Source organism: Actinomadura sp. NAK00032 (genome assembly GCF_013364275.1).
Classification (GTDB): Bacteria; Actinomycetota; Actinomycetes; order Streptosporangiales; family Streptosporangiaceae; genus Spirillospora.
The window spans coordinates 8,887,815-8,943,276 of record NZ_CP054932.1 but is presented as its reverse complement, the minus strand read 5'-3'; the positions used below and the strand labels follow the sequence as shown (position 1 = coordinate 8,943,276).

General features: G+C 70.4%; 57 protein-coding genes and 1 riboswitch (2 of these 58 only partly in view). Of the genes, 34 read left to right on the top strand and 23 right to left on the bottom strand.

Features of this window, described 5'->3' with window-relative positions; translation table 11 throughout:
• On the bottom strand, positions 1-7 hold the 5' end (the start) of the coding sequence (locus HUT06_RS41205; RefSeq protein WP_176200647.1) for a multidrug efflux SMR transporter. 314 nt of this gene lie to the left of the window's left edge; the window shows 7 of its 321 coding nt (coding positions 1-7); its start codon is at positions 5-7; its stop codon lies off the left edge, out of view.
• Between the two features lie 31 nt (positions 8-38).
• A riboswitch (guanidine-III (ykkC-III) riboswitch) is annotated at positions 39-105 on the bottom strand.
• 14 nt (positions 106-119) lie between these two features.
• Positions 120-1,487, bottom strand: a complete 1,368-nt coding sequence (locus tag HUT06_RS41200) for a UDP-glucose/GDP-mannose dehydrogenase family protein (RefSeq protein ID WP_176200646.1) — start codon at positions 1,485-1,487, stop codon at positions 120-122.
• A 351-nt stretch (positions 1,488-1,838) separates the two neighbouring features.
• On the opposite strand from HUT06_RS41200, the gene HUT06_RS41195 reads away from it, so the two are divergent.
• The 4 genes from HUT06_RS41195 (at position 1,839) to HUT06_RS41180 (ending at position 5,234) form a co-directional block, all read left to right on the top strand.
• A complete protein-coding gene (locus tag HUT06_RS41195; protein WP_176200645.1) occupies positions 1,839-3,674 on the top strand; it encodes an acyl-CoA dehydrogenase in 1,836 nt (611 codons plus the stop codon).
• Positions 3,675-3,762: 88 nt separating this feature from the next.
• Complete coding sequence (locus HUT06_RS41190) at positions 3,763-4,002, top strand: hypothetical protein (RefSeq protein ID WP_084262874.1); 240 nt, start codon at positions 3,763-3,765, stop codon at positions 4,000-4,002.
• Positions 3,999-4,595, top strand: coding sequence for a DUF6879 family protein (locus HUT06_RS41185; RefSeq protein ID WP_254715659.1), 597 nt, complete (start codon positions 3,999-4,001; stop codon positions 4,593-4,595). The genes HUT06_RS41190 and HUT06_RS41185 overlap by 4 nt, the downstream gene beginning before the upstream one ends.
• A gap of 24 nt (positions 4,596-4,619) precedes the next feature.
• Positions 4,620-5,234, top strand: coding sequence for a DUF6082 family protein (locus HUT06_RS41180; protein ID WP_217711645.1), 615 nt, complete (start codon positions 4,620-4,622; stop codon positions 5,232-5,234).
• Here the strand turns inward: HUT06_RS41180 and HUT06_RS41175 are convergent.
• Genes HUT06_RS41175 through HUT06_RS41155 form a run of 5 tightly spaced genes read right to left on the bottom strand, consistent with a single transcriptional unit; the run spans position 5,188 to position 7,215 of the window.
• On the bottom strand, positions 5,188-5,646 hold the full coding sequence (locus HUT06_RS41175; RefSeq protein WP_176200643.1) for a nucleotidyl transferase AbiEii/AbiGii toxin family protein: 459 nt from the start codon (positions 5,644-5,646) through the stop codon (positions 5,188-5,190). The genes HUT06_RS41180 and HUT06_RS41175 overlap by 47 nt on opposite strands.
• On the bottom strand, positions 5,646-5,975 hold the full coding sequence (locus tag HUT06_RS41170; protein WP_176200642.1) for a hypothetical protein: 330 nt from the start codon (positions 5,973-5,975) through the stop codon (positions 5,646-5,648). The genes HUT06_RS41175 and HUT06_RS41170 overlap by 1 nt, the downstream gene beginning before the upstream one ends.
• 16 nt (positions 5,976-5,991) lie before the next feature.
• On the bottom strand, positions 5,992-6,438 hold the full coding sequence (locus HUT06_RS41165) for a hypothetical protein (protein ID WP_176200641.1): 447 nt from the start codon (positions 6,436-6,438) through the stop codon (positions 5,992-5,994).
• Between the two features lie 19 nt (positions 6,439-6,457).
• Entirely contained in the window at positions 6,458-6,835 is a 378-nt protein-coding gene (locus HUT06_RS41160) for a hypothetical protein (RefSeq protein WP_176200640.1), read from the bottom strand.
• The gene (locus HUT06_RS41155; RefSeq protein WP_176200639.1) at positions 6,814-7,215 is read right to left on the bottom strand and encodes an ATP-binding protein; all 402 of its coding nucleotides are present in this window, start codon (positions 7,213-7,215) and stop codon (positions 6,814-6,816) included. The genes HUT06_RS41160 and HUT06_RS41155 overlap by 22 nt, the downstream gene beginning before the upstream one ends.
• 200 nt (positions 7,216-7,415) lie before the next feature.
• On the opposite strand from HUT06_RS41155, the gene HUT06_RS41150 reads away from it, so the two are divergent.
• The 3 genes from HUT06_RS41150 to HUT06_RS41140 all read left to right on the top strand — a co-directional run bounded on the left by HUT06_RS41150 (position 7,416) and on the right by HUT06_RS41140 (position 8,741).
• Positions 7,416-8,168: a helix-turn-helix transcriptional regulator gene (locus HUT06_RS41150; protein ID WP_176200638.1), complete on the top strand. Its 753-nt coding sequence runs from the start codon at positions 7,416-7,418 to the stop codon at positions 8,166-8,168.
• A gap of 40 nt (positions 8,169-8,208) precedes the next feature.
• The gene (locus tag HUT06_RS41145; protein ID WP_176200637.1) at positions 8,209-8,394 is read left to right on the top strand and encodes a DUF397 domain-containing protein; all 186 of its coding nucleotides are present in this window, start codon (positions 8,209-8,211) and stop codon (positions 8,392-8,394) included.
• 161 nt (positions 8,395-8,555) lie between these two features.
• Complete coding sequence (locus HUT06_RS41140) at positions 8,556-8,741, top strand: DUF397 domain-containing protein (protein ID WP_176200636.1); 186 nt, start codon at positions 8,556-8,558, stop codon at positions 8,739-8,741.
• Positions 8,742-8,811: 70 nt separating this feature from the next.
• Here HUT06_RS41140 and HUT06_RS41135 read toward each other — a convergent pair whose 3' ends face one another.
• Positions 8,812-9,732, bottom strand: coding sequence for a hypothetical protein (locus HUT06_RS41135; RefSeq protein WP_176200635.1), 921 nt, complete (start codon positions 9,730-9,732; stop codon positions 8,812-8,814).
• Positions 9,733-9,935: 203 nt separating this feature from the next.
• On the opposite strand from HUT06_RS41135, the gene HUT06_RS41130 reads away from it, so the two are divergent.
• The 6 genes from HUT06_RS41130 to HUT06_RS41105 all read left to right on the top strand — a co-directional run bounded on the left by HUT06_RS41130 (position 9,936) and on the right by HUT06_RS41105 (position 14,708).
• Positions 9,936-10,265 (top strand): PadR family transcriptional regulator, encoded by a 330-nt coding sequence (locus tag HUT06_RS41130; RefSeq protein WP_176200634.1) that lies wholly within the window; start codon positions 9,936-9,938, stop codon positions 10,263-10,265.
• Positions 10,262-10,618, top strand: a complete 357-nt coding sequence (locus HUT06_RS41125) for a DUF1048 domain-containing protein (protein ID WP_176200633.1) — start codon at positions 10,262-10,264, stop codon at positions 10,616-10,618. Before HUT06_RS41130 ends, HUT06_RS41125 begins: the two co-directional genes overlap by 4 nt.
• A gap of 1 nt (position 10,619) precedes the next feature.
• Positions 10,620-10,946 (top strand): DUF1048 domain-containing protein, encoded by a 327-nt coding sequence (locus HUT06_RS41120; RefSeq protein ID WP_176200632.1) that lies wholly within the window; start codon positions 10,620-10,622, stop codon positions 10,944-10,946.
• Positions 10,947-11,146: 200 nt separating this feature from the next.
• Positions 11,147-12,109, top strand: a complete 963-nt coding sequence (locus HUT06_RS41115) for an ATP-binding cassette domain-containing protein (RefSeq protein ID WP_176200631.1) — start codon at positions 11,147-11,149, stop codon at positions 12,107-12,109.
• Positions 12,106-12,906 carry an ABC transporter permease gene (locus HUT06_RS41110; protein WP_176200630.1) on the top strand — a complete coding sequence of 267 codons (801 nt, stop codon included), beginning with the start codon at positions 12,106-12,108 and terminating at the stop codon, positions 12,904-12,906. Before HUT06_RS41115 ends, HUT06_RS41110 begins: the two co-directional genes overlap by 4 nt.
• Positions 12,907-13,028: 122 nt before the next feature.
• Entirely contained in the window at positions 13,029-14,708 is a 1,680-nt protein-coding gene (locus HUT06_RS41105) for an OmpA family protein (protein WP_176200629.1), read from the top strand.
• 64 nt (positions 14,709-14,772) lie between these two features.
• Here the strand turns inward: HUT06_RS41105 and HUT06_RS41100 are convergent, their stop codons facing one another.
• Genes HUT06_RS41100 through pdhA form a run of 3 tightly spaced genes read right to left on the bottom strand, consistent with a single transcriptional unit; the run spans position 14,773 to position 18,247 of the window.
• Positions 14,773-16,134: a dihydrolipoamide acetyltransferase family protein gene (locus HUT06_RS41100; RefSeq protein WP_217711644.1), complete on the bottom strand. Its 1,362-nt coding sequence runs from the start codon at positions 16,132-16,134 to the stop codon at positions 14,773-14,775.
• A gap of 5 nt (positions 16,135-16,139) precedes the next feature.
• Complete coding sequence (locus HUT06_RS41095; RefSeq protein ID WP_217711643.1) at positions 16,140-17,120, bottom strand: alpha-ketoacid dehydrogenase subunit beta; 981 nt, start codon at positions 17,118-17,120, stop codon at positions 16,140-16,142.
• Positions 17,117-18,247, bottom strand: coding sequence for a pyruvate dehydrogenase (acetyl-transferring) E1 component subunit alpha (gene pdhA, locus HUT06_RS41090; RefSeq protein WP_176200627.1), 1,131 nt, complete (start codon positions 18,245-18,247; stop codon positions 17,117-17,119). The genes HUT06_RS41095 and pdhA overlap by 4 nt, the downstream gene beginning before the upstream one ends.
• Positions 18,248-18,889: 642 nt before the next feature.
• Here pdhA and HUT06_RS41085 point away from each other — a divergent pair.
• Both HUT06_RS41085 and HUT06_RS41080 read left to right on the top strand, forming a co-directional pair.
• Positions 18,890-19,612: a hypothetical protein gene (locus HUT06_RS41085; RefSeq protein WP_176200626.1), complete on the top strand. Its 723-nt coding sequence runs from the start codon at positions 18,890-18,892 to the stop codon at positions 19,610-19,612.
• A 227-nt stretch (positions 19,613-19,839) separates the two neighbouring features.
• Positions 19,840-20,949 (top strand): hypothetical protein, encoded by a 1,110-nt coding sequence (locus tag HUT06_RS41080; RefSeq protein WP_176200625.1) that lies wholly within the window; start codon positions 19,840-19,842, stop codon positions 20,947-20,949.
• Here HUT06_RS41080 and HUT06_RS41075 read toward each other — a convergent pair.
• Positions 20,946-21,257: a hypothetical protein gene (locus HUT06_RS41075; RefSeq protein ID WP_176200624.1), complete on the bottom strand. Its 312-nt coding sequence runs from the start codon at positions 21,255-21,257 to the stop codon at positions 20,946-20,948. The two genes, HUT06_RS41080 and HUT06_RS41075, sit on opposite strands and share 4 nt — an antisense overlap.
• Before the next feature lie 226 nt (positions 21,258-21,483).
• On the opposite strand from HUT06_RS41075, the gene HUT06_RS41070 reads away from it, so the two are divergent.
• Positions 21,484-22,470 carry a hypothetical protein gene (locus HUT06_RS41070; protein WP_176200623.1) on the top strand — a complete coding sequence of 329 codons (987 nt, stop codon included), beginning with the start codon at positions 21,484-21,486 and terminating at the stop codon, positions 22,468-22,470.
• Positions 22,471-22,777: 307 nt separating this feature from the next.
• Complete coding sequence (locus tag HUT06_RS41065; RefSeq protein ID WP_176200622.1) at positions 22,778-23,887, top strand: hypothetical protein; 1,110 nt, start codon at positions 22,778-22,780, stop codon at positions 23,885-23,887.
• A gap of 30 nt (positions 23,888-23,917) precedes the next feature.
• Here the strand turns inward: HUT06_RS41065 and HUT06_RS41060 are convergent, their stop codons facing one another.
• On the bottom strand, positions 23,918-26,293 hold the full coding sequence (locus HUT06_RS41060) for a hypothetical protein (RefSeq protein ID WP_176200621.1): 2,376 nt from the start codon (positions 26,291-26,293) through the stop codon (positions 23,918-23,920).
• Between the two features lie 167 nt (positions 26,294-26,460).
• Here HUT06_RS41060 and HUT06_RS41055 point away from each other — a divergent pair, with 167 nt between their 5' ends.
• Positions 26,461-26,868: a YciI family protein gene (locus tag HUT06_RS41055; RefSeq protein WP_176201943.1), complete on the top strand. Its 408-nt coding sequence runs from the start codon at positions 26,461-26,463 to the stop codon at positions 26,866-26,868.
• A gap of 5 nt (positions 26,869-26,873) precedes the next feature.
• Entirely contained in the window at positions 26,874-28,010 is a 1,137-nt protein-coding gene (locus HUT06_RS41050) for an RNA polymerase sigma factor (RefSeq protein WP_176200620.1), read from the top strand.
• Positions 28,011-28,013: 3 nt separating this feature from the next.
• On the opposite strand, the gene HUT06_RS41045 is transcribed toward HUT06_RS41050, so the two are convergent.
• Positions 28,014-29,633: a hypothetical protein gene (locus tag HUT06_RS41045; protein WP_176200619.1), complete on the bottom strand. Its 1,620-nt coding sequence runs from the start codon at positions 29,631-29,633 to the stop codon at positions 28,014-28,016.
• A 94-nt stretch (positions 29,634-29,727) separates the two neighbouring features.
• On the opposite strand from HUT06_RS41045, the gene purS reads away from it, so the two are divergent.
• The 5 genes from purS to HUT06_RS41020 all read left to right on the top strand — a co-directional run bounded on the left by purS (position 29,728) and on the right by HUT06_RS41020 (position 35,118).
• Positions 29,728-29,970: a phosphoribosylformylglycinamidine synthase subunit PurS gene (purS, locus tag HUT06_RS41040; protein ID WP_176200618.1), complete on the top strand. Its 243-nt coding sequence runs from the start codon at positions 29,728-29,730 to the stop codon at positions 29,968-29,970.
• A gap of 171 nt (positions 29,971-30,141) precedes the next feature.
• Positions 30,142-30,582, top strand: coding sequence for an ATP-binding protein (locus tag HUT06_RS41035; protein WP_176201942.1), 441 nt, complete (start codon positions 30,142-30,144; stop codon positions 30,580-30,582).
• A gap of 100 nt (positions 30,583-30,682) precedes the next feature.
• A complete protein-coding gene (purQ, locus tag HUT06_RS41030; RefSeq protein WP_138639017.1) occupies positions 30,683-31,363 on the top strand; it encodes a phosphoribosylformylglycinamidine synthase subunit PurQ in 681 nt (226 codons plus the stop codon).
• Complete coding sequence (gene purL, locus HUT06_RS45755; protein WP_368407011.1) at positions 31,360-34,782, top strand: phosphoribosylformylglycinamidine synthase subunit PurL; 3,423 nt, start codon at positions 31,360-31,362, stop codon at positions 34,780-34,782. The genes purQ and purL overlap by 4 nt, the downstream gene beginning before the upstream one ends.
• Before the next feature lie 120 nt (positions 34,783-34,902).
• Positions 34,903-35,118 carry a hypothetical protein gene (locus tag HUT06_RS41020; RefSeq protein WP_176200617.1) on the top strand — a complete coding sequence of 72 codons (216 nt, stop codon included), beginning with the start codon at positions 34,903-34,905 and terminating at the stop codon, positions 35,116-35,118.
• Between the two features lie 282 nt (positions 35,119-35,400).
• On the opposite strand, the gene HUT06_RS41015 is transcribed toward HUT06_RS41020, so the two are convergent.
• The 3 genes from HUT06_RS41015 to HUT06_RS41005 all read right to left on the bottom strand — a co-directional run bounded on the left by HUT06_RS41015 (position 35,401) and on the right by HUT06_RS41005 (position 39,848).
• Positions 35,401-36,303: a hypothetical protein gene (locus HUT06_RS41015; RefSeq protein WP_254715658.1), complete on the bottom strand. Its 903-nt coding sequence runs from the start codon at positions 36,301-36,303 to the stop codon at positions 35,401-35,403.
• 245 nt (positions 36,304-36,548) lie between these two features.
• Entirely contained in the window at positions 36,549-37,712 is a 1,164-nt protein-coding gene (locus HUT06_RS41010; RefSeq protein ID WP_176200615.1) for a S8 family peptidase, read from the bottom strand.
• A 147-nt stretch (positions 37,713-37,859) separates the two neighbouring features.
• A complete protein-coding gene (locus HUT06_RS41005) occupies positions 37,860-39,848 on the bottom strand; it encodes a serine/threonine-protein kinase (RefSeq protein ID WP_176200614.1) in 1,989 nt (662 codons plus the stop codon).
• A gap of 184 nt (positions 39,849-40,032) precedes the next feature.
• Between HUT06_RS41005 and HUT06_RS41000 the strand changes: the two genes are divergently transcribed.
• The 4 genes from HUT06_RS41000 (at position 40,033) to purM (ending at position 44,146) form a co-directional block, all read left to right on the top strand.
• Positions 40,033-40,473, top strand: a complete 441-nt coding sequence (locus HUT06_RS41000; RefSeq protein WP_176200613.1) for a sterol carrier family protein — start codon at positions 40,033-40,035, stop codon at positions 40,471-40,473.
• 44 nt (positions 40,474-40,517) lie between these two features.
• Positions 40,518-41,144 carry a LamG domain-containing protein gene (locus HUT06_RS40995; RefSeq protein WP_176200612.1) on the top strand — a complete coding sequence of 209 codons (627 nt, stop codon included), beginning with the start codon at positions 40,518-40,520 and terminating at the stop codon, positions 41,142-41,144.
• A 525-nt stretch (positions 41,145-41,669) separates the two neighbouring features.
• On the top strand, positions 41,670-43,124 hold the full coding sequence (purF, locus tag HUT06_RS40990) for an amidophosphoribosyltransferase (protein WP_176200611.1): 1,455 nt from the start codon (positions 41,670-41,672) through the stop codon (positions 43,122-43,124).
• Positions 43,121-44,146, top strand: a complete 1,026-nt coding sequence (gene purM / locus HUT06_RS40985; RefSeq protein WP_176200610.1) for a phosphoribosylformylglycinamidine cyclo-ligase — start codon at positions 43,121-43,123, stop codon at positions 44,144-44,146. The genes purF and purM overlap by 4 nt, the downstream gene beginning before the upstream one ends.
• Positions 44,147-44,426: 280 nt before the next feature.
• Here the strand turns inward: purM and HUT06_RS40980 are convergent, their stop codons facing one another.
• Complete coding sequence (locus tag HUT06_RS40980) at positions 44,427-44,633, bottom strand: DUF3073 domain-containing protein (protein ID WP_089328938.1); 207 nt, start codon at positions 44,631-44,633, stop codon at positions 44,427-44,429.
• 328 nt (positions 44,634-44,961) lie between these two features.
• Entirely contained in the window at positions 44,962-46,044 is a 1,083-nt protein-coding gene (locus HUT06_RS40975; protein WP_176200609.1) for a Glu/Leu/Phe/Val dehydrogenase, read from the bottom strand.
• Between the two features lie 85 nt (positions 46,045-46,129).
• Here HUT06_RS40975 and HUT06_RS40970 point away from each other — a divergent pair, with 85 nt between their 5' ends.
• Both HUT06_RS40970 and bldC read left to right on the top strand, forming a co-directional pair.
• Complete coding sequence (locus tag HUT06_RS40970; RefSeq protein ID WP_176200608.1) at positions 46,130-47,047, top strand: hypothetical protein; 918 nt, start codon at positions 46,130-46,132, stop codon at positions 47,045-47,047.
• Positions 47,048-47,320: 273 nt separating this feature from the next.
• A complete protein-coding gene (bldC, locus tag HUT06_RS40965) occupies positions 47,321-47,524 on the top strand; it encodes a developmental transcriptional regulator BldC (protein ID WP_012850682.1) in 204 nt (67 codons plus the stop codon).
• Positions 47,525-47,825: 301 nt separating this feature from the next.
• Here the strand turns inward: bldC and HUT06_RS40960 are convergent, their stop codons facing one another.
• The gene (locus HUT06_RS40960; protein ID WP_254715657.1) at positions 47,826-48,518 is read right to left on the bottom strand and encodes a TetR/AcrR family transcriptional regulator; all 693 of its coding nucleotides are present in this window, start codon (positions 48,516-48,518) and stop codon (positions 47,826-47,828) included.
• A gap of 381 nt (positions 48,519-48,899) precedes the next feature.
• Between HUT06_RS40960 and HUT06_RS40955 the strand changes: the two genes are divergently transcribed.
• The 4 genes from HUT06_RS40955 to HUT06_RS40940 all read left to right on the top strand — a co-directional run bounded on the left by HUT06_RS40955 (position 48,900) and on the right by HUT06_RS40940 (position 52,991).
• On the top strand, positions 48,900-49,901 hold the full coding sequence (locus HUT06_RS40955; protein WP_138639917.1) for a LacI family DNA-binding transcriptional regulator: 1,002 nt from the start codon (positions 48,900-48,902) through the stop codon (positions 49,899-49,901).
• Positions 49,902-50,208: 307 nt separating this feature from the next.
• Complete coding sequence (locus HUT06_RS40950; RefSeq protein ID WP_176200607.1) at positions 50,209-50,445, top strand: hypothetical protein; 237 nt, start codon at positions 50,209-50,211, stop codon at positions 50,443-50,445.
• Positions 50,446-50,531: 86 nt separating this feature from the next.
• On the top strand, positions 50,532-51,356 hold the full coding sequence (locus HUT06_RS40945; protein WP_254715656.1) for an N-acetylmuramoyl-L-alanine amidase: 825 nt from the start codon (positions 50,532-50,534) through the stop codon (positions 51,354-51,356).
• A 195-nt stretch (positions 51,357-51,551) separates the two neighbouring features.
• On the top strand, positions 51,552-52,991 hold the full coding sequence (locus tag HUT06_RS40940; RefSeq protein WP_176200606.1) for a class I SAM-dependent methyltransferase: 1,440 nt from the start codon (positions 51,552-51,554) through the stop codon (positions 52,989-52,991).
• On the opposite strand, the gene HUT06_RS40935 is transcribed toward HUT06_RS40940, so the two are convergent.
• The 3 genes from HUT06_RS40935 to HUT06_RS40925 form a co-directional block, all read right to left on the bottom strand.
• Positions 52,984-54,219 carry a sodium:proton exchanger gene (locus HUT06_RS40935; protein ID WP_176200605.1) on the bottom strand — a complete coding sequence of 412 codons (1,236 nt, stop codon included), beginning with the start codon at positions 54,217-54,219 and terminating at the stop codon, positions 52,984-52,986. The two genes, HUT06_RS40940 and HUT06_RS40935, sit on opposite strands and share 8 nt — an antisense overlap.
• A 67-nt stretch (positions 54,220-54,286) precedes the next feature.
• Positions 54,287-55,357: a quinone-dependent dihydroorotate dehydrogenase gene (locus HUT06_RS40930; protein ID WP_176200604.1), complete on the bottom strand. Its 1,071-nt coding sequence runs from the start codon at positions 55,355-55,357 to the stop codon at positions 54,287-54,289.
• Between the two features lie 39 nt (positions 55,358-55,396).
• Positions 55,397-55,462, bottom strand: the end of a protein-coding gene (locus HUT06_RS40925) for a hypothetical protein (RefSeq protein WP_176200603.1). The gene runs 966 nt beyond the window's last position; 66 of the gene's 1,032 nt are visible here — the last part of the coding sequence; its start codon lies off the right edge, out of view; the stop codon is at positions 55,397-55,399.

Here is a 55,462-nt window from a genome sequence, read left to right as displayed (position 1 = left end):
AGGCCATGGTTGCGCTCCCGGTGCGAGACGACGGTGGTCGCGCGTCGTCTTCGCTTTCCGGGTACGGCGCACCTCGTCCGGGAGGGCCGGTGCTCGCGGCTCCGGCGTCCTCGCTTCCGTCAACGGCCCGTTATGGCGGGTTGTTCCCGGTAGGAGCGGCCCAGCGCCCGGTACTCCCAGCCCGCCGCGCGCCATTGCGCGGCGTCGAGGGCGTGCCGTCCGTCCACGATCCGCCGGTGTCGGACGACCGTGGCCAGCGCCGCCGGGTCGACCTCCCGGAAGTCCGACCACTCGGTCAGCAGGACGACGACGTCGGCGTCCCGCGCGACGTCGAGCGCGCTCTCGCCGTAGCGCAGCTCGGGGAACGCGGCGCGCGCGTTGCCGAGCGCGGCCGGGTCGTAGACGCGGACGTCGCCGCCGAGGCCGTGCATGGTGCGTGCCACGTCCAGCGCGGGCGCGTCCCGGATGTCGTCGGAGTTCGGCTTGAACGCCGCGCCCCACGCGGCGATCCGCCTGCCGGTGAAGTCGCCGCCGAGCAGCTCCCGGACGAGGTCGACGGTGCGGGCGCGGCGGCGCCGGTTGATGTCGTCCACCTGGCGGAGGAACGACACGGCCTGCCCGACGCCGATCTCCTCGGCGCGGTGCGCGAACGCGCGGATGTCCTTCGGCAGGCAGCCGCCGCCGAAGCCGAGCCCGGGGCGCAGGAACTTGCCGCCGATGCGGTCGTCCAGCGCGAGCGAGTCGGCGAGGTCCTTGACGTCCGCGCCGACCGCCTCGCAGACCTCCGCCATCGCGTTGATGTAGGAGATCTTGGTGGCGAGGAAGGAGTTGGCGGCGACCTTGACCAGCTCGGCGGTGGCGAGGTCGGTGCGCACGACCGGGGTCCCGAGGTCGAGGACGGGCTTGAACGCGGCGCGCAGCCGCTCGTCCGCCCAGTCGGACGCGACACCGAACACCATCCGGTCGGGCCGCAGGGTGTCGTCGACGGCGAAGCCCTCGCGCAGGAACTCGGGGTTCCAGGCCAGCTCGACGTCTTTTCCGGCGGGCGCCAGCTCCTGGACGAGGCCGGTGAGCCCCGCGGCCGTCCCGACCGGCACCGTGGACTTGCCGACGACGAGGGCGCGGCGGCGCAGGTGCGGGGCGAGGGCGCGGACGGCGGCGTCGAGGTAGCTGAGGTCGGCGGCGTCCGAGCCGGCCTGCTGCGGGGTCCCCACGCACAGGAAGTGGACGTCGCCGAACGCGCCCGCCTCCTCGAACGAGGTGGTGAACCGGAGCCGGCCGGAGTCGAGCGCCTTGGTGAGCAGCTCCGGCAGCCCGGGCTCGAAGATGGGGACCTCGCCGGACGCGAGCCGGTCGATCTTGTCCTGGTCGACGTCCACGCCGAGGACCTCGTAGCCGAGCACGGCCATGCAGATGGCGTGCGTGGCGCCGAGGTAGCCGGTTCCGATGACGGTCAGCCTCGGGGTCCCGGGCTCCTCCTCTTTCATTGCACCTCCTCGTGCCTCACGATGTTCAAGCCCCCGCCCGATCTTCCCACCACGGCCGGGCGGCGCGGCGGAGGGTCCGGCGCGGGTCGCGCGGGCTGGGTCCGGCGCAGGTCGGAGGCGGGCGCGGGACGGCGGGCACGGGCGGGGCCGGTACCGGACGCGCAGGACGGCCGCGAGCTTGTGAGTTGCGTCACATGGTCGGAGCCGAGCGTGGTTCGATGTGGCCTGCGTCCACCGGATCGCCCTGATTCACGTGGTTGCCAACTGGTTACCAGCGGGTAGCATGATGTTGAGTTACCAACCAGTACGCAGCGGGGCCCCCGGCCGCCGCCGGATCAGACGGAGTCTCGAATGGGGCACTACAAGAGCAACCTCCGGGACCTGGAGTTCAACCTCTTCGAGGTGTTCAGGCGCCAGGACCTCCTCGGCAGCGGCCCGTACGCGGAACTGGACGAGGACACCGCGCGCAGCGTCCTCGACGAGGTGAACCGGCTCGCCGAGGGCCCGATCGCGGACTCCTTCGAGGACGCCGACCGCCACCCGCCGGTGTTCGACCCGGCCGCCGGCACCGTCGAGATGCCGGAGAGCTTCAAGAAGTCGTTCCAGGCGTGGATGGACGCCGAGTGGTACCGCCTCGACCTCGCCCCCGAGTTCGGCGGCAGCGGCGCCCCGCGCTCGCTCACCTGGGCCGTCGCCGAGCAGGTGCTGGGCGCCAACCCGGCCGTCTACATGTTCGCCTCCGGCCCCGGCTTCGCGCAGATCCTCTGGCACATCGGCACGCCCGAGCAGAAGAAGTTCGCCGAGCTGGCCCTGGAGCGGCAGTGGGGCGCCACGATGGTGCTGACCGAGCCGGACGCGGGCTCCGACGTCGGCGCCGGGCGCGCCAAGGCCGTCGAGCAGCCGGACGGCACCTGGCACATCGAGGGCGTCAAGCGCTTCATCACCTCGGCCGAGCACGACATGTCCGAGAACATCTTCCACCTGGTGCTGGCCCGCCCCGAGGGCGCCGGCCCCGGCACCAAGGGCCTGTCGATGTTCCTCGTCCCCAAGTACCTGGTGGACGTCGAGACCGGTGAGCTGGGCGAGCGCAACGGCGCCTACGTCACCAACGTCGAGAAGAAGATGGGCCTCAAGGTCTCCACGACCTGCGAGCTGACCTTCGGCGAGAAGCACCCCGCGATCGGCTACCTCGTCGGCGACGTGCACCAGGGCATCAAGCAGATGTTCCTCGTCATCGAGTACGCCCGGATGATGGTCGGCACCAAGGCCATCGCGACCCTGTCGACCGGCTACCTGAACGCGCTGGAGTACGCCAAGGAGCGCGTCCAGGGTGCCGACATGACGCAGATGACGGACAAGACCGCCCCGCGCGTCACGATCACCCACCACCCGGACGTCCGGCGCAGCCTGCTGACCCAGAAGGCCTACGCCGAGGGCATGCGCGCGCTCGTCCTGCTCACCGCGTCCTACCAGGACGCCGTGCAGGTCGCCGAGCACGAGGGCCGCAAGGACGAGCAGGCCGAGAAGATCAACGACCTGCTGCTGCCGATCGTGAAGGGCTTCGGCTCCGAGCGCGCCTACGCGCTGCTCGGCGCGGAGTCGCTGCAGACCCTCGGCGGGTCCGGCTTCCTGCAGGACTACCCGATCGAGCAGTACATCCGCGACTCCAAGATCGACACGCTGTACGAGGGCACCACCGCGATCCAGGGCCAGGACCTGTTCTTCCGCAAGATCCTGCGGGACAACGGCGAGGCGCTGAAGGTGCTCGCGGGCGAGATCCAGGCGTTCGCCGAGTCCGAGGCCGGCAACGGCCGGCTGAAGAACGAGCGGGCGCTGCTCGGCCGCGCGCTGGAGGACGTGCAGGGCATCCTCAACCCGATGATCGGGTGGGCGCTCGGCTCGATGGAGGACCCGAAGCAGCTCTACAAGATCGGGCTCAACTCGTCCCGGCTGCTGCTCGGCCTCGGCGACCTCATCGTCGGCTGGCTGCTGCTCCGCCAGGCCGAGGTCGCGCTGACCGCCCTCGGCGGCGGCGACGTGTCCGACTCCGACAAGGCGTTCTACAGCGGCAAGGTCGCGGCGGCGCAGTTCTTCTGCCAGACCGTCCTGCCGCGCCTGGCCTCCGACCGGGCCGTCACCGAGTCCACCACCCTCGACGTGATGGAACTCCCCGAAGACGCATTCTGAGTTCGACTGCGACAGGCCCCCGCCCGATTTCGGCGGGGGCCTTTCCCGTACCAATGTGTCGGCGAGCCCACCCTTCGGACGGGTCCCCATGAAGGTGATCGGTCGCCTCGGCAAAGCACCCGCCGAGCGCGGTGATACGACCTCGACGACCGGTTCTCCTGATATTCTCACCCTCAGTGATGGTGCATTCGCGGTCATTGGCGTCGACATCACCGACGAGCTCGGGCCGAATCCGATGAAAGACGCCCGATGTGCCCCAGATGAACGGATCGTTCGCATCACGCGCGCCACTCTCATCGCCGCGAAGAAAGACATCCCGGACGAATGATGCACCAACCGCCTGAGTGGGTACTGGACGGCAGCGAGCGGCTCACCCTGGACGGCTTCCTGGAGGCGTTCGGCCGAGCCTGGGCACGTACCGAACGGCGCTTCCTCAAGCTGGAGTGCTGGCAGTCCTACCGCGAGGCCGACGGCGTCCGATCGCAGGAGGCGTTCCAGGCGGGCGACGCCGTGCTGGCCCGCCGCCTCCTGCGCGAAGAGGCGATGGGCGACCAGCCCCTTCGCGATGAGGTCAGGTCGCGGAACCTGGAGTTCACTCGGGTGCGGCTGCTGTCCTACCCGCTCACCGACTACCTGCGCTACGAGATGATCAACTATGAGGTGCGGGACGGGCTGGGCGAGAACATCGAGTTCTTCGCCCCACCGGCCCCGGTGGAGAGCTACTTCGATTTCCTGCTGTTCGACTCGCACAGCGCCCTCGTCCACGACTACGGTCCCGGCCCCATCGGCTACCAGGCCGGCGGCTGGCTCGTCCGACGTCCAAAGACGCTGGACGCTCTTGCGGACATCGCCGGCGATGTGCGCACCCGCGGTGAAAGGCTGCGACCGCTGCAAGGCGTCCCGGACACCCACCGCGCCTGACTCGGCGATGTCATGAAAGGCAGAATGCGGCGCGCCCTCCCCATGGGTCTCGCGATCACCGCGGGACTTCTCGCCGTGGTCTTCTGCGTCCTCGTCCCGGTTCTTCTCCTACTCCGCCTGGACGACGACGAGCTGGCGCGCTGGTCGGACATCGGTCAGGCGGTCAGCCCGGTCGCGGTCTTCTTCTCCGGCGCCGCTTTCCTGGGCATCACCGCCGCGCTCCTGATGCAGGGCCGCGAGCTGCGCAACCAGCGTGAAGAGCTGGGAATTGCTCAGGAGGAGCAGGCGCGAAGCAGTGAACTCGCGATGCGCGAGCTGCACACCGACCTGATCAAAATGGCCATCGAGGACAGCGAACTCCGCTCGGTCTGGCCGGCCCCCGCACCCGGCGAGCAGACGACCCGCAAGGATCACTACTGCAATCTGATCCTGAACCTCCAGAAGGTCGCCTATGAGACCCGCACCATCGAGCTTCCAGAACTCCGCAATGCCCTGCGATTCCTGATGACCAGCCCGGACATGCGGGCCTTCTGGGCCCGCAGCCGCCCGTCTCGTGTCTCCATCACCGACGGTGACGGCGCCGAGGACACCTTCACGGCCGAAGTGGACGCGGCGTACACCGACACCATCGCGCCATAGACGACGCGACAGGCCCCCACGAGGGTTCTGGCAAGGCGTCCATCTTGCCGGCTACGGCATCGTCGGGGTGCAGCACCGGACCGATCTCCAGCATCACGGGAGCGTGTGCCCGCCAGAACACCCCAAGATCCACTTTGCGGGCACGGCCGTTGGAATCGGCAACCGTCATCTGGACGAGGTCTGGGGTGCGCCGGGCCACCTCGACGCACAAACCTTCGCGCACATATCCGGCGATGATCTCGTCGGCCACCTGTTCCGGGCTTCCCCGCTGCGGGGAGAAGAGATCGATGTCCTCCGAGGGACGTGCAGCCATACCGTGCATCTGAACGGCATGGCCACCGCCCAACACGAAACCCCGGTCACCGACAACCGCCAATGCGATGTGGGCCAGCCAGTGTTGGAACCGATCCATCACGCGGCATGCCGCAACTGGGCGAAGCGCCGCTCCCACAGGGCCCGGACGGGGCGAGCTGGAAGGATCTCATCCCAATGCCGCACCAGCAGCCGACCGCTGATCAGCCGCCGCTGGTGCTCCGCCCCGCCCTCTTCCAGCACAATCTTGTAGAGCGCCGCCCGGTCGTAGTCGTCGTCGAGGTCGAACTCCGTCCGCCCGCCCCAGGCGAGTTCTAGGGGGAGCGCCACCACACCATGCTCGGGCCCCCGCAGCTCACCCAGCGAGTCGGCCACTTCGTACGGCCTGGTCTCGGCGTAGCTGAGCGGCTCTCCGCTGTGCCCCTTCATACGACCAGTGTGGCTGTCACGGGAATGGCGCCGCGGGCGTCAGGTGGAGGCAGGTGGTCAGGAGCCAGCGGACGACACGACGACCATGCCTGCCGCGTCGCGCCGGTCGCCGGGTGGCGGACTTCGCGGACGTCCAGGTGCCGTCTGCGCGGCGGGTGGACGTCCGAGAACGGCACGCATGCGGCTTGGGCCCGGGACGGGGCAGAGCGGCGCGGAGTTGCCGGGCCAGATCGGCGGCCGTCCTGGCTTCGACCAGCCGGTCCGTGAGGAGCGCCCAGAACGAACCGCTGAACTCGCCGTGCCAGATGCAGATGCCCGGAAAGGCGCGGTGCAGGTCATCGAGGGCTCGGTCGATGTCGAGATCCAGTTCCAGACGTCCGACCGGACGCGCGGACAGCGGTGGCGCGGGCGCCGATCCGGCCTGCCTCGGCCGGGCGTACCACGCCTCGGAGATGTGGGTCATCGGGATGCCTCCGGCCGTGCTACCAGGTGGACGGGAACATGCGGTGCTTGAGGACGGCGTCCACCCGGTCGGCGGCGTCCTTGCTGTCGCCGCAGGGGCAGAGGTAGCCGTGCCGTCCGCGCCCGGCCTCGTAGTAGGCCCAGTCCCGGCCGGGCATGGCGTGGACGGTTACGGCAAGGCGGACGTGGTCGTCCAGGCCGAACGCGAAGACCCACAGCACCGGAGGGCGGCCGGGGAATTCGTCGGCCTGGTAGAGCTTGACGAAGCGGTAGCTCCTGGCCTGGAGGGCGACGGCGAGCAGGTCGAGGTTGCGGATGGCGGTGGAGCGTCCCAGACGGGTCCGCCACCGCAGCAGGTGGCGGCCCGCCGGGGTGTTCAGCGGGCGCAGCGGGCCCATACGACCTTGCCTTCCTCGTTGAGCGGCCGGACGCCCCAGTCGTGGACGAGTTCGGCCATCAGCTGCAGACCGCGCCCGCACTCGGCGTAGTGGTCCTCGCTCTGGAGGATTGGAAGGGAGCTGCTCTCGTCCCAGACTTCGATGACGGTGAGCGGCTCGCGCACGTCCGCGAAGACCCGCACGACGATGTGCCCGGTCCCGACGTGCCGGTAGCTGTTGGTAACCAGCTCGGTAAACACGAGCCGCCCGACGAAGTCGTCGGCGTGGCCCAACTCGTGGAACCGGTCGGTCAGGTATCGCCGCGCTTTCGCGGGCGCCTCGTCGGACGGATCGAGGACGAGCGGCGCCGGCTCCTCGGGCGCGAGCAGTACTGCTGGCATCGGTGAACCCCCAGCCTGAACGGAGGCTGATCTCGAACGGGGCCAAACCGCCGAATCGGAATAACCCGCCGCTATCACCCTGTGTTATCGAACGAACACCATGAAGCCACAGGGGGGCGTACGTTAATTGTTGAGTCAGGAAGCACCCACAATTTGGTTGCCATCGTTGGCGCTGCGGTTACCCCCGAGGAGAGAGCAAAATGACCGACTCGCGTAACAAGGGCAAGGACAGCCCTGAGCTCCGAACCTTTGGTGCTGAGGTGAGGCGCCTGCGCGAGGCCGCAGAACTCAACCAGACAGAGCTGGCGACGCTGGTGCACGTCACGCGCGCCTACATCAGCCACGTTGAACGCGGGACTACGCGGTGCCGCTTGGACTTCGCAACCCGGCTGGACGGTGCGCTGCGCGCGAACGGTGAGGTGGTCCAGGCGTGGAACGTGCTGGTAGAGGCGATCAAGTCGATCAAGTACGCCAACTACTTCGTTGACTTCCCGAAGGCGGAGCTGACCGCGAATCTAATCCGCGTCTACGAGACCCACATCGTGAACGGGCTGTTCCAGACCGAAGCCTACGCGGGCGCGATCTTGAAGAGTCCCGATGACGTCGTCACCCGGATGAACAGGCAGCAGCGGGTCATGGACGACCCGGCGCCAAAGATCTTCGTAGTGCTGGAGGAGAGCGTCCTGTCCAGGCAAGTCGGCACAGTGGCCGTCATGCGGGAGCAACTCGAGTACCTGATCGAGCTGTCCTGGAGGGACGGCATCCGGCTCCAGATCCTCCCGACTGTCTACGTAGAGGAGGCGCGAGCCGCCCTCGCCATCGCCACCCAGGCCGATCGCAGCGAAGCCGCATACATCGTGAACGCGACGCAAGGTGTGACCAGCGCAGATCCGAAAGACTTGGCCATGTTGAACGAAACGTTCGCTATCTGCAAGCAGAGGCGCTCAACGTGAGGGACAGCCGAGCGCTGATTAGAAGGGTGATTGAGGAAAGATGGACCTGAGCAGGGCAGTGTGGCGCAAGGCCTCGCGCAGCACGGTTCAGAATGACAACTGCGTCGAGGTCGCTGGCGTGACGAACATCGTCGCACTCCGTGACAGCAAGGACCCCGATGGCCCCAAGCTCGTCATCAGCCAACATGACTTCCAGAGCCTCGCAAGAACAATCAAGAATCTCTAGTCCGCTAGCGATGAGGTTGAATAGTCGGTCGAGCTGAACGCAATGAGGCAGTGTGGAGTAAGTCGTCTCGTAGTAGCGAACAAGGCGATGGCAACACTGCAAGCCGAGGCGCTGAATGTGAGGGATACGCGGGAATTCATACGAAAGGTAATAAAGGAAAGATGGACTTGAGCAAGGCGAAGTGGCGCAGTTCGTCCCGCAGTAATGAGTCGGGAGACAATTGCGTTGAAATTGCCGAAGGCGTTTCCATTGTCGCGCTTCGCGACAGCAAGGACCCCGATGGGTCCAAGATTCTCATTAGTCGTGATGATTTTCGAGAGTTCGCCTATATGGTTAAGGGCCTCTAGGTCGCTTCGCTCGCCGTAGAGCGATGCGAAAGAATGTGAATATGTGGATGAGTCCGGGGGGCCTGTTCCTTCAGGCAGGGTTTTCCGGGGAGCCGGGCCGGACCGCCCGCCCCTCCAGCGTCAACGCCGTGCGGATCATCGCGGCGCGGTGGCCGGGGCAGTGCCATAGCGCTTCGTCCACCGGCTCGTCATTGTCGAAGCGCATCGGCTTGTACAGGTACTTGACGCCCGCGAGCCAGACATCCGGGTCGGTGTCGTGGCGCTCGCCGTGCGCGCATTCCGAGTCCGCCGCGACCCGGTGGAGAACCTCCCGCAGGTAGGTCGGGACGGTCGGCGGTGCGGTCGCGTTCTGGCTGACCAGAGAAGAACAGACCGCCGCGGTCAATGGCAGCAGTTCCCTCTGAGGGACGTCACCGAGCAGCCTCTGGGCCGCCCAGAGGCTCGCGACCTGCGACGGCGGTTCGTCAGGGAAAGAGCCGACGTTGACCGTGAGCGCGATGACGTCCAAGGCGCCATCGACCACGTACGCGGGTTCCAGCAAGCTGAAATCCGGCATCCCGAACTCGGCCGGGCGTCGTTGCAGCAGCGCCGTCATGGCCTTCCCGGCCATCAGCCGGAGCCAGGCAGGGCAGGAGAACAGCGCGATCTCGTCGCGGTCCGCGAGTCCCGCGGCGGTGGCCACCTCGGGGTCCTCGATCGCCGGGATCCACCGCGCGATGCGCTCGAGGTCGCCGAGACCGGCGCTGCCCGGATGGTCTTCCTCGCAGGTGTCCAGCGTCTCGTCGGCCAGCGCCGCCGCGGCGATCAACGAGTCGTAGACCGGCTGGTCGCGGAGCCGGTGGACGGCCCAGAAGCAGGTCGAGTAGAGCGCGAGGAGCTGCCCCGCCCGCACGCGGGGATCGGGATCCTCCGCGAGGGCCTCGGCGACCGACCCCAGCAGGCCCACCGGATCGCCGGTCGGATGGTCGTTGATGATCTCGAGCAGGCTCACGACGAACCCGTCGGTGGGAGGAAACCGGTTCATCGACATCGGATGCCGGCCGCGGCGCCGAGGTTCCCCGGGGTGGCGCGGGTCACCCGGGGCGCCCCGGCCGCGTAGGAGCCCTCCTAGGTAGTCGGTGTTGCTAGGTACCGGTAGTCGGTGTTACTTTGTAGCGGTAGTCAGCGCTACTGAGTAGCTGAGAGGGGGTGGTCATGGACAAGCAGATGACGGAAATGCTCAAGGGCACGCTCGAAGGCTGCGTGCTCGAAATCATCGGCGGCGAGGAGACCTACGGGTACGCCATCACGCGCCGGCTGAACGAACTCGGCTTCGCCGATGTCGTCGAGGGGACGGTTTACACCATCCTTCAGCGGCTGGAGAAGAACGGACTCGTCCAGGTGACGAAACGGCCGTCCGAAGTGGGCCCGCCGCGCAAGTTCTACGTGCTCAACGACGCGGGACGCGAAGAGCTCGCGACGTTCTGGGCGAAATGGGAGTTCATCACCACGCGGATCGACAAGCTCAAGGAGGGCGGCACATGAAGTTCTGGGAGACCGTGACAGGCAGCGATCTCACCAAGGAATGGAAGGCCTTCGAAGCCCGGGCCGCGGGGCTGCCGGCCGACTACCGGGCGGCGTGGGAGGAGATCAAGGGCCATCTCTACACCTACTCGGACTTCACCGGCCGGAACCTGATGCCGATCTTCGACTCGGCTCTGGTGCTGCTCGAAGAGGCGGCGGCCGACGGGCAGGACGTGCGGGAGGTGCTCGGCGACGACATCGCGGGGTTCAGCGCGGCGCTCGCCGGCGGAGAAGGCGCCCGGACCTACCGCGACCGGTGGCGCGAGCAGTTGAACAGGAACGTCGCAAGGAAACTCGGCCGGCTGGGAGGCTGACATGAGCATCCGGGACATCATCGAGGGCAAGAGGCAGTGGCGGGCGCACATGGCGCGGGTCGACGCGCTCCCGCCGGACTACAAGATCGTCTACAAGGAGATCCAGCGGTACTTCTTCAAGGTCGGCCCGGTCGATCTGGCCGACGGGAAACTGCTCGGGGAAATCGTCGACTTCTTCGAGGAGGGCGCGGCATCCGGAAGGGGAGTCCTGGAACTCATCGGTGAGGACGTCGCCGCCTTCTGCGACGAACTGATCAAGGACACCCCGACCTACGCGGACGCCTATCAGGAAGCCGCCAAAAAGAAAGAGCGCACGACCGAGAAGTAGCGGCACCCACCCCTCCACCGGCGCCCGCCCAGTTCTTCGGCGGCTGAGCCGAAGCCGAACACCGGGCCCCCGGCTCTCACCGGCCCGGACCCCACCGGACACCATCACCGCCCACGGGTGGATCACGCATGCCCTCGAACGGGCGGCATCGGCGGTCCCGTCGTCCGCGCGTCCCCCTCCCATTGCCAAGGAGCACCTTCATGACCAGCGCGAATCCACCGGCGATCGCCGTCACCGGGCTGCGCAAGTCCTACGGCGACAAGGTCGTCCTCGACGGCATCGACCTGACCGTCCCCGAGGGGACGATCTTCTCCCTGCTCGGCCCGAACGGCGCTGGCAAGACCACCGCCGTCCAGATCCTGTCCACGCTGATCGGCGCCGACGGCGGCGACATCCGCGTGGCGGGACACGACCTGGCCGCCGACCCGCAGGCCGTCCGCGCGTCCATCGGCGTCACCGGCCAGTACTCGGCCGTCGACAAGCTCCTCACCGGCGAGGAGAACCTCATGCTGATGGCCGACCTGCACCACCTGCGCAGGCGCGAGGGCCGCCGCCGCGCCGTGCGCCTGCTGGAGCAGTTCGACCTCGTCGAGGCGGGCGGGAAGCCGGCGTCCACCTACTCGGGCGGCATGGCGCGCCGACTGGACCTGGCGATGACGCTGGTCGGCGACCCGCGCGTCATCTTCCTGGACGAGCCCACCACCGGCCTCGACCCCCGCAGCCGCCGCACCATGTGGCAGATCGTCCGGGAACTCGTCGCGAGCGGCGTCACGATCTTCCTCACCACCCAGTACCTGGACGAGGCCGACCAGCTCGCCGACCGCATCGCCCTCCTCGACCGCGGGACGCTGATCGCCGAAGGGGCACCCGAGGAGCTGAAGCGCCTCATCCCCGGCGGCCACGTGTCCCTGCGGTTCACCGACGAGGACGCGGTCACCGGTGCGCTCGGCGCGCTGGGCGCCGGCTTCGTGGACACCTCCGACGAGGACCGGCTCACGCTGCAGGTCCCCTCCGACGGCGGCGTCGCCTCGCTGCGCGACCTGCTCGCCCGGCTGGACGCCGCCGACATCGAACCGGCCGGCCTGGCCGTCCACACCCCCGACCTCGACGACGTCTTCCTCACCCTCACCGGCGACCCCGACGACAAGGACGCAGTTCGATGAGCACCGCCACCGCCGTCCGCACGCACACCCTGGCCGACTCGGCGACGATGATCCGCCGGCGCCTGACCCACATGCTGCGCTACCCGGCGATGACGGTGCAGCTCATCGGCATGCCGGTCGTCTTCCTGCTGCTGTTCGTGTACGTCTTCGGCGGCACGCTCGGGGACGGGATCGCCGGCGGCGGAGGCCGCGGCCGGTACCTCGACTACGTGACCCCCGGCATCATCCTGATGACCACGGTCGGCGCCGCCACCAGCACCGCCATCTCGGTCGCCATGGACATGGCCGAAGGGATCGTCGCCCGGTTCCGGACGATGGCGATCTCCCGGTCGTCCATCCTCACCGGGCATGTCATCGGCAGCATGATCTCCATCGCGATCAGCATCGTGGTCGTCATCAGCGTCGCCCTGGCGATCGGCTTCCGTCCCAACGCCGCCCCCGTCGAATGGCTGGCCGCCGCGGGCTTCCTGGCGCTGTTCGTGTTCTCGCTGACCTGGCTGGCGGTCGCGCTCGGCCTGGTGGCCAAGAACCCCGAGGGCGCCAGCAACGCGCCCCTGCTGCTGATGCTGCTGCCGTTCTTCGGCAGCGGCTTCGTCCCCACCGACTCGATGCCGACCGCCCTGCGCTGGTTCGCCGAGTACCAGCCGTTCACCCCCGCCATCGATACCCTCCGCGGCCTCCTGATGGGCGACGCGATCGGCAACAGCGCCTACCAGGCCATCGGCTGTTCCGCGGGCATCACCCTGGTCGGCTTCCTCTGGTCGATGAAGCTGTTCAACCGCGACCCCAGCCGCTGACGGACCGAACGGCCGCGTGCTGCGCCCCGCGATTCCGGGGACGGGACTTCTGGCGGGGCCTTGGCCCGGTTGGCTACTGTTTGCCCCGTCCCTCGTCCCGTCTCCCCCCGACCGGATGGCCGATGCGCGTTCTGCCCCTCGCCGCCCTGCCCCTCGCCGGGCTGCTACTGGTCGCCGGATGCGCGGACGCCGACAAGGCCGAGAAGGTCGCCCCTCCCACCACCGGGCCGGGCGGCGCGCCGCCGAGCCCCGCCGCGCAGAGCAGCGGCGCGTACTCGAAAGAGGGCTGGTTCGGCGGCGCGGACGGCCTGCACGCGCGGCTCGACATCAGAACCGTCCAGCGGCAGGCGGGCAAGGCGGTGCTGCGGTTCAGCGTCACGTCGCTGGACACGGCCACGAAGTCCGTGCCGTTCGAGATCGCGCTGGTCGACCCGGTCGGGCGCCGGCTCTACAAGCCGACCGGCGTCACCAGCGGCTCCGGCATCACGCCCGGCTCCACCCGGGAGATGGCCGCCGAGTACCCGGTGATCCCGGCGGACGTCGCGAAGGTCACCGCGATCACGCCCGGGACGGCCGGTGAGTTCACCGGCATCCCGGTGACGACGGGCTCCGCGAGCCCGTCCGCTGTTGCGCCGTCCGCTGTTGCGCCGTCCGCTGTTGCGCCGTCCTCTGCTGCGCCGTCGTCTTCGGTGCCGACGTCGTCCGCGCCGTCATCCGCGCCGTCGTCGCGGCCGCCTTCGGTGGGCGTGGAGCCGTCCGTGGGCGCGGAACCCTTCGGCCGCTCCACGCCACTGTCACCGTCGCCGTCCACAACGCCGACGTCGTCCACCACGCCGTCGCCGTCCACCACGCCGACGTCGTCGCCTTCACGCGGCCCAGGGCCCAACCCGGCCGACCTGTACGACATCGTCGAGGGCGAGACGAAGGGCGTGACGTCCAGCGAATCGAACGTCACCGTCAACCTGCGTGCCGACGTGCTGTTCGACACCGACTCGGCGAAGCTGTCGAGCCGCGCGAAGGCCGTCCTGGACGAGGCGGCGCAGCAGATCAAGGCGAAGGCCTCGCAGGCGCTGACGTTCGAGGGCCACACCGACAGCAAGGGCGACGACGCGCACAATCTCAAGCTCTCCGAGGAGCGCGCCCAGGCCGTCGTGAAGGAGATGAAGTCGCGGCTGGGCAGCGGCTTCACCTACACGGCGAGCGGCAAGGGCGAAGCGGAACCGGTCGCCAAGGAAGGCGGCTCGGACGACGCCGCGGCGCGCGCGCGGAACCGGCGCGTGGAGATCTCCTACCAGGTCAAGCAGACCACCACACAGACGACCACGGCCAGCCCTGAGCGCGGCTCTGCCGCACCCTCCGCGCCCGCTCCGTTCCGTGCCGAGGACGGGACGAAGGTGGCGAGCCGCTACGGCCGCTTCGGACAGGCCAAGCGGCGCATAGACGTCAAACCCTTCTACCGGGACGGCGCCTACATCGTCGCCGTGTTCGACATCGTGAACGAGGGCCCCGGCAACACGCCGACCAACGCCGCCTACGCGCACAGGGACTACCCGGGAGGCGTGTTCACCGCGTTCTCCCTCCAGGTGCCGGGCGGGAAGGACGTCTACCGCGCCGTCCGCGTCGGCCCGGGGACGCCCGGCAGCCCGAGCCTGTACGTCGACCCGGGAGGTGCGGCCTTCCGCACCGGCGTGAACCAGCCCGTCCGAGGCTTCGCCTACATCCCGGCACCGCCCGGCAAGGTCACCTCGGTCGTCTTCGACGCCGGCCCCTTCGGCAAGGTGAACAACGTCCCCGTTCGTTGAGTTGCGGCGTGTTGTTGGAATTCGGCCGCTGATAACAACAACACGCCGCAACTCAAGGGAGGTGTCAGCTCCAGGCGAGCATGCGGATGGGGTCTTCGAGCATGTCGCCGACGTCGCGGAGGACGCGGGAGCCCAGTTCGCCGTCCACGATGCGGTGGTCGAACGACAGAGCCAGCGTGGTCACCTTGCGGATGGCCAGTTCGCCCTCATGGACCCACGGCATGTCCCTGATCTGGCCGAACGCCAGGATCGCCGCCTCACCGGGCGTGAGGATGGGCGTCCCGGTGTCGACGCCGAACACCCCCACGTTGGTGATGGAGATCGTCCCGTCCGACAGGTCGGCCGGGGACGCCTTGCCCGCGCGCGCCTTCTCCGTCAGTTCGCCCAGCGCGCGCGCGAGGCCGGGCAGGTCGAGATCCTGCGCGTCCTTCACCTTGGGCACGATTAGGCCCCGCTCAGTAGCGGCCGCGATGCCCAGGTTCACGTAGTGCTTGACCACGATCTCCGCGCCGTTCGGGCCGTCCACCCAGGTGGAGTTCACCATCGGGTGCCGCCGCACGGCGGTGAGCAGCGCGCGCGCCACCAGCAGCAGCGGCGACACCTTCACGTCCGCGAACTCGGGCAGTTCGCGCAGCCGCTTGACGGTCTCCATCGTCCGCGTGACGTCCACCTGGAGGAACTCGGTGACGTGCGGAGCGGTGAACGCCGAACCGGACATCGCCGCCGCCGTCGCCTTGCGCACCCCCTTGACCGGCACGCGCTCCTCACGCGGGCCCGCCGCGACAGGCGCCCCTTGCGGCGCGCCCTGCGCGGCGAGGATGTCCTCCCGCGTGATCGAGCCCTGCGGACCCGAACCCGTCACCGTGCCGAGATCGACGCCCAGCTCCTTCGCCATCTTCCGAACGGGCGGCTTCGCCAGCGGCAATCCGTTATCCACAGGCTGTGGACAAGGCGCCGGTGGCCGCACGGGCGCGACCGCGGCCGCGACGCCATTGGACGCCTTGCGCGCTCGCCGCTTCGTCGCCCCCTCCTTGACCCCGTACCCGACCAGCACGGGTTGCCGCTTCGGCGGCTCCTCGGGCGTCACCATGCCCGGCTCGTTCGCGGTCGGCACGCCCTCCTCCCGGAGCGCCGCCGTCTGCGCCGGGGGCTCGGACACCGGCGTCGCCACGGCGCCGTCCCCGCCGGCGGCCACCGCGATGATCGGCACGCCGACGTCCACGGTCTCACCCTCGGTGGCGAGCAGTTCGGTCACCACGCCATCGAACGGGCAGGGCAGCTCCACGATCGCCTTGGCCGTCTCGATCTCGACGATGGTCTGGCCGTCCTCGACCGTGTCGCCCGGCTGGACGTGCCACTTGACGATCTCCGCCTCGGTCAGGCCCTCCCCGACGTCCGGCAGCTTGAACAGTTTCGGCTCGGTCACCGGCGTCACCACGCGAAGGTCCGGTCGACCGCGTCCAGGATGCGGTCGAGGTCGGGCAGGTACTGGTCTTCCAGGCGGGACGGCGGGTACGGGGTGGAGAACCCGCCGACGCGCAGCACCGGCGACTCCAGCCGGTAGAAGCACTTCTCGGTGATCCGCGCGGCCAGCTCGGCGCCGAACCCGCTGTACACCGGCGCCTCGTGCACGACCACGCAGCGCCCGGTCCGGTTCACCGACTCCGTCACCGTGCCGATGTCGAGCGGGTTGAGCGAGCGCAGGTCGACGACCTCCAGCGACCGCCCCTCCTCGGCGGCGGCCGCGGCCGCCTCCAGGCACGTCTTCACCGCCGGCCCGTACGCCAGCACCGTCACGTGCTCCCCGGGCCGGACGACCCGCGCCTGATGCAGCGGCGTCCACTCCCCGGAGTCGACGTCCACCTCCGCCTTGTCCCAGTACCGGCGCTTCGGCTCGAAGAAGATCACCGGGTCGGGGGACGCGATCGACTGCTGGATCATCGCGAACGCGTCCACCGCGTTCGAGCACGACACCACCCGCAGGCCCGCCGTGTGCGTGAAGTACGCCTCGGGCGACTCCGAGTGGTGCTCGACCGCGCCGATGCCGCCGCCGCACGGGATCCGCACCACCACCGGCAGCTCCAGCGCGCCGAGCGACCGCATCCGCATCTTCGCCAGCTGCGTGATGATCTGGTCGGCCGCCGGGAACACGAACCCGTCGAACTGGATCTCCACCACGGGCCGGTACCCGCGCAGCGCGAGCCCGATCGCCGTCCCGACGATGCCCGACTCGGCCAGCGGCGTGTCGATGACGCGCTCCTCGCCGAAGTCCTTCTGCAGGCCGTCCGTGATCCGGAAGACCCCGCCGAGCTTCCCGACGTCCTCGCCCATCACGAGGACCTTCGGGTCGTTCTCCATGGCCTTGCGCAGGCCCTCGTTCAGCGCCTTGCCGAGGGTCAGGGTGGTGCTCACTTCGCCTCCTCCTCGAATGACGCCAGGTAGGCGGCGAACTGCTCCTGCTCCTCGGTCATCAGCGGATGCCGCTCGGCGTACACCTCGTCGAACATCGACAGCGGCTCCGGGTCCGGCATGGACCGGCAGCCCTCGCGCAGCTCCTTCGCGAGCTGCTTCGCCTCGTCCTCGACCTTCTCGAAGAACCCCGCGTCCGCCAGGTCACCCCGCACCAGGTACGCCTTGACGCGCTCGATCGGGTCCTTGAGCTTCCAGGCCTCCTCTTCGGCCTTCAGCCGGTACCGCGTGGGGTCGTCCGTCGTCGTGTGGGCTCCCATGCGGTAGGTGTACGCCTCGATGAGCGTCGGCCCCTGCCCCGTCCGGGCGTTCTCCAGGGCCTTCCTGGTCACCGCGAGGCAGGCGAACACGTCGTTGCCGTCCACCCGGATCCCCGGGAACCCGAACCCCTGCGCCCGCTTGTACAGCGGGATCCGCGTCTGCCTCTCCAGCGGCTCCGAGATCGCCCACTGGTTGTTCTGGCAGAAGAACACGATCGGCGCGTTGAAAACGGACGCGAACACGAACGCCTCGTTCACGTCGCCCTGCGAGGTCGCCCCGTCCCCGAAGTAGGCGATCGTGGCGCCCGCCTTGGGCGTCCCGAGCACCCCGTCCCGCTGGACGCCCATCGCGTACCCGGTCGCGTGCAGCGTCTGGCTGCCGATCACCACGGTGTACAGATGGAACCCGTGCTCGGCGGGATCCCACCCGCCGTGGTTCACGCCCCGGAACATCCCGAGCAGCTTCAGCGGATCCACGTCCCGGCACCACGCGACGCCGTGCTCCCGGTACGTCGGAAACACCATGTCATGCTCGGACAGCGCCCGTCCTGACCCGATCTGCGCCGCCTCCTGCCCCAGCAGCGAGGCCCACAGACCGAGCTCCCCCTGCCGTGTCAGCGCCACGGCCTCCAGGTCGATCCGCCGCACGACCACCAGGTCGCGGTACAGATCGCGCACGTCCTCGGCGCTGAGGTCCAGGGGATAGTCGGGATGCTCGACGCGCTCCCCCTCGGGGGTCAGCAGCCGGACGAGCTCGGGCTCGGCGACCTCGGTGGTACCGGGTGCACCGCGCACGGAGTCGATCGTCATCGATGACACTCCTCGTTCGGGGCCGGAACACGGGATCGCCGCGTCGCCGGCCGATGTCAACGGCCACTGACCCCGGTAAGGGACAAAAGCCGCAATGCCATCGTGGCAGACATCACACCCTGCGATGCAAGTCCCGCCACCGTGATCCCTACCCCCGACCCCACTCTCCGACCCCCCGAACGTGACGCACCCCACCCCCGACCGTCCCGCGCCTGGCATCATCGACACGTGCGTTACACCAGGGTCATCCCCCCAGTAGCCCTCCTGGCGACCCTGACCGCCTGCACCCACACAACCGCCCCCACCTTCAACCCAACCCCCCACCCCACCAACCCAGCCCAAGCCGTAGTAATCGCCGGCAACGGGAAAGCCGGACCAGCGCTGGACGGCGAGTGGGCACTGCGTTCGCCCGTCTCGCCCGTCGGGCCTGTAGCATCCGCGCCGGACGGTGCGCTCTACCTGCCGGTCCGCCAGGGCGAGGGAGATGGCGCGCCAGTGCGGATAGCGCGAATAGCGCGTGACGGCCGATTGGCGCTCATCGGTCGGCCCATCGACTGGCACCGAGCGGACAGGCTCGTCCTGGGGTCCGGGAAGCTGTGGATACTGGGAACCGGCCCGAAGCCCTCGCTCGTCAGGTACTCGATGTCCGGAGCGGAGGAGGTTCGCTACCTCGCTCTGAGCAGCCCGGGGGACGGGCCGACGCTCGTTGACGAGCAGGGCGTGCCGTCGCCCACCGAAGCGCAGCAGCGGGAACGAAGGAAATGGCTGACGGGCGAGCACCATCCGTCGGCCGTGGCCATCGATGCCGATGGGAGACCCGTGGTAGCGCTGCGCTCGGGGGAGCTTTTCACGATCCCTTCGCCCGGCAAGATCCGCCGATGGCGGCCGCCCGGTTACGCCGCCGCCTTCGACCGGCTCGTCCGTCGTGGTCACGAGACCGACGTCTTCACCCGCTCGGTGGACGCGCTGATCGCCGGGGACGCCGGGCTCACCGTCCTCACCAGCGCCGGTGTCATCGAGATCCCAGATCGCGGGCGGGTGAGCGCGACACCGGTCGACTATCCGGAACGCCCTGGCTACGGGATCACGTGGGCGGGAGGGGGGAGGGCCACCGACGGCACGCTCGTCCTCGCGACGCAGGCGACCCCGCCGGCGCCCTCCGTTCTGGTCCACGTGCGTCCAGACGGTCAGGTGCGGCGGTCTCCACTTGCCCTGCCCGCGACCTGTGGTCCCGCCGCGGCCGCCCCCGCGGGACGCCGGGCGGGCGCGGCCCTTGCCGGCTTCGCGGTACGCGCCGCCGGCATCGCGGTCGCCGCCGATGCGGGATGCCGGAGGGTGTACGAGATCCAGACCACTGAGCCGTAGGGGGTCACTCCTGCTGGGCCATGGTCGGCGGCGGCCCGGCGGCCGACGGCGGTCTGGCCGGCGACGCCGTGCTGAAGCCGTCAGTGGTCGCAATGCCATCGCGGCAGACATCACACCGCGCGGATACAGTCCCCGCCACCGTGATCCCTACCCGCGACCCCGCCCCCGTCCCTCCGAACGTGACGCACCCCACCCCCGACCGGCCCCGCGCCTGGCATCATCGACACGTGCGTTACACCAGGGTCATCCCGCCAGTAGCCCTCCTGACGGCAACCCTGACCGCCTGCACCCACACAACCGCCCCCACCTTCAACCCAACCCCCCACCCCACCCACCCAGCCCAAGCCGTAGTAATCGCCGGCTCTCCGGAGCTGAACAAGGACCCCAGAGACGGCGAGTTCGCCCTCCGCAGCAGCGCATACGGCGGCGGCGGCCTCGCAGTATCGAGCGACGGAACCCTCTACTACCGCGTCTACCACGGTCGAGAGGGCCGCGTGGTCCGGCTGGGGAAGGACGGGCGCATCCAGTTGCACGCCGTCGACATCGCGGCCGATCAGATGTTCGTCCAGGGGAATGACCTGTGGCTGCTCGCCGCCAAGTCAGGATTGGCGGTCTCGAAGGTGGCGCTCTCCGACTGGGAGCAGAGCCCCGTCATCGAGTGGACGGCGCAGTCCGCGACGGTCAAGGTGCTCGGCGCGAACGGAGTTGCTCTCTCGAAGGGAGACGCCCGCCGCCTCTACCGCGACTGGACCGGCGCGAAGTTCTTCGCCCGCCCCGACGGCACGCCGATCGTCGTCTCCCGAGCCGGCCGGATGTTCGAGGTCACGGGGCCTGAGGTCCTTCGCGAGTGGTCTCCACCGGGCTATGCGGAGGCGCTCGCCAAGGTGGCGGCGGGCAAGGGGCTGCGGCCGGAGGACGCGGTCACCGACGAGGACGGACAGTCGATCCTGCTGGGTCGGGCAGGCTTGCTGTACATCCCGCGAACTGGGAAGGCCCGCTACGTTCGCTTTCCGGCGTCCGCCGCCGCCTTGCCTCCCTGGTCCGCGGTGATCGGCATCGGGAACGGCGACGCGCTGCTCTTGGGGGGAACAACACCCATCCGGACCACCCCGCGCCCGACGATCGTCCGCGCGGATGGCCGCATGGAACGACTGTCCTTGGGAGGCTTCAAGTGGTGCCCGGGGGGCGGCGGCGGCCTCACCACGATCGCCTCCGCCCTCCCCGGCGGCGTCGTCAAGCGGGCGGACGGCACGATCGTGCTCAACGACCGCAGGTGCGGCCAGGTGTACGCCTTCAAGCTTCCTGAGCCGCTTAGCGGTACTCCCTTCGGCCGCTAGGAGTTCCCTGCCGGCCGGTTCTGATTGACCGCGTTCTCGATTCTCCGGATGACTCCGGTCCCGTCCAGAGTGTCTGTTTCCGCTGTTCCCCGGCGGAACGGGTGCTCCTTCGTCCAGTGGACGACGACGGCCCTCTGGCCATCGGTCAGCGTGCCCAGCGCAAGCAGCGCATCGATCTCCTTGGCGCTGAGGCCCAGGGGATAGTCGGGATGCTCGACGCTCTCCCCCTCGGGGGTCAGCAGCCGGACGAACTCGGGCTCGGCGACCTCGGTGGTACCGGGTGCACCGCGCACGGAGTCGATCACCATCGATGACACTCCTCGTTCGGAGCCGGAACACGGGATTGCCGCGCCCCCGACCCCCCCGAACGTGACGCACCCCACCCCCGACCGGCCCCGCGCCTGGCATCATCGACACGTGCGTTACACCAGGGTCATCCCCCCAGTAGCCCTCCTGGCGACCCTGACCGCCTGCACCCACACAACCGCCCCCACCTTCAACCCGACCCCCCGCCCTACCCGTCCAGGCCAAGCTGTGATTACCGCCGGGGATCGGGAAACGAGCCGTACTCCACGGGACGGGGAGTACGCCGTCCGGGTCAACATCCGTTCCAACGGCGGCCTCACGGCCGATCGGCGAACGGGGGAGGTCTATGTCCCGCTCGCAGGAGACGGCGGCCGGCAGGTCGCCAAGATCGAGCGGGACGGACGGATCACCATGCTGCCGATCGGCATGGCAGGTGCTCATCTGGCCGTCTCCGGCGATCATCTGTGGCAGATGGCCTCATACGCGGGGCTCCAACTGTCCCGCACGTCTCTTTCAAGCCTTGATAGGACTGAGGTGCTGGGCTCGGAGCAGGACCACCACCCCCGCTTCAAGCTTCTCGACCGATCCGGGAAGGCGTTACCTGCGGCAGAGGCGGAGCGGCTGCGCGAGGACTGGAGGGGTGCCCAGTTCACGGTGCGGGACGATGGGGTGCCCATACTGCTCTCCCGATCCGGGCGGCTCTTCGAAGTGGCCGGACGGGATGTGCTCAAGCGGTGGGAGCCACCTGGCTATGAGGCGGCCCTGCGCGAACTGGGAGGGGCGGAGCACTTTCATGCGACGGATCTCACCGCCGACGGTGCACAGGAAGTGGTTGTTCTCGGTGAGGCCGGCCTATTGCGAGTTGGGAGCGATGGCGCTGTGCAGGCCACTCGGTTCCCCGCCTCGGCGCGGCAGGCGCCGCCCTGGACGGCGGCGGTTCCGCTGAGCGGCGGCGACGTCCTCCTTCTGGGCGGCGTCTCTCCTCTGCAAGGGAAGCCGCGTCCCGCGCTGGTGACACGTCACGGCGAGTTGCAGATGTTGTCGCTCGGGGCGCAGAAGAATTGCGATGAGTTCGACGGTTCGATGGCCGATGTCGCCTCCGCGGACCCGGGCGGTGTGGCCGAGGTACCGGGCGGTTCCTACGTCCTCAGCGACAAGAACTGCGGGAGGGTCTACCGCTTCCGGCTACCCGAGAACCTGAGCTATCGCGGATGAGTCCCGCCGGAAAAGCGGCGGTACGGTGCGCTCAGGGCGGCGGCGCCAGCGGTGCGGCATTGCACTCAATGGCGTCTTCGAGGTCTTGGGCGACGGTCCGCCCGACGGCGGCTCTACGGTGATTGGCCGGTGACGTCGTGCTGGTGAAGCCGTCAGTGGTCGCATTGCCATCGCGGCAAACATCACATCGCGCGGATGCAAGTCCCCGCCACCGTGGTTCCTACCCGAGACCCCGACCGCGACCCCCGCCTCCCCGGAACGTGACAGACCCCACCCCCGACCGCTCCGCGCCTGGCATCATCGACAGGTGCGTTACACCAGGGTCATCCCGCCAGTAGCCCTCCTGACGGCAACCCTGACGGCCTGCACCCACACAACCGCCCCCACCTTCAACCCAACCCCCCATCCCACCCAGCCAGCCCAAGCCGTGATCATCGCCGGCTCCCCGGATGACTACCGGCCCCCGCGAGACGGCGACTACGCGGTCAGGTCGAGCGCCCAGTCCGACGGTGGACTCACCGTCGACCCGAACACCGGGCTGACCTACTACCGCACTGTGGGAAGCGCTGATCCGCATATCGCGCGTATTGAACGGGACGGCCGGTTGACCACGTTCCGCGTCCGCAATCCAGGAGACCAACTGGCCATCGCCGGCGGGAAACTCTGGATCATGTCCTCGGCGAAGGCACTGCGGCTGTCCAGGGTCTCCCTGTCCGATCTTCGGGAACAGGACGTCCTGCGCAGCGACGGTGGGCGGGCACCCCAGATCATGGGCCCGTCCGGCCGTCCTCTCGCCGCTGGGCGGCAGAAGCAGATGAACCATGCCTGGGAAGGTGCGCGGTTCACCGTTCGCGGGGATGGCGTACCGGTCATTGTCACGCGCGGCGGGGAACTCTTCGAGGTTGCCGGGACAGGCAAACTGCGGCAGTGGGCACCTGTCGGCTATGAGGCGGCGGTGCGCAAGGTCGCAGGGACGGGCGAACTGCGTCCTCGGGACGTGAGCGCAGACGAGCGGCGCGGCCTGGTCGTGCTCGGCGTCCGAGGGCTCGTTCATGTCAGAGCGGACGGCGCGGCGAGCGCCGTCCGCTTCCCCGCGAGCACGGAGAAGACCCCGCCCTGGTCCGCCGTGGCTCCGCTCACCGGCGGTTCGGTGCTCCTCCTCGGCGGGACGTCCGCTTTCCAGCGCGAGCCGCGGCCCGTGCTCGTCCGTCCGGACGGGACCCTGGAACTGCTCGCGTTCGGCGGTCCCGCATGGTGCGACCAATTCGACGGCACCCTGGCGGCCGTGGCATCTGCCGAGCCGGGGGGTCTGGCGCAGGCACCGGACGGTTCCTACGTCCTCAGCGACAAGAACTGCGGGAGGGTCTACCGCTTCCGGCTACCCGAGAACCTGAGCGGCTCGACCTATCGCGGATGAGTCCCGCCTAGCAGGGACGGCGCGGGGCGCTCACGACGGCGGCGCCAGGGGTGCGGCATTATGCTCGACGGCATTTTCGAGGTCTTGAACGATGGCCCGCCCTGTCATGGTCCCGCCGCCCGAAAGGCCCGAGAAGGGGTGGTTGCGTGCCCATTGTATGACCGTCTTCTCCTCGTCCGGCGTCAACGTTCGCTTTCCTAGCAGGGCATCCAGTCTGGGTTCGCCGGTATGGCCGTGCTGCTTGAGGTGCAGAGCCCAGGCGACGTCCAGCATCAGCCGATCAGAGTAGTGCGCGTATCTATCGCCGATCTCCTGGATCTTCTTGTCGAAGTCCTTGTAGGTAACCTTTTCCAAGGCGAGCCCCGTGCCGATGGAGTATGCGTCCGTTGCGCCGGGCACTCTTCCTGCGGGGCTGGCACCGAGAAAGGCGCCGGCTATGTCGCGGAGCAGGGCGAGGTGCTTTTGTGCGTCCTGGTACTCCTTCTGTGTGAGCTTCTCATGCGTGACGCGTTCCTTGCCATACGCGTTGATGACGACTCCCTCCATGTATCCGGCTCTGACCTTGGCGTCGTCTAGTCGGCCGTGATCCATTCCCCAGGCAAGGATCCGCTGACGATAAAGCTGAGTATCGTAGGCGATCTGAGCCCATGCCTTGTCGTCCATGGCGAAGGTGCGCAGGAACGCTGCGGCGTCGCTTCCCGCGATGGTGACGTAGATGCTGCCGGTCGCCGGATCCCGGTCGGTCAGGTCGGTTCCACCTGAGGTGGCATTAGCGTCACCGAAAGACGGAATGTACATGTGAGCCATCCGGAGGAGGCCGGTGCGTAGTCCCGGCCCCAGTTCGAGAGCGAAATGCTTGCTGTGGGCGGTTCCGTCGGGAGCCTGATCCTGTCTTGGCAGGATGTTCACCCAAGGCAGGAGGTCGGGCGGCTCGCCCTTCGTCACGAGTTTGTCGACCTTCTCGCGTCCCTTTTCGTTCCACCAAGAGACGGACTTCATGATTTCGGCGGCGTTGACCGCGGCTTCTTCTTCATGGCCCTTCTGCGGGGTGGTGGCGAGTTGGATGACCGAGCCTGCGATCGTGCCGCCGTCGGGCCAGTCGGGGGTGACGAGCAGCGAGGCGTAGGTTCCGCCGATCCCGCGGGTCATCCAGGTGAGGGCGGGGGCCTTGTCGATGTCCTTGATGGTGAAGGCGCTCCCCAGCTCGGTCGCGGCCAGCGTGCGGGCGGCGGTGAGGTCCCGCTGCTGGGAAATGCGGCCGAGGACGTTGAGTGCCGGGTCGTAGGCCCTCAGCGTTTTCGGGTCGTCGTCGAGGCCCCAGTCTCGCCACCACTCGTGGTCGGGTTGGTTGACCGGCGTGATGACGGTGGCGACGTCGATCTGCTGCTTTTCGTTGATGACGTAGGACGGGTACTTCTGGCGCCAGCGGAGGGCTGCTTTGCCCAGGTCGGCCAGGATGGCGCTGCTCCATTTGACGTCGGGGGTGCTCAGCTTGACCAGGAGGGCTTGGCCGGGTGTGTCGGTGCCTGGGGGGCCCAGGGCCTTGGCGGCTACCGATTCGCCGTCCTTCTTGCGGGAGAGGGCCGCTAAGGCGGTGCCCATGTCGCCGACCGTCTTCTTGTCTTCGGGGGTCAGGCCGCTTGTTTTGCTCAGGAGGTGTAGGCGGTACGGGAGCTTGCCCACCGAGCCCGGTGGGATGTTCGAGAAGAACGTTGCCAGGTAGGCCGTGTTCTTGCTGTTCTCGCGGAGGGTGCGCGCTATCTCGGACATGAGGGCCGGGGTGCCGGCGCCCGGGTGGGTGGTGTGCTTCAGGTAGGCGCGCGCCTGGAGGCGGGCCAGGTCGGTCATCTCCTTGGAGCCGAAGCGTTCCAGGTCGGGGATCTCGATGACCGGGCCCTGGATCAAGGGGGTCGGGCTGACCTCTGTTTCGGCCAGCGCGTACATGATGCGAGTGCGCATGCGGGTGGCCTCGGTGCGGCACCAGGTGGCGGCGTTGTCGCAGGACGTGGTGCTCGGGATGTCGGGGTGGGCCGGGGCCATCTGGGCGCGGATCGTCCTGGCGCGGTGGGGGAGGTCGGCGGCGGCGCGCGTCAGGGCCGTTTCCAAGCGTTCTAAGGCGGACGGGGAGACCGAGGCGACGCCCGGCTTTCCGGCCGGTGGCGTGACGCGGGGGATTTCTGGTGGGGCGAGGGTGAGGGGCACCTGGTTGTGGCGGATGGCGGTGCGTCCGACGTCCAGCATCAGGCGGTTCAGGGCGCGGTTGTGGCCCTGGAGGTCGGTGGTGAAGGCGGCGGCGGAGCCGCCCTGCCAAGTCTGCGGGCCCATGAGGCGGGTCACCTCGGACATTGCCGTACAAATCGCCTGAAGCTCGGCATGCACGGCGCGGACGTCGATCTTCACGGCCATGACCGCCTCCTTTGCGCGATGTTGACGGTACTGACAGGCGCGGTGCGGCGGGGCTAGATCGAAGTCTGTGGAAAAAGTTCCGCCGGGGATGTCGAGACCGCGTGAGCGGCTACGTCCCCGGTGTGGACGCGGCCAGAATGGGCCGCACGAGCATCCGGGAGAAGACGATGGCGAAGTACCTGCTTCTGAAGCACTACCGCGGCGCCCCGGCGGCGGTGAACGACGTGCCCATGGACAAGTGGACGCCGGAGGAGATCTCGGCGCACGTGCAGTACATGAACGACTTCGCGGCGCGGCTGGAGGAGAGCGGCGAGTTCGTCGACGGCCAGGCGCTGTCGGCCGAGGGCGTGTGGGTCCGGTACGACGGCGAGGGGCGGCCGCCGGTCACCGACGGGCCGTTCGCCGAGACCAAGGACCTCATCGCCGGCTGGATGGTGATCGACGTCGACTCCTACGAGCGGGCCGTGGAGCTGGCCGGGGAGCTGTCGGCGGCGCCGGGGGCGGGCGGCCGGCCGATCCACGAGTGGCTGGAGGTGCGCCCGTTCATGACCGAGTCGCACACCATCACGGAGTGACGTCCATGGACGAGGCTCTGCTGCGGAGCCTCACGCCGAGCGTGCTCGGAATCCTCGTCCGCCGCGGAGCCGACTTCGCGGCGGCCGAGGACGCCGTGCAGGACGCGCTGGTCGAGGCCGTCCGGATGTGGCCGGACGACCCGCCGCGGGATCCGAAGGGCTGGCTGGTCAGCCGGGCCTGGCGCCGGTTCCTCGACGCGACGCGGGCGGACGCCGCGCGGCGACGCCGGGAGGACCGGGCCGAGGAGGAGCCGCCGCCCGGGCCCGTCGCGGCGGTGGACGACACGCTCTGGCTGTACTTCCTGTGCGCGCACCCGTCGCTGACGCCGTCGTCGGCGGTCGCGCTGACGCTGCGTGCGGTGGGCGGGCTGACCACACGCCAGATAGCTCGGGCTTACCTGGTGCCTGAGGCGACCATGGCGCAGCGCATAAGCCGCGCCAAGCGGACCGTGTCGGACGTACGGTTCGACCGGCCCGGTGATGTAGCCACTGTGCTGCGCGTCCTATACCTGGTGTTCAACGAGGGCTACTCCGGTGATGTGGACCTGGCGGCGGAGGCCATCCGGCTCACCCGGCAGCTCGCGGTGATGGTCGACCATCCGGAGGCGGCGGGGCTGCTGGCGTTGATGCTGCTCCACCATGCCCGGCGCGCCGCCCGTACCGCGCCGGGAGGCGGCCTGGTGCCCCTTGCCCAGCAAGACCGCGGTCTGTGGGACACGCCGCTGATCGCTGAGGGCGTCGAGATCCTGCAAGCGGCGCTCGCAAGGGACCGTCTGGGCGAGTACCAGGCGCAGGCCGCGATCGCGGCGCTGCACGCCGACGCGCTGGTGGCGGAGGAGACCGACTGGGTGCAGATCGTCGAGTGGTACGACGAGCTGGTGCGCCTGACCGGTAGTCCGGTCGTCCGGCTGAACCGTGCTGTGGCGGTCGGGGAGGCGGACGGTCCGCGCGCCGGGCTGGCGGCGCTCGCGGACCTGGACGACTCGCTGCCGCGCTACACGGCGGCAGCCGCGTACCTGCACGAGCGTGACGGCGACCTGGAGAAGGCGGCGCGGCTGTACGCGGAGGCGGCACGGAAGGCGTCCGACCTCGCCGAGCGCGACCATCTGACGCGCCAGGCCGCGCGCCTCAACTCCCGGTGAGGGTCACTCGCGGGACAGGGCGCGGGTGGCGCCGGCGGCGACGGTCAGGCCGAGGATCAGGCCGGCGGCGACGATGAGGTTCGCGATCCACTGGTAGACGCCCTTCGGGGCGAACTCGATCTCCTGCCCGAGGCTGCCGATCGGCAGCAGCAGGTCGAGCGTGTAGAAGAACGCGTTGAAGTGCGGCTTGTGGCCGTCGTCCAGGACGTCCGGCTTGTGGAGGGAGAACACGATCGTGCCGAACGCGAGCAGGCCGATGAGCCAGCTCGCGGCGCGGAACGGCCGGTAGCCGTAGCCGACGAGGACGTCCTGCAGCCAGCCGATGATCTTGCGGGGGACGCCCTGGGTCTGCCGCCGGTCGCGGGCCTTGGCGAGCAGCACCGAGCGGCCGTCGGCGTCCAGGCCGAGGGAGCGGTAGGTCTGGGCGAGGCGCTCGTAGGGCTGCGGGGCGTAGCCGTCGGAGTCGCGGCGCAGCCAGGCGAGGCGCTCGCGGGCGGTGAGCGGCGGTTCGAGGGTCTCGTACTGGAGGCCGTCGAGCTGGAGGCGGTCCGGCCAGGACGCGGCGTCGTCGCGGAGGAGGTTGATGCGGGCGTAGGAGAGGTCGGTGGTGCCCTGCACGGGCTCGGCGGTGCGCAGCAGCAGTTCCTCGGCCTGGACGCGCTGCAGGCTCAGCGCCGTCCCGTCGTCGTGGCGGAGGCGGGCGCCGCGGAGGCTGAGCTGGCCGGTGACGCGGGCGCCGGAGAAGCTGACGGCGCCGACGGAGGAGAAGCCGTCCGAGCAGTAGACGTCGGTCTCGACGGCGAGGTCGTCGGCGTTGAGCGCGGTGCGCTGCGGCGCGGACAGGTTCGCGCCGACGAAGGAGAGGTACCCGCCGACGCGGGCGCCGCGCAGCCGCACCTCGCCCTCGGCGGCGAACCCGCCGTCGCAGAACACGTTCGCGGCGACGTCCAGGCGGCTGGCGTACAGGGCGACGCCCGTCGGGTTGTAGAGCCGCGCGCCCCGGAAGATCAGCTGGCCGCCGATGCGGGCGCCGGGCAGCCGGACCTCGCCGTTGGCGACGAAGCCCTGGTCGCAGTACACGTTCGCCTCGACGGCGAGGCGGTCGGCGAGCAGCGCGTCCCCGCCCGGGTTGGTCAGCTGGACGCCCGACATGTTCAGGATGCCGGTGATGTTCGCGCCGTCCAGCCACAGCCCGCCGCTGATCCGGCTGCCCTCCAGCCACAGGTGGCCGTCCACCCGGGTGCCGGACGCGACGAGGCCGGGCAGCCGGCAGCGCATCAGATGGACGCTGTTCATGCTCGCCCAGTACAGGTGCGGCGCCTCGTCGAACGAGCAGGCGGTGAGGGCGAGGGGGACGGTGACCTCGGCGTGCCCGAGGTTCAGCGACCCGGTGACGCGGGCGCCGGTCAGCCGGACGGCGGCGACCTGCCCCGGCTCGGGCTCCACAGCGCCGACGAGGAGGGCGACCAGGACCTCCGCCCTGACCACCCGGTCGTGGCCCCACCGGTCGGACTGCCCGACGTCGTCGAACGCCGGGTCGCCGGCCGACAGGTCGACCGACTCCCCCTTCGGGAAGGCCTTCCACAGGCGGCGCTCGGAGGGGGTGAGGTCCTCGATGTTCATCGGACGGCTCCGGGGGTGCGGACGGGTCGTGGACTGCCATGGTGCCGTACGCTTCAGATCGTCAGGAAAAGCGCAGATCAGTGAGGGGGCGGTCGTGGCGCGTGTCGTCGTGGACGTCATGCTCAAGCCGGAGATCCTCGACCCGCAGGGCCAGGCGATCGCCCGGAAGCTGCCGCAGCTCGGATACGAGGGCGTCGTCGCCGTCCGGCAGGGCAAGCGGTTCGAGGTGGAGCTGGAGGGGGACGCCGACGAGGCGGCCCTGGAGCAGGTCGGCAAGATCGCCGAGACGCTGCTCGCCAACCCGGTGATCGAGAACTACGAGGTTCACGTTCTGTAATCGGCCCGCGCGGGCGGCCGGGCGGCGTGCCGCCCCGGAATGACCCGCCGGTATGGCGATTACGGAAGATACCCCCGGGGAAGTGTTAGCTGCGTCGAGTCGTCGAACACGCTCCGGGGTCGGGGGAACGATCGGGAAGCCCGGGGCATGACACGAGGTGACCGGGTGGACATGAGGTTCTCGCTCGCGCTGCCGCGCGATGCGCTGAGCATCCCGGTGATCCGGCGGGTGCTGGGGGACGCCCTGCGCGGGCTCGGCGTCGCCGAGGACTGCGTCGACGACATGCTGGTCGCCGCCTCCGAGGCGTGCACGAACGTCGTCCAGCACGCCCGCGCCACCGGCGAGTACGAGGTGACCGGGCACGTGGACGACGGCGAGTGCATGCTCAAGGTCATGGACTGGGGCCGCGGCCCGCGCCCCGCCCCCGTCGACCGGGGCGCGTTGAGCGAGTCCGGCCGCGGGCTTAAAATCATGCGGGCGCTGGTGGACGAACTGGACATCGACTCCTCGCCCGACACAGGCACCGTCGTTCACCTGCGGAAGCGGCTGACCTGGAGCGACGGGGCCCTGGTCCGGCGCCTCGACGCCGGACTCATGCACAACGCCGGGTAGATTAGTGGCGCGCGGGGGGTATGCGACGCGCGCAGCGGGGTGATCGGCGGAGGAGATCCCGACCGTCCCGGCCGCACCTCATTTCGGAGGAACAGAACAGATGGACGCTGCCCGGGTAGGCATCATCACCTTCCCCGGTTCTCTGGACGACAAGGACGCCGCACGCGCCGTCCGGCTGTCCGGCGCCGAGCCGGTCGCGCTGTGGCACGGCGACCACGACCTGCAAGGCGTCGACGCCGTCGTCCTGCCCGGCGGGTTCTCCTACGGGGACTACCTGCGGGCGGGCGCGATCGCCCGGTTCGCACCGCTGATGACCGAGCTGGTGGCCGCCGCGAACGCGGGCCTGCCCGTCCTCGGCATCTGCAACGGCTTCCAGGTGTTGTGCGAATCACATCTGCTGCCGGGGGCGCTGCTGCCGAACGCGGGGCTGCACTTCGTCTGCCGCGACCAGCGGCTGCGGGTCGAGAACGCCGACACCGCCTGGACCAGCGAGTACAGCGAGGGCCAGGAGCTGGTGATCCCGATCAAGAACCGGGACGGCCGGTACACCGCCGACCGCGAGACGCTGATCGAACTGGCCGACACCGGCCGGATCGTCGCGCGGTACGTCGACCTGAACCCCAACGGCTCCCTCGACGACATCGCCGGCATCTGCAACGAGGCCGGCAACGTGGTCGGCCTCATGCCCCACCCCGAGCATGCCGTGGAGTCCCTGACCGGCCCGTCCACCGACGGGCTCGGCTTCTTCACCTCGATCGTCAAGAGACTGGTCAACGCATGAGTGAGCAACGGCCCCACGCGTCCGGGCGAGCGACCCGGAACGCGCCCGACGAGCCCTCGATGGAGTGGCTCGGCGAGCTCAAGTCCGACGCGGACGACCCCGAGCTCCAGCCCGTCAACCCCGCGGTGACCCAGGGCTTCAAGGCCATCATCGAGGAGGACCGGCACGCGGCCCCGTCCGGCCGCCCGGTCCAGCAGGACCCGGCCGTCCAGGCGTCCCCGCCCGCCGGCGGCCTGCCGCAGGACGGCGAGCAGCCGCAGCCGCCCCTGGCGCCGCCGATCGGCCCCGCCCAGGGGCCCGAGCAGGAGTTCGCCCGGGCACTGGAGGAGGAGCGCCCCGACGGTGACCCCTCGGTCACCGTGGTCGACCCCTCCGTCACCGCGGGCGACCCGTCGCTGACCATGCCCGATCTGAACGGATACGCGGCGCCCCGCCCGCCGGCGGCGCCCGGTGGCTCCGGCACGGGCCCCCAGTCCGCCGTGGGCTCCGGCACGGGCCCCCAGCCCGCCGTGGGGACGGGGACGGGCCCGCAGCCTGCTGTTAGGCCGGGTACGGCGCCGCAGCCGATCGTTGACCTGAACTCGGGCCCGCTGGCCCGCCCCGAAGGCCCTGGCACCGGCCCGCAGCCCGCCGTGGGCTCCGGTACCGGCCCTCAGCCTGCCGTGGGCACGGGGACGGGCCCGCAGCCCGCCGTGAGGCCGGGTACGGCGCCGCAGCCGATCGTCGACCTGAACTCGGGCCCGCTGGCCCGCCCCGAAGGCCCTGGCACCGGCCCGCAGCCCGCCGTGGGCTCCGGTACCGGCCCTCAGCCTGCCGTGGGCACGGGCACCGGCCCGCAGCCTGCCATCGGCACCGGGACGGGCCCGCAGCCCGCCGTGAACTTGAACACCGGCCCGCTGGTGCCGGTCCGCGCCGAAGGCCCCGGGACGGGTCCGCAGCCGCGGATCGGCAACGGCACCGGCCCGCAGCCGGCGGTCGGCCCGGGCACGGGGCCGCAACCGGCCATCGGCTCGTCCCCCGGCCCGCAGCCGGCCGTGGGCCGGGGGACGGGGCCGCAACCGGCCATCGGGCGCGGCACGGGCCCGCAGCCCGCCATCGGCCGGGGCACCGGCCCGCAGCCCGCGATCGAGGGGGCCGTCCCCGTCGACCACGGCACGGACACCGTCGCCATCGCCGCCGCGACCCCTGAGCGTCCGCAGCCCTACGTCGAACTGGGGATGAACGAGGAGGAGTACCGGCGCGTCCGGCACATCCTCGGGCGGCGCCCCACGTCGGCGGAGCTGGCGATCTACTCGGTCATGTGGAGCGAGCACTGCTCCTACAAGAGCTCCAAGGTGCACCTGCGCCAGTTCGGCGACAAGGCCCCGAAGACCGACAAGCTCCTGGTCGGCATGGGGGAGAACGCCGGTGTCGTCGACATCGGCCAGGGTTGGGCGGTCACCTTCAAGGTGGAGTCCCACAACCACCCGTCCTACGTTGAGCCGTACCAGGGCGCCGCTACGGGCGTCGGCGGGATCGTGCGCGACATCATGTCGATGGGCGCCCGCCCCATCGCCGTCATGGACTCGCTGCGTTTCGGCCCCGCCGAGGCCCCTGACACCCAGCGCGTCCTGCCCGGCGTAGTGGCCGGTGTAGGCGGCTACGGGAACTCCCTGGGCCTGCCCAACATCGGCGGTGAGACGGTCTTCGACGCCTGCTACGAGCAGAACCCGCTCGTCAACGCCCTGTGCGTCGGCGTGATGAAGCACGAGGACATCAAGCGCGCCGTGGCCCCCGGCCCCGGCAACCAGGTGATCCTGTTCGGCGCCCTGACCGGGCCGGACGGCATCGGCGGCGCGTCCGTCCTCGCCTCGGCGACGTTCGACGAGGAGTCGCACCAGAAGCGGCCGTCCGTCCAGGTGGGCGACCCGTTCATGGAGAAGCTGCTCATCGAGTGCTGCCTGGAGCTGTTCCGCGAGGACCTCGTGGTCGGCATCCAGGACCTCGGCGCCGCGGGCGTGTCCTGCGCGACGACGGAGCTGGCCGCGGCCGGCACCGGCGGCATGCACGTCGACCTCGACGCCGTCCCGCTCCGCGACGCGACGCTGCGCCCTGAGGAGATCCTCATGAGCGAGTCGCAGGAGCGCATGATGGCGGTCGTGTCGCCCGACAAGGTCGACCGCTTCATGGAGATCTGCGGCCGCTGGGAGATCCCCGCCACCGTCATCGGCCAGGTCACCGACACCCGCCGCCTCGTCATGACGTGGCGGGGCGAGACGATCGTCGACCTCCCGCCGGTCACGGCCGCCGACGAGGGCCCGGTCTACAACCGCCCGTTCGAGCCCCCGCAGGACCTCGGGGCTCTGCAGGCCGACACCCCGGGCCGCCTTACGCGTCCCTCCACGGGCGACGAGCTGCGCCGGACGATGCTGTGGCTGGCCGGGTCCCCGAACCTCGCCAGCAAGACGTGGGTGACGTCGCAGTACGACCGGTACGTCCTCGGCAACACCGTCTCGGCGATGCCGGAGAACGCGGGCGTGGTCCGCATCGACGACGAGTCGGGGCTGGGCATCGCGCTGTCCCTGGACGGCAACGGCCGCTACACGCGCCTCGACCCGTACTCGGGCGCGCAGCTCGCCCTCTCCGAGGCGTACCGCAACGTCGCCGCCACCGGCGCCCGCCCCCTCGCCGTCACGAACTGCCTCAACTTCGGCTCCCCGGAGGACCCGGGCGTCATGTGGCAGTTCGCGCGCGCGGTCGAGGGCCTCGCGGACGGCTGCCAGTACCTGGGCATCCCGGTCACCGGCGGCAACGTCAGCTTCTACAACCAGACGGGCGAGACCCCGATCAACCCGACCCCGGTGATCGGCGTCCTCGGCGTCCACGACGACGTCCGCCGCCGGGTGAACATGTCGCTGACCACCGACGGCGCCACGATCGCGCTGCTCGGCGAGACCCGCGAGGAGTTCGGCGGCTCGGAATGGGCGCACGTCGTCTACGGGCACCTGGGCGGCCTGCCGCCGCTGGTCGACCTGAAGGCGGAGGCGGCGCTGGCGTCGGTCATGGTCGCCGCCATCCGGGACGGCCTGGTCACGGCGGCGCACGACCTGTCGGACGGCGGCCTGTCGCAGACTCTCGTCGAGTCGTGCCTGCGCGGCGGCCTCGGCGCCCGGATCACGCTGCCGGGCGACCCGTTCGTGTCGCTGTTCAGCGAGTCGGTGGCCCGCGCGATGCTGGTGGTCCGGCCGGGCGCCGAGGCGCGCCTGGCGGCCCTGTGCGAGTCTGCGGGCGTCCCGGTCACCCAGATCGGCGTGGCGGGCGGCGACTCCCTCCACGTGACCGGACGCGGCCCGGAGGGCGACCAGCAGGAGCTGTTCAGCATCGGCCTGTCGGAGCTCCGCGAGGCGCACGAGCGCATGCTTCCGAGCTACGCCGACTGACGAACGACCGAGCGAAGGGGCGTCCCGCCAAGGGGCGCCCCTTCGCGCACCAGGGGCGCCCTCTGCCCGCCACCCGTCCGCGTTTAGCCTGAGACCAGAACCGCTTTACGGGGAGGCATCGTGGGTTCTAAGCGCTGGTCCGAACTCAGCCGACGGGAACGCTCGTTCATCGCGGGCGCTACCACCGTGCAGCTGTCGCTCTTGCTGGCCGCGTTGGCCGACTTGCAACGCCGTCCAAGTGAGCAGGTCAAGGGCTCGAAGCGGCTGTGGCGAACGCTCGCCTTCGTCAACTTCGTCGGCCCGGCCGCCTACTTCCTCTTCGGCCGCAAGAAGTAGCCGCGTCCGACCGGAGAGCCGTCAAGCACACGGCCTGGTACAGGACGCCCGGAGGCCGCACCCTCGCAAACCGGGCAAGGTCAGGCAAAGCAAAGAACACCAGTGCCGCAGCCGTCGTCGGCAGGCCGTACTTACCGCTCTCAAAGACCGCGAACGCAGCCAAGAACAACGCGAACAAACCCCAAGCCACCCGACGAACCAGCTCCCCAGGCTCCAGAGCAGAACCCCCAGGCTCCGGGGCTGAAGACGGGTCCGGAACAGGGTCCGGCGGTGAAGGCACCGCTAGAAGACCGAAATGTGGACGTGGTCGTAGTGGTTGGCGGTCACGCCGCCGCGGTTCTCCATGGAGCGCCAGCCGGGGCTGCGCATGTCGTAGATGCGCTGGCGCCAGATGACGTACTTGATGCCGAGGGCGCTGGCGTGGGAGATGGCGTACTGGGCCGTCTCGTCGCCCAGGGACTTGGCGCTGCCGCCGGCCATCACGCCGCCGGTGGTGACCATGAAGTCGCAGGCGTGGCCGGTGCCGTGGTCCTGCGGGTCGGCGGTGTGGCGGACGCAGCCGATCGTGGGGAAGGGCCCGAACTCCACGTCGAAAGTGTTCTTCACCTTCAGCATGCGGGGCGTGACGCCGCCCATGCCGACGCTCGGCGACTCGGGCTTGTACTTCTTCACCAGGTTCTTGATCTGGGCCTTGCGGTTCTTGAGGTCCTGCAGTTCCTTCTTCAGCTCCGTCATCTTCTGCTGCGCCTGCTTGCGGGCGGCGAGCTGGTCGTCGACGAGCTTCTGGATCTGCGCGACCTTCGCGGCCTTGTTCTGCGCGAGGTGGCTGACCAGGGTGGCGTTGCTGAGCAGGTCGGTCGGGTTCGCGTCGGTGACGAAGGTGACGGTCGGGTCCTGGCCGCCGGTCATGTACTGGCTGGCCGCGAGCTGGGCGACGAGGTTGCGCGCCTCGACGAGGTCCTTCTGCAGGGCGTTGGACTTGCTCAGCGACTTCTTGGCGGCGTACTGGGCGTCCCGCAGCTTGGCGAGGTCGCCGCCGTACTCCTTGTCGAGCTTCGCGATCTGGCGGTTCAGCTTGGCGAACTTGGCGCTGTCGCCCGGATCCATGGGGACGGCCGCGGGGGGCGCCGCCACCGCCGACGGAGTCGCGGTGCCGAGCAGCGGCAGCGCCGCGGTGAGGGCCACGAGAGCCGTGGCGGCGCGTCGTCCACCTCGCCGACGCGGGGTGGGCCGACATGTGGAGGCGGGGGTCTCCACGTGTTCTCCTCTCGTCATGGCCGTAGGTACGGAGGTCCGGTGGCCCGAAGGTCAATGAAAGCTAAAGAACCGTCCAGCCTCGCCAAGGGTAGACCCAAGGGCCCGGTGGGACGGCGCGTACGCGCGAAGCCCGGCTCCCTTCCTGGGAGCCGGGCCATCCTACGTGACCGGACTCACAGCTTGCCCTTGTAGAGCAGCCGATTGGGCTGTGACCTCAGCTTCTTGAGACTGTGCGTGGAGTTGTCGTTCAGCCACTTCTGCACCTGCGGGAAAGTCGCCTTCTTGTGCGTGGACAGGTAGAGGGCCGCGACGCCGCTGACGTAAGGAGCGGCCATGGACGTCCCGCTGACCTTCTTCAGGCCGCCGCCTGGCCAGGTGGACCAGATGCCGTAACCGGGTGCGTTGATGTCGACGCACTTGCCCCAGTTGGAGAACGCCGCGCGGTTGTCGTAGACGGTGGTCGCGCCGACCGTCATGACCCATCCGGCACCGGACGGGGAGAACTTGCAGGCGTCCTTGTTGTCGTTGCCTGCGGCCACGGACACGAAGACCCCGGACTTGGACAAGTTCATCACGGCGGTGTTGAGCGCCGCTGACTTCGGCCCGCCGAGGGACAGGTTCGCCACCGCCGGCTTGGCCGCGTGGGTGCGCAGCCATTGGACGGCGGCGACGACGTCCGACATCGAGCCGGAGCCCTTGCAGTCGAGGACGCGGAGCGCCCGCAGCTTGACCGACTTGGCGGCGCCGGTGGTCTTGGCCCCGATGATGCCCGCGACGTGGGTGCCGTGGCCGTTGCAGTCGCGTCCGTCTCCGCCGAACCTGCTCGCCGTCCAGGCGATGGAGGCGCGGCCCCCGAACTCCTTGTGCCGGACGTCGAGGCCGGTGTCGATGACGTAGGCGTTCACGCCGCTGCCGGACGATGTGTAGGAGTAGCTCTTCGAGAGCTTCCTGGACCGCTGGTCGATCCGGTCGAGGCCCCAGGGCAGCGGCGAGCGCTGGGTGGAGGTCGCCCGGACGACCTGGTCCTGCTCGATCGCGGCGACGCGGTGGTCGCGGCGCAGTCTGTTCAGCTGGTCGCCGGTCAGCTTGGCGGCGAAGCCGTTCAGCACGCCGTCGAAGCGCTTGACGCCGGCCGCCCTGACGCTCCTGGCGGCGGTGTCGGAGGACGCTCCGGGCTTCAGCGTGACGATGTACTGGCCGGGCACCGGCGTGCCCTCGGCCGCCGTCACCCCGACCAGGGGCGCGGAGTCGCCGGCGAGCGCAGGGAGCGCCGCGGCGGCGGCGACGCTCGTCGCGACCGCGCCGGCCAGCAGCAGCCTTCGGTGGACAGCCCGCAAGGCCTCTCCTTCTGCCGGGGGACCGCGAGCGGCGGGCCCCGCCAACAAGGCCGATGATCTCGACCGAGGGGAACCCTAGCGGAACTGTCCCGAAAAGAGACGACAAAGTGGATCTATTGCCGGAAACGGGACCCGGGGCCGCGCCGGTCAGCCGCGGTTGAGGCGACCGCCGTAGGCGAGCTTCGTGCCCGGCTTGCTCCACGTGTACTGCAGCGTCCCGTCCGGCTGGCGGGTGATTTCCACGACCCCGCTCGTGCAGGGCTTGCCGATGGCCAGGTTCATCTTCAGCGCGCTTTCGGTGCCCCTGGCCAACGTGAGGGTGCCGGTGCACTTCTCACGCGGATACACCGCCTGAGCCGTGGTGCCGCCTGCCTGGAACGTGACCTCCACTGGGAAGGACACGTTGCGGTTGGTGTTGACCGCAGTCCCCTTCCAGGTGCCCGCAAACGACGACGGGATCGTCGTCACAGGACGGTTGTTGGACGCGTTGGCGCTGTCCGGAGGCCCGTCGTCGCCCTTGAGCTGGGGCCACAGCACCAGCGCGATGATGGCGATGCCGACGCTGACACCGATGAACAGTGACAGGGCGAGCCCGAGCACATGGTTGCTGGGGCGGCGCATGCGCGCGAGGGAGGACAGCGGAGAGGAACGAGGCCCGCCGCTGTCCCGCCCATGGCTGAGCCCCGGAATGATGTTGCCGGCCGTGTCGCCGCCGGGGGCCGGGTGGTCGTACAGGTCGCCGACCGCGTCGAACGTCGCGGTCGGGTCGGGGCCCACCGCGTCGAACGCGGCCGTCGGGTCGGCGGCGACCGGGTCGATCCGCGTGGTCTCGTCCGACCGGGCCTCCTCCCGCCGGGCGGAGCCGGACGGACGGTCCACACCGATCGCGCCGAACGTCGCTGTCGCCTCGAAGGCCGCCGGGTCCAGATCGGCCAGGGGCTGCGGCTCCGGTACGGGCTCAGGCTCGCGGCGGGCCTTGCGGGTACGCGAGAGCTTGCCGAGCAGGGGGAGGGACGGCGATGCCGCCTCCTGCGGCGGGCCGGGCGGTCCAAACGGGCCGGGGTACCCGGTCGGCCCAGGCTGAGCGACCGGAGGTACTGGCGGCCCCGGAGGCGCCATGGGCGGCGGCGGAGGCATCGGTGGTGCGGGAGGACGGGCCTGCCCGGCGGGCCCCATGGGCGACGCTGGGACTCTCATGGGAGAACGCGGCGGCGCCGCAGTCGCCGGTGTGCTCTTCTGGCTGCCGCCAGGGCCCGCTGTAGGGCCGGCGGCCAAGGCGCGTCCCTCTTCCACCATCGAAGGCGGCATGCGGACGGGAAGCGGACTGTCCGCGCCAAGAAGCCGCTCAAGAATGCGCGGGGCCGTGGGACGGGCGGCCGGGTCCTTGGCCAGGGCGTCCGCCATCACCTCCCGCACGGCATCGGGGACGTCCGACAGATCGGGCTCGTCGTAGACGATGCGCTGCATCACCTCCGACGGCGAGCCCTCCCCGAACGGGGCCTTGCCAGTGGCGGCGAACAGCAGGGTCGACGCCCAGGCGAACACGTCGGCGGCCGGGCCGATGCCCATGCCGCTCAACTGCTCCGGCGCCTTGTAGGACGGGTCTTCGGTGTTGTGGCCGCTGAAGGCGACGTTCACCGCTTCCAGAGCGTGCGCTATGCCGAAGTCGCACATCCGCGGCCCGTTCCGCCCCAGGAGGACGTTCGCCGGCTTCAGGTTGTGATGAAGAGCACCCGCACGGTGGACGGCCGCGAGCGCGACCGCCATGCCGACCGCCAGGCGCTCGACGACGGCGCCGCCGCGCGGGCCCTCCTCGTCCACGAGCTGCTGGAGGGACGGCCCGTCCACCCAGTCGCTCACCACGAAGGGAAGGTCGCCCTCCACATCGGCGGCCAGGATCGCCGCCGTGCAGAACCCGGAGACCTTCCGGGCGGACGTGAACGCGCCGGCGAACCGGGAGCGGGCGACGGGCTCGCCGCTGAGCCGCACGTGCAGCACCTTCACGGCGACGAGGCCGCCGGACGGGTCCCTGCCGAGGAAGACGGCGCCCTGCTCACCGACGCCGAGCCGGCCCGTGATCTCGAACGAGCCGAGCCTGCGCGGGTCACCCGGCTGCAGGGGCAGCGCCTCGGGCATCTGACGAACCTCCGTGTCCTCCGGGGACGCGCGTTCCCGGCTCCCCGTCCAACTCACTCCCCATGCCTGGCACCGGGGTCCATTTCTACCGCCTGTCCGGGCCGGCCGTGCCGGGACGGTCCCGCACCCGCGTCCGGCGGCCGGTTCCGCGTTCCCCCTGACGGACGGGGTAGCGTCGGTCCCGATGCCGCGAACTCCGCTGACCTCCGCAGTCCTGAACGAGCAGCGCGCCGCCCTCGGCCTGCCGCCCTACACCGGCGAGGACGAGCCCGCCGCGCTCCGTCGCGCGGCCCTGGACACCGTCCTCGCCGCCGAGGCGGGAGGCACGGAGCCATCCCGGCCGGTGGTCAAGGGGGCGGTGCGGTTCCTGCTCGACCGGCTCGCCGAGTCGGCGCCCGGCCGCTCGGTGGAGGTCCGGGTCCCTCCACACGCCGCCGTTCAGTGCATCGACGGCCCGCACCATACCCGTGGTACACCACCGAATGTGGTGGAGATGGACGCCGCGACCTGGATCGCGCTCGCCACGGGACGACTTGCCTGGGCGGACGCGGTCGCTGACGGACGGGTCCGGGCCAGTGGCGCGCGCGCGGATCTGACGGGCTATCTTCCTCTACCCATCGACTGAAACCTTCCTGTGCGGGAGTATCCGCCTTGCTGGAGGTGATCCCCGTGCTGATCGCTCATTGGACGTTCGACGTCGACACCGTGGACGGCCGTACGGTCGCTGACGCGACCGGGGCAGGACCCGCCGCGGAACTGGACGAGACCGCCGGAATCGTCCCCGGCCGCGAGGGTGAGGCGCTGTCGCTCAGCGGACGCGACCGGGCCGTCATCCCCGCCGTGCCCCAACTCGTCCTCAGCCAGGTGTTCGGGTTCAGCCTGGCGTTCTTCGTCCAGGTCACCGAGGCGCCCACCGGTGAGTGGCGCAGCCTCGTCTACAAGCCGGTCGCCGAGGACGACGCCCGGGGCCTCGGCCTGTGGCTGTACCCGGACGCCATGAGGCTGCGTGTCCAACTGTTCACCGTGAAGGGCCCGGACTATGTCGACAGTCACATCAGGCTGTCGCTGGGGGAATGGACCCATGTCGCCTTCGTCGTGAACACCCAGGGGATGTTCCTCTACGTCAACGGCGTGCTGGACGGTGCCGTCCCCTTGGAGCACCCCGTCGTCACCCCGTCCGGGCCCATCTACCTGGGCAGCGAACTCACCAAGCCGGGCTTCGGCGGGCTGCTGGACGACTTCCGGGTGTACGCGTCCGCGCTCAACGAGGACGCCGTCCGGGCCCTGGCCGAGTGAACCTCACTGACCAACTGCACCACACCGGCGGATTGGACGTCCGCTCGCGCGTAGGGGAACTCGCGTTCAACGCAGCCCCGGCGTGACGTCTCGTCCGGGTAGCGCGTCTCGTCTCCGCACTGCATGGCCTTGCTCAGCAGCCAGAAGATCGCACCCCCGCCTATGAGGAGCGCAAGGGCTGAGCAGACGACCCCCACGACGGCGGGCCGCCGGTCTGGGTCTCGCCGGACGAGGGAGGCCACGCCCATGGCGAGCCCCGCCAAAGCCGGTATCAAGCCCACCAGGCAGAAGACGAGCCCCACCAGGCCGGTGATTCCGAGCACCTGCGAGGCCCTCGCCAGCCCGCTGCGCCGCGGTGGTGCGGGCGGCGCGTAGGTCTGGTACCCGGGCAGCGTCATGTGTCCCCTCCACGTGTCGTCCCCAGATTCCCCCGAACCGCGTGATGCCCGTGGTTCCAGGGGGTAAAGGTCCGTTAAGACATGCCACCGATCGGAGCAGGTGAATCGGGCATCTAGACTGGCGAGCGTGCCTCTCCGTGACGGACGTCTGAGCCACGACATCGATCCCTCCGACCGCGCCCCCCAGGACGCCTGCGGGGTCTTCGGCGTCTGGGTTCCCGCCGACCAGGCGTCGCGGGCCGAGGTGAGCAAGCTCACCTACTACGGCCTGTACGCGCTCCAGCACCGCGGCCAGGAATCGGCCGGTATCGCCGTCAGCGACGGCTCCCGCATCGTCGTGTTCAAGGACATGGGCCTCGTCGCCCAGGTCTTCGACGAGTCGGTGCTGAACACGCTGCGCGGCCACATCGCCGTCGGCCACTGCCGCTACTCCACGACCGGATCGCCGACGTGGGAGAACGCGCAGCCCACCTTCCGGTCCACGGACGCGGGCGGCCTCGCGCTCACCCACAACGGCAACCTGATCAACACCCCGGAGCTGGCCGCGCGGCTGGAGCCGGGCGTGCTGACCGCCACGAGCGACACCGAGGTCCTCGCCGCGCTGTTCGCCCACCACGGCGAGGGCGGCCCGATCGCCGCGGCGCGGGAGATCCTCCCGGCCACCCGCGGCGCGTACTCCCTGGTCTTCATGGACGAGGGGACGCTGTACGCCGCCCGCGACCCCGAGGGCGTGCGGCCGCTCGTCCTCGGCTCCCTGGAGGCCGGCGGCTGGGTGGTGGCGTCCGAGACGGCCGGGCTCGACATCGTCGGCGCGCGCTTCGTCCGGGAGATCGAGCCCGGCGAGCTGGTCGCCATCGACGGCGACGGCGTCCGGTCCGAGCGGTTCGCCGAGCCGCGCCCCAAGGGCTGCCTGTTCGAGTACGTCTACCTGGCGCGGCCCGACACGACGATCGCCGGGCGCAGCGTCCAGGCCACCCGCGTCGAGGTAGGCCGCCGGCTGGCCCGCGAGCACCCCGTCGAGGCCGACATGGTCATCCCGACGCCCGAGTCGGGCACCCCGGCCGCGATCGGGTACGCGGAGGCGTCCGGCATCCCCTACGGCCAGGGGCTCGTGAAGAACTCCTACGTCGGGCGGACGTTCATCCAGCCGTCCCAGACGATCCGGCAGCTCGGCATCCGGCTCAAGCTGAACCCGCTGCGCGAGGCGATCGAGGGCAAGCGCCTGGTGGTGGTGGACGACTCGATCGTGCGCGGCAACACCCAGCGCGCCATCGTCGGGATGCTGCGCGACGCGGGCGCCGCCGAGGTGCACGTGCGCATCTCCAGCCCGCCCGTCGCGTGGCCGTGCTTCTACGGCATCGACTTCGCGACCCGCGCCGAGCTGATCGCCGGCAACCTGTCCGTGGAGGAGGTCCGCGACTCCATCGGCGCCGACTCGCTCGGCTACATCTCCCTGGACGAGCTCATCTCCGCCTCGCAGATCCCCAAGAACAACCTGTGCAGGGCGTGCTTCGACGGCGTCTACCCCATCCCGGTGGAGCAGTCCGCCCGCGGCAAGCACCTGCTGGAGGTCGGCCGTTGACCTCCTATGAGGCCGCCGGTGTCGACATCGCCGCGGGCGAACGCGCCGTAGAGCTGATGAAGTCCCGGGTGGCCCGTTCACGGCGCCCGGAGGTCGTCGACGACGTCAGCGGGTTCGCGGGCCTCTTCGACGCCTCGGCCTTCCTGAAGTACAAGCGACCTCTGCTCGCGACGTCCACGGACGGCGTCGGCACCAAGGTCGACCTTGCGCGGCGCCTCGGCGTCTACGACACGATCGGGCACGACCTGGTCGGCATGGTCATCGACGACCTCGCCGTATGCGGGGCCGAGCCGCTGTTCATGACGGACTACATCGCCTGCGGGAAGGTCGTCCCGGAACGGATCGCCGACATCGTCGGCGGGATCGCCGACGCCTGCGCCCTGGCCGGGTGCGCCCTCGTCGGCGGGGAGACAGCCGAGCACCCCGGTCTCCTGGAGCCGGACGAGTTCGACCTCGCGGGCGCGGGGACGGGCGTCGTCGAGGCCGACGAGATCCTCGGCCCGGACCGCGTCCAGCCGGGGGACGTCGTCCTCGCCATGGCCTCGTCCGGCATCCACTCCAACGGGTACTCGCTCGTCCGGCACATTCTGGCCACGACCGACCTGACGCTGGAGTCCGCGCCGGCCGAACTGGACCGCCCGCTGGGTGAGGAACTTCTCACCCCGACGCGCATCTACGCCAAGGACTGCCTTGCGCTGGTCCAGGCCGGCGGGGTGCGGGCGTTCGCGCACATCACGGGCGGCGGGCTGGCGGCGAACCTGGCCCGCTCACTGCCGCCTACTGCGGACGCCGTGCTCGACCGCTCCTCGTGGGAGGTCCCAGCCCTGTTCCGTGTGCTGCAGGGCCACGGCGGCGTGCCGCAGCCCGAGATGGACAAGACGTTCAATCTGGGCGTCGGGATGGCCGCGATCGTGAGCCCGGACACCGCCGACGCGGCGCTCCGCCTGCTGACCTCCCGCGGCGTGCCCGCCTGGGCGCTCGGCGAGATCACCGGCGGCACCGGAGCCGCCGTCCTCCGCTAGCGGGACGGCCGGCCGCCTCGCCGATCGGGTGGGACGCTCGCCCGGACACCGGGCGTGACGGGCTGAGAGGGTCACTGAGCGCCTCTCAGCCCCCAGGCGTCACCACGGAAGCGCGCGCCGCCGAAGGTGGCTCAGAGGCCCTCTCGGCGGCCGACGGAAACCATGACTCGCACACCCCCCATGAGGGAAAACCGCGCCGAACTGGAGAAGTCACGACAACGACACAGAAGTCACGACAAACGCCACTGCCCGTGGCGGGCAGTGGCGCGTTGTCGGCCGGTCAACCGGAGGTGCCGTCCTTGCGGTGCTCCGTGCCGTAGTCATCGGCGTAGTCCGCGTACTTCTCGGCGAGCTCGTCGTACGAGTCGTCACCGGAGTCCGTGACTCCCAGTTCGTCCTTCAGGCGGTCGAGGTCCGTGTTGCCGGTGTTGTACTTGAGCTGCCGGGCAACCTTTACCTGCTTGGCCTTGGCTCGGCCGCGACCCATTGGCTCGACCCCCTCGATGGTCAGGGCTTTCGTGGGCCCATCAACGCGCGCGTGTACCACACGAACCGGTGCCTGATGAGCCATGCGTCAGTCACGGGTACAACCGTACCCGTTTTGCGCCTGGCTCGGTACATCGACGGTACGTGGCGGCGCTCCTGTTGCTGATAACAACAGTGTATCCGGTGGTCACGAGTACACGCCCAGGCCGCCGTGGGACGGTCGTACAGCGCTCCACGGCGGCCCTTACAACGGTCTTGCAACGGTCTAAACGAGTCAGGAAGCTCCACCGTCCAGACCAGAGCCGGGCCTAAAGGGACCCTAGGCCGCCCTAGAGGAGGATCCCCCGCAGCCTGCCGATCTCGGACATCCGGCGCTCCGCGAGCCGGTCGGCGGCCACCGCCGGCGGGACGCCGTCGTCGGCGGCGAGCGCGAAGATCTTCCGGGTGGTGTCGTAGATGCCGGACGCGCGGGCCTTGGCGCGGTCGAAGTTGAAGCCCTCGATCTCGTCCGCGACCTGGATCACACCACCCGAGTTCACCACGTAGTCGGGCGCGTACAGGACGCCCCGGTCGGCGAGGCTCTTCTCCACTCCCGTGTGGGCGAGCTGGTTGTTGGCCGCGCCGCACACCACCTTGGCCCGGAGCAATGGCACGGTGTCGTCGTTCAGGGAGCCGCCCAGCGCGCAGGGTGCGTACACATCGAGATCCGCGCGGACCATGGCGTCGGCGTCGGAGACGACCTCCACCTCCGGGTGAAGTGACCGGACCCGGTCGACCGCGGCCTCGTTCACGTCGCAGACCACGACGTCCGCGCCGTCCTCGCGCAGGTGCTCCACCAGCCGGTGGCCGACCTTCCCGACGCCTTCCACGCCGACCCGCTTGCCGCGCAGGCTGGGCGTGCCCCACACCGTCTCGGCGGCGGCCCGCATGCCCTGGAACACGCCGAACGCCGTGAGGATGGAGGAATCGCCCGCACCGCCGTGCGCGACCGTACGTCCGGTGACGTAGCGGGACTCCCGCGCCACGACGTCCATGTCCTCGCTGTACGTGCCGACGTCGCACGCCGTGTAGTAGCGGCCGTTCAGCGACTGGACGAAGCGTCCGTACGCCCGCAGCATCGCCTCGGACTTGTCGACGGCGGGATCGCCGATGATGACGGCCTTGCCGCCGCCGAGGTCGAGCCCGGCCAGGGCGTTCTTGTAGGCCATGCCCCGGGACAGGTTCAGCACGTCGGAGAGTGCCTCTTCCTCGGTGCCGTAGGGGAAGAAGCGCGTTCCTCCCAGGGACGGGCCCAGCGCGGTGGAGTAGATGGCGATGATGGCGCGCAGGCCGCTGGCTTCGTCTTGGCAGAAGACGACCTGCTCGTGTCGGGGTTCGGTGCCCTTGTGGGGCGCCCCGAAGACATTAGGCACGGTAGTGCCCTCCTCTCTGTCTCTAGATCAGACTAGGGCGCGGTATGGTCCCCCGTCCGCACTGATCTCGTGTCACGATGCGGTTGTGCTTCCGTACGCCGCGTACCTACGGGTTTATGAACCGGTGACCGCCTTCCCGGAGCCCGCGCGGACACTGTGGACGGTCTACGCCGACTCCAGACGGCGCCCGCGGCGGATCCACGCGCTCGGTGTGGAACACCGCGAGGCCGCGCTCAGGCTGGTCGGCGCGCCGCCCGAGGTCGTCCCCGAGCGGGAGAGCCGGGACGCCTACGTGCGCCGCCTCGACGACATGATCTACGTGTGCCCGTGGGGGACGCGGCTGCGCTCGTGGCTGGCCTTCGAGCGGTTCCGCGGCGAGCACGCCGCCGGTGTCGCGGCCGCGTTCGTCCCGCCGCCGGTGGCGGAGCGGGCGATGAGCGAGTTCGAGCAGTGGAAGCGCGCGGGGCGGCCGCTGCGGCCGCACATACTGACGAGCACCTGGCACGTCCCGCTGGACTGGTTCGTGCCGTTCGCGCGCGGGGAGCGGTGCCTGATGCTCGGCACGCCGGGGACCGGGTACCGCAAGTCCGCCGACGCGGCCGAGGAACTGCCCGGCCATGGTCCGGCCACGGCCGCGCCCGCGCGCACACTGAGTTACGTCACCTCGATGGGGGAGGCCCGGCGCCGGGTGGCGGCGGCGCTCCCGGTCGTGCGCGAGAACCTCGGCGACGGCACGGAGGAGGTCTACCTCCTGTCGGCGGGCCGGCTGGAGACGCTCGCCCGGTGGCTCGGTGAGTTCCACTCCCGCTCCCTGGTCGAACTCGACTACGGCGGCCTCGTCCACCTGCTGGACGACCGGACCCTCAGCGCCGACGAGTCGGTGGCCGAGATGACCGTCGCCCTCACCGGGATGGAGCGCGGCGAGGCCGAGCTGACCGTGGCGATGTACAAGCGCCTCCTGGCCCGCTGGCGGCCCGTGCGGGCGCTGGAGGCCGCGAACTAAAACAAATTTCCCGAATCCGCGCGCGATACGACTATACGTGTCGCTAGAATCACGCAGCGTGACCCACTGTTCGTCGCTCAGGTGCGACACCCCGCCGTCGCGGGGATGTTTGCACGCAACTACCGCCAGGAACTTGCTTGTTGCGCTGAGTGGTGGCAAGGTTACACGTTGTGATGTCATAGTGGCTCTTTCGGGCCATAGGGGACATCAGTGACCACGCGAGGATCAATCGCAGGATCGCTGTCATCGGTCCACGGAGGAGAGGCCGCAAACATGTCAGCACGTACGCCAGAGGCCGAGCCCCTGTTGACGCCGGCGGAGGTGGCGACGATGTTCCGCGTCGACCCCAAGACCGTCACGCGGTGGGCGAAGGCGGGAAAGCTCACGTCCATCCGGACGCTGGGGGGGCACCGTCGCTACCGCGAGGCGGAGGTGCGGGCGCTGCTCGCCGGCATCCCGCAGCAGCGCTCGGAGTAACGCGCACGGCACAGAGGGGGGACGGCCGGGAGGCCGCTGGGCGACCTCGCGCGCGAAGGACGCTCCAGGGGTCTCCTGGACGACCGACCGGGACCACGGTCATCCGAGAACCGTGGGCCCGGAGCCGAGCACACCGTTCGGGCCGGTATCCCGCCCGCGGATCCCGCGGACGGGATACTGGCCTGCGCGGAATTTCGGACACCTAACGTTCAATCGACCACAACCGGACACCCGCCCCGGCGGCCACACCGGTCACTTACCGGCGGCCGCGGGGAACCGCTCACCGGCGGGGCCGCGGCGGTTACTCGGCCAGCTCCTCCTGGGAGAGGCGGGCGAACAGGGCGCCGGTGCCGGGGTCGTGGCGGCTCGCCGTCTGCATGATGGCCACGAGCTGGTCGACGAGCAGCCGCTCCAGGTCGGGTCGCGGCACGTCGCGGTTCTCCAGCCAGTCCAGGCCGGCGGTCTCCACCGTCGCCATCCAGCAGCGCAGCGTGATGCGCAGCACCGGCGGCGGGACCTCCACGTCCAGCGAGTGCAGGATCCGGTCGAGCAGCAGCCGGCGGATGCCGTCGACGATCTCGCCGGCCTCGCCGGAGCGGTCGGCGGGGCCGCCGCGCAGCAGCGCCGTGTAGCCGGCCGCGTGGCTCTCCACGAAGTCGAAGTACCGCTTCAGCGAGATCCGCAGCCGGTCGAGCGGCCTGCCCTCCGTCGGCGGTTCGAGCAGCACCGACAGCTTCTTCGCCGCGCTGCCGAGCGCCGCGATGTACAGCTCGTACTTGCCGCCGAAGTAGTGGTAGACGAGCGCCCGGGACGCGCCGGCCGCGGCCGCGACGTCGTCGATCGAGATGTCCTCGGGCGAGCGCGTGCTGAACAGCTGCAGCGCCGCGTCGATCAGCTCGTCCCGCCGTTCGTCCACGCTGAGCCTGCGGCGGCCCCGTCCGCCGCCGCTCTGCCGGCCCTGCGCCTTGCCGCCGGCCACCGCACGATCTCCCACCTGGGCAGCGTATCCGAGCCGGACCCGGAGCCGTGCCGCGCCGGCCGGGGGCGCGGTGTCCTTTTCACCGGGTCGTGATCGGCCGCGGACCCGACTGTGATCCGGAACACCACAGGCCCGAACCACCATTGGCGGATGCCCGTTACTCCCGGTTGCGACGATTCGGGCGGAAGGCGCGGCATCATGGCATCTCCTCCCGAGCGGAGGTCGGCGCGCCGGTTCCCCCGGCGGCGCGCCGCCGCGGCAGGTCCTGCAGGTCCCCCCGGACGGAGTGCCATGTCAGCTGATGAACCGAATCCCCCGTACGGCAGGCAGGGAGAGGGCGCGGTACCCCCGCCGCGCAGCGGATCCTCTGCCGCCCCGCGCGACGAGGGGAGGGCGGTGCCCGCGCCGAAACCGACGATCCGCAACGTCGCGGAGCGCGCCGGCGTGTCCAAGTCGCTCGTCTCACTGGTGATGCGGGGGTCGCCGCACGTGAGCGAGCGCCGCAGACAGGCCGTCCTGCAGGCCGCCCGGGAACTGGGCTACCGGCCGAACGCCGTCGCGCGGAGCCTGGTCGAGGGGCGCACCCGGCTGATCGGCGCCATCGTCGCCGACCTGCACAACCCGTTCTTCGCCGAGTTCCTCGACGGGCTCCAGGAGAGCCTGCACGGCGCGGGCCTGCGCATGCTCGTCGGCAGCGGCCGCTGGGACCCGCTGTTCGAGGCCGAGGCCGTCGAGGCGTTCCTGGAGATGCGGGTGGACGGCCTGGTGCTGCTCAGCGTCGTCCCCGAATCGCTCAAAGAGGCCGCGGCGAGCGTCCCGGTCGTCGTGGTCGGCGAGCGCGACGTCCACGGCGTCGACATCGTGGTGGACGACGACGAACTCGGCGCCAGCCTGGCCGTCGACCACCTCGTCGAACTCGGGCACCGCCGGATCGCCCACATCGAGGGGGCGCGCTCCACCACGGCCCACTACCGCCGCGCCGGCTACGAGAAGGCGATGCGCCGGCACGGCCTGGCCGCCGAGATCGTCGTCGAGACCGGCGACTTCACCGAGGACGGCGGCTACCGCGCGGCCCGCTCCCTGCTGCGCCGCGACGCCCGTCCCACCGCGATCTTCGCTCCCAACGACCTGGTCGCGACCGGCGCGCTCTCGGCCGCCGACGAACTCGGCATGCGGGTGCCCGCCGACCTGTCGATCGTCGGCTACGACAACACCCATCTCGCCGCGATCCGCCACATCTCCCTGACCAGCGTGGACCAGCCGCGCCGCGACATGGGACGGGTGGCCGCCGAACTGCTCACCGCGCGGATCGGCGACCCGTCCCGGCACGCCCGGCAGAACCTGGTCGTCCCGCACCTGGTGGTGCGCTCCACGACGGGGCCCGTCCCCGCGCCGTGACCCGCCTCCCTCGGTGACCCGAGACGTCCCCCCGCCTTTTCACGCTCCCACATGTACGCCGACACGACCGGCGCCCCGGGACACGCACAGCCGCGCACAGCCGCGCAGAGCCGTGCAAGGCCGTGCCGATCGTTCAGGAACCGGTTTTCGACGGGTAAGGGGCTGGCCAAGCCTGCCGCATTCGCCGGTCCCCGGCCCGCCGCCGGGGGGTTAATGGGACTCACCGTCCGACGGGTGCATCCGGGCGGCCTCGGGGGAGGCCGCCCGGCCGGGCCGGACATCGGGAGAGTCCACTGGGGGTTCAGTCGTGCGTGATCCGGAACTGGTGTCGTGCGCGCAGCGCGCGGCGAGCGAATTGGAACGCGCGTGGTCGGAGTGGCGCAACGCGCGCGGCCTGGCCGAGCAGCTGTCGGAGTCCGTCGCCAGCTATGTGGCGCATTCCATCGACCACCCGTGGGGGCGGCCCCGCGTCGTCCTCGGCCTGGACGCCGACGAGGCGCGGGCCCTCGCCGCGCTGCTCGGCAAGGAGGACCCGCTCCGCTGATTTCGCGGACTCCGTTTGACGAACCTCCGCGGCCGTGCAGACTGTCAGGGTCCCCGGTAACGAAGTCATCACGGAGGAAGCGGCCTGTGCGAATCCAACGAGGCGGCCCGGTGGTCGCCGGTATCGCGCTGTGCCTGGGCGCGCTCACCGCGTGCACCGGCTCCTCCGGTGCGTCCGCCGACGACCCGGCGCCCCCGCCGACGGCCCCGAGCGCGCCGGACGCGCAGTCGCCGGCCGCCGCGAAGGCCGACGCCCGCTCGCTGAACGGCCGGACCGTCGTGATCGACCCGGGCCACAACGGCGGCAACGCCGCGCACCCGTCCGAGATCAACAAGCAGGTCAAGATCGGCAATGGCAGCAAGGCCTGCGACACGACCGGCACCGAGACCAGGTCCGGCTACGCCGAGCACGCCTTCACCTGGGACGTCTCGAAGCGCCTCGCGAAACTCCTGCGCGCCCGCGGCGCCAAGGTCGCCCTCACCCGCGACGACGACAAGGGCGTCGGCCCCTGCATCACCGAGCGCGCCGCCCTCGGCAACCGCCTGAAGGCCGACGCCGCCGTATCGATCCACGCCGACGGCGCCTCCGCGTCCGGCCACGGCTTCCACATCATCGAGCCGCTGTCCATCGGCCGCAACGCCGCGATGGTCTCCGGCTCGGCCAAACTCGGCAAGGCCCTGCGCGACGCCTACCACGAGGGCACCGGCATCCCGTACTCCAACTACCTCGGCAAGAACGCCATCGACCGCCGCGACGACCTGGGCGGCCTCAACATGTCGAAGGTCCCCAAGGTCTTCATCGAGTGCGGCAACATGCAGAACAAGGCCGACGCCGCCAAACTCGCCGACCCCGACTTCCGCCAACGCATAGCCGAGTCCCTGGCCAAGGGCTTCGAGAAGTACTTGAGTTAGAGCCTCGCCGCCCTGGTCTGAGCCTCAGCCACAGCTCACGGGTCGGTCGGCCGGAGGGCGCCCTAGCGCCCGGAGGCCGACCGGCCCGCCGGCCGAGAGGCTGTTCGCCGAGACGCGCCAGCGGCTCGGCGAAACAGCCTCTCGACCGTTGACGGGGGTTCCAGGGGGTCGCCCCCCTGGGCAGACAATGGGTAGGTGAACGGGCTTTTGCAGGTGCGGGAGTTGTTGGTCCGGGGCGGGTACACCGTGGCGGGTGTACGGGAGCTGCTGGGGAGCGTCGCGGGTGGGGCGTTGGCGCGGGATGAGGTCGTGCCGGCGTTGCGGGCCACGCGGGGCGGGTCGCCGGTGGAGGTGCTGACGCGGCTGTTCTGGTTGCAGGTGCCGGTGCCGGCGGACGCCATCGCGGCGGACGATCTGGTGGCGGCGGGGCTCGCCGAGGTGTCCGGTGGGGAGTTGCGGGCGCTGTTGCGGGTGGAGCCGCTGGAGGACGTCGGCGGTGACGGGCATGCCGGTTATGCCGTGTCCGACCTGAAGGTGCGGCCGGGGTCGGGGCGGGTGCCGGCGGACGATCATGTCGTGGGGACGGGCGGGGCGTCCGGGAGTCTGGCGCGGCTCGCCGTCCACAGCCCTGTGGATAACTTTCTGGATCTTGGGACCGGGTGCGGGGTTCAGGCCGTGCATGTGGCGGGGCGGAATCCGGCCGCGCGCGTCATGGCGACGGACGTCAATCCGCGGGCGCTGGAGCTCGCGGCGATGAGCTTCGCGCTCTCCGGGGTGGACGGCGCCGAGCTTCGCGAGGGGTCGCTGCTGGAGCCGGTGCGGGGGCGGCGGTTCGATCTGATCGTGTCGAATCCGCCGTTCGTGGTGGCGCCGGAGGAGGGGCCGCGGTTCACCTACCGGGAGTCCGGGATGGCGGGGGACGACTTCTGCCGGCGGCTCGTCGGCGAGGCGCCGCAGTACCTGGCGGAGGGCGGATACTGCCAGCTCCTGGCCAATTGGCTGCATGTCGACGGGGTGCCGTGGGACGAGCGCGTCGGCGCGTGGGTGGACGGCTGCGACGCGTGGATCGTCCAGCGGGACGTCCAGGATCCGGCGGAGTACGCCGAGTTGTGGCTCCGGGATTCGTGTGAGGCGGGGACGCCCGAGTACCGGGCGCGGTATGACGCGTGGCTCGATCACTTCGAGCGGCGGAACGTCGTCGGAGTCGGGTTCGGGTGGATCACGTTGCGGCGGAGCGAGCGTCCTGTGGTGCGGGTGGAGGAGTTGCGGCACGCCGTCGAGGAGCCCGTCGGCGCCTACGCGGCTGAGATCCTGGACGGGCTCCGGAAGGGCGCAGAGTTTTCCACAGGCTGTGGACGGCTGCTCGCGGCGGCGGACGGGCTCGTCCAGGAACAGGCCGGCCCGCCCGGCGCCGAGGACCCGGAGCGGATCGTCCTGCGGCAGACCCGGCGGCTGCGCCGGGCGGCCGGGGTCGGGACGGTCGAGGCGGGCCTCGCCGGGGTCTGCGACGGCACGCTCCCCCTTGATCCGCTGCTCGGCGCCATCGCCCAGCTGACGGGGATGGACGCGGAGCAGGTCCGCGCGCACGCCGACGCGGTGCTCCCGGAGCTGATCGCGGACGGCTTCTTCACTTAGGCCGGACGACCGCCGCCATCGCCGCGCCCAGGTCGCGGTGCCGGGCGATCAGCACGGAGAAGCCGATCGCCAGGTAGACGCCCGACAGGACCAGCCGGGCGGTCTCGTCCGGCAGGACGAACTGCACCGCGAACAGCGCGAACAGCGCGGCGGCCTCCCAGCGCCTGAAGACCAGGTCGATGAGGAGGGCGAGGCCGAGGACGGTCTGCGCGGCGGTCAGCAGCACCTCCTCGGCCTGCCGGGAGTCGAGCGGCAGCGACCAGGCGCCGCCGCCGGCCCGGTAGGCGAGCGGCAGGGTGCCGATCAGCAGCGTCCACTGGTTGACCTTGCTCGACAGCAGCGTCCCGATCGCGTCGGCGTCGCGCAGCCGCCACGCGAACATGACCGCGACGAGCAGTTCCGGGGCCTCGGACGCCAGCGGCGCGAGCCACTGGACCAGCAGGAACTCGTCGATGCCGAGGGACGCCCCCGCGTCCACGAGCGCGTCGGCGAACGGCTTCGCCGACGCGAAGACGAGGCCGGCGCCGAGCGCGAAGCCGGTCCAGGTCGCGAGGCGCCGGTACCGGGCGGGCAGCGCGGCCAGCCGGGCGGGGACGCCCGCGAGTTCCTCGACGTCCTGCCCGCGGTCGCGGGAGATCCGGGCGAGGTAGAGGACGTAGACGAGGATCAGCACGATCGCGAGGTACCAGGTGATCTCGCCGGTCAGCGCCGGGACGAAGCCGAGGACGCCCGCGAGGGCGAGGAAGCCCAACTCGACGCGGAGGCGTCCGGTCAGCCTGACGTCGCGGCCACCGGATCCGGGGGCCGCGTGCCGCCCCCGCCCGGAGACGCGGCGGACGCCGAGCGCGAACGCCAGCACTACCAGCGCCCAGCCCACGCCGACGAGAAGGCGGTTCGCGCCCGTCATGTTGGCGGCGGCGTAGGCGGTGTACTGCGGTCGTGTACCGGCGGCGTAGGCGTAGTAGAGGTCGACCGCGTACTCGGGCAGCACCGCGATGAGGGCCAGGAGGGCCAAGGCGAGTGCCCCGGACATGTCGGCGCGTGCGGTCTCCGCGGCCCACATGAGCAGGATCGCCGCCGCCAGCACCCCGGCCCCGGACACGACCATGGCCGCGACCGCCGGCAGGTCGAACCCGCCCGCCCGCGTGACGGCGGCGGGGACGCCGAGGAGCAGCGCCGACGTGATCCGGATGAGCAGCGTCCTGCGGGTGATCGACTCGCCGGCCATACCGGCACGGTGCCCGCAGGCGTCCCGCCGATGCGCACGAGCCGGGCAAAGCCCGGGTCGGACGTGGTCAGCGGCGGGCTTCGTCCAGGGTGCGGAAGGCGCTGGCGCGGAGGCGGCGGGACAGGTCGCGGTTGACGCGGTGCGCCCAGAACGGTCCGCCGTAGATCATGCCGGTGTAGCCCTGGACGAGGGTCGCGCCCGCGCGGACGCGTTCCCACACGTCGTCGGCCGACTCGACGCCGCCGACGGAGATGAGCGCGAGCCGTCCGCCGGTGCGGGCGCGCAGGCGGCGCAGGACGTCAAGCGAGCGCTCCTTCAGCGGTGCGCCGGACAGCCCGCCGGTCTCCTTGACCAGCGCGGGCGGGCTGAGCAGGGCGTCCCGGCCGATCGTGGTGTTGGTCGCGATGATGCCGTCCAGGCCGAGGTCGAGGGCGAGGTCGGCGACCGCGTCGACGTCGTCGTCCGCCAGGTCGGGTGCGATCTTGACCAGCAGCGGGACGCGGCGCGCGGACGCCCGGTCGGCGGCCTCCCGCACGGCCGTCAGCAGCGGGCGGAGGTGCTCGACGGCCTGGAGGTCGCGCAGGCCCGGGGTGTTGGGCGAGCTGACGTTGACGACCAGGTAGTCGGCGTAGGGGGCGAGCCGCTCGGTGCTCGCGACGTAGTCGGCGGCGGCGGACGCCTCGGGGACGACCTTCGTCTTGCCGATGTTGACGCCGACGACCGTCCCGGGGCGGCGGTCGCGCAGCCGCCGCGCGGCGGCCTCGGAGCCCTCGTTGTTGAAGCCCATCCGGTTGATGACCGCCCGGTCGGGCGGGAGCCGGAACAGCCGGGGGGCCGGGTTGCCGGGCTGCGGGCGCCCGGTGACCGTCCCGATCTCGACATGGCCGAACCCGAACGCGCCGAGCGCCTCGTAGGCGACGGCGTCCTTGTCGAACCCGGCGGCGAGCCCGAGCGGGCTCGGGAAGTCCAGCCCGAGCGCGCGGACGGCGAGCGCCGGGTCGCGCGGGGCGAGCAGCCGCCGCAGCAGCGGCGCCAGCCCCGGCACGGCCTGGATCGCGCGCAGCCCCCGCAGCGTCAGGTGGTGCGCGGCCTCGGCCGGGACGCGGGTGATGACCAGTGAGAACAGGAATCGATACATCGCCCTCGATTATCTCAGCCGCGCCGGGCGGGCCTGCGATCAGTACCCGCGGAAGGTGCGGCGCAGGGCGAGGCGCACGTCCTGGCTCGCCTGCCGCATCGTCCG

What these genes read in the sequence shown, in the direction of transcription:
- HUT06_RS41190 (WP_084262874.1), top strand. Translation starts at nt 3,763, where the DNA reads ATGAAGGTGATCGGTCGCCTCGGCAAAGCACCCGCCGAGCGCGGTGAT.
- HUT06_RS41185 (WP_254715659.1), top strand. Translation starts at nt 3,999, where the DNA reads ATGATGCACCAACCGCCTGAGTGGGTACTGGACGGCAGCGAGCGGCTC.
- HUT06_RS41120 (WP_176200632.1), top strand. Translation starts at nt 10,620, where the DNA reads ATGAGCATCCGGGACATCATCGAGGGCAAGAGGCAGTGGCGGGCGCAC.
- HUT06_RS41175 (WP_176200643.1), bottom strand. Translation starts at nt 5,646, where the DNA reads ATGGATCGGTTCCAACACTGGCTGGCCCACATCGCATTGGCGGTTGTC.
- pdhA (WP_176200627.1), bottom strand. Translation starts at nt 18,247, where the DNA reads ATGACGATCGACTCCGTGCGCGGTGCACCCGGTACCACCGAGGTCGCC.
- HUT06_RS40930 (WP_176200604.1), bottom strand. Translation starts at nt 55,357, where the DNA reads ATGTATCGATTCCTGTTCTCACTGGTCATCACCCGCGTCCCGGCCGAG.
- HUT06_RS41200 (WP_176200646.1), bottom strand. Translation starts at nt 1,487, where the DNA reads ATGAAAGAGGAGGAGCCCGGGACCCCGAGGCTGACCGTCATCGGAACC.
- HUT06_RS41180 (WP_217711645.1), top strand. Translation starts at nt 4,620, where the DNA reads ATGCGGCGCGCCCTCCCCATGGGTCTCGCGATCACCGCGGGACTTCTC.
- HUT06_RS41105 (WP_176200629.1), top strand. Translation starts at nt 13,029, where the DNA reads ATGCGCGTTCTGCCCCTCGCCGCCCTGCCCCTCGCCGGGCTGCTACTG.
- HUT06_RS41160 (WP_176200640.1), bottom strand. Translation starts at nt 6,835, where the DNA reads ATGGGCCCGCTGCGCCCGCTGAACACCCCGGCGGGCCGCCACCTGCTG.
- HUT06_RS41045 (WP_176200619.1), bottom strand. Translation starts at nt 29,633, where the DNA reads ATGAACATCGAGGACCTCACCCCCTCCGAGCGCCGCCTGTGGAAGGCC.
- HUT06_RS41075 (WP_176200624.1), bottom strand. Translation starts at nt 21,257, where the DNA reads ATGGTGATCGACTCCGTGCGCGGTGCACCCGGTACCACCGAGGTCGCC.
- HUT06_RS41085 (WP_176200626.1), top strand. Translation starts at nt 18,890, where the DNA reads ATGTCCGGAGCGGAGGAGGTTCGCTACCTCGCTCTGAGCAGCCCGGGG.
- HUT06_RS41035 (WP_176201942.1), top strand. Translation starts at nt 30,142, where the DNA reads ATGAGGTTCTCGCTCGCGCTGCCGCGCGATGCGCTGAGCATCCCGGTG.
- HUT06_RS41170 (WP_176200642.1), bottom strand. Translation starts at nt 5,975, where the DNA reads ATGAAGGGGCACAGCGGAGAGCCGCTCAGCTACGCCGAGACCAGGCCG.
- HUT06_RS41150 (WP_176200638.1), top strand. Translation starts at nt 7,416, where the DNA reads ATGACCGACTCGCGTAACAAGGGCAAGGACAGCCCTGAGCTCCGAACC.
- HUT06_RS41110 (WP_176200630.1), top strand. Translation starts at nt 12,106, where the DNA reads ATGAGCACCGCCACCGCCGTCCGCACGCACACCCTGGCCGACTCGGCG.
- HUT06_RS41155 (WP_176200639.1), bottom strand. Translation starts at nt 7,215, where the DNA reads ATGCCAGCAGTACTGCTCGCGCCCGAGGAGCCGGCGCCGCTCGTCCTC.
- HUT06_RS41125 (WP_176200633.1), top strand. Translation starts at nt 10,262, where the DNA reads ATGAAGTTCTGGGAGACCGTGACAGGCAGCGATCTCACCAAGGAATGG.
- HUT06_RS40935 (WP_176200605.1), bottom strand. Translation starts at nt 54,219, where the DNA reads ATGGCCGGCGAGTCGATCACCCGCAGGACGCTGCTCATCCGGATCACG.
- HUT06_RS41195 (WP_176200645.1), top strand. Translation starts at nt 1,839, where the DNA reads ATGGGGCACTACAAGAGCAACCTCCGGGACCTGGAGTTCAACCTCTTC.
- purL (WP_368407011.1), top strand. Translation starts at nt 31,360, where the DNA reads ATGAGTGAGCAACGGCCCCACGCGTCCGGGCGAGCGACCCGGAACGCG.
- HUT06_RS41000 (WP_176200613.1), top strand. Translation starts at nt 40,033, where the DNA reads ATGCCGCGAACTCCGCTGACCTCCGCAGTCCTGAACGAGCAGCGCGCC.
- purQ (WP_138639017.1), top strand. Translation starts at nt 30,683, where the DNA reads ATGGACGCTGCCCGGGTAGGCATCATCACCTTCCCCGGTTCTCTGGAC.
- HUT06_RS41050 (WP_176200620.1), top strand. Translation starts at nt 26,874, where the DNA reads ATGGACGAGGCTCTGCTGCGGAGCCTCACGCCGAGCGTGCTCGGAATC.
- HUT06_RS41145 (WP_176200637.1), top strand. Translation starts at nt 8,209, where the DNA reads ATGGACCTGAGCAGGGCAGTGTGGCGCAAGGCCTCGCGCAGCACGGTT.
- HUT06_RS41060 (WP_176200621.1), bottom strand. Translation starts at nt 26,293, where the DNA reads ATGGCCGTGAAGATCGACGTCCGCGCCGTGCATGCCGAGCTTCAGGCG.
- HUT06_RS41055 (WP_176201943.1), top strand. Translation starts at nt 26,461, where the DNA reads ATGGCGAAGTACCTGCTTCTGAAGCACTACCGCGGCGCCCCGGCGGCG.
- HUT06_RS41140 (WP_176200636.1), top strand. Translation starts at nt 8,556, where the DNA reads ATGGACTTGAGCAAGGCGAAGTGGCGCAGTTCGTCCCGCAGTAATGAG.
- HUT06_RS41130 (WP_176200634.1), top strand. Translation starts at nt 9,936, where the DNA reads ATGGACAAGCAGATGACGGAAATGCTCAAGGGCACGCTCGAAGGCTGC.
- HUT06_RS40980 (WP_089328938.1), bottom strand. Translation starts at nt 44,633, where the DNA reads ATGGGTCGCGGCCGAGCCAAGGCCAAGCAGGTAAAGGTTGCCCGGCAG.
- HUT06_RS41165 (WP_176200641.1), bottom strand. Translation starts at nt 6,438, where the DNA reads ATGACCCACATCTCCGAGGCGTGGTACGCCCGGCCGAGGCAGGCCGGA.
- HUT06_RS41005 (WP_176200614.1), bottom strand. Translation starts at nt 39,848, where the DNA reads ATGCCCGAGGCGCTGCCCCTGCAGCCGGGTGACCCGCGCAGGCTCGGC.
- HUT06_RS41115 (WP_176200631.1), top strand. Translation starts at nt 11,147, where the DNA reads ATGACCAGCGCGAATCCACCGGCGATCGCCGTCACCGGGCTGCGCAAG.
- bldC (WP_012850682.1), top strand. Translation starts at nt 47,321, where the DNA reads ATGTCAGCACGTACGCCAGAGGCCGAGCCCCTGTTGACGCCGGCGGAG.